This window comes from Rhodohalobacter sp., assembly GCF_034521535.1.
Classification (GTDB): Bacteria; Bacteroidota; Rhodothermia; order Balneolales; family Balneolaceae; genus Rhodohalobacter.
This window is the reverse complement of record NZ_JAXHMF010000002.1, coordinates 461372-519042: the sequence shown is the minus strand read 5'-3', so window position 1 is coordinate 519042 and position 57671 is coordinate 461372. Positions and strand designations below refer to the sequence as shown.

At 42.8% G+C, this 57671-nt stretch carries 46 protein-coding genes, 1 tRNA gene and 1 other RNA gene (1 of these 48 cut by a window edge); 25 read left to right on the top strand and 23 right to left on the bottom strand.

The annotated features are described in order from the left end of the window. From U5K35_RS04605 to U5K35_RS04595, 3 genes are all read right to left on the bottom strand, one after another. A protein-coding gene (locus tag U5K35_RS04605; protein WP_322570292.1) for a C39 family peptidase crosses the window boundary here: on the bottom strand, nucleotides 1-515 show its 5' portion. 187 nt of this gene lie to the left of the window's left edge; only the first 515 of its 702 coding nucleotides appear in the window; the start codon lies at nucleotides 513-515; its stop codon lies off the left edge, out of view. Nucleotides 516-642: 127 nt separating this feature from the next. After that, nucleotides 643-1188, bottom strand: a complete 546-nt coding sequence (locus tag U5K35_RS04600; RefSeq protein ID WP_322570291.1) for an HAD family hydrolase — start codon at nucleotides 1186-1188, stop codon at nucleotides 643-645. Nucleotides 1189-1205: 17 nt separating this feature from the next. Continuing rightward, nucleotides 1206-2381, bottom strand: coding sequence for an MFS transporter (locus tag U5K35_RS04595; protein ID WP_322570290.1), 1176 nt, complete (start codon nucleotides 2379-2381; stop codon nucleotides 1206-1208). A gap of 103 nt (nucleotides 2382-2484) precedes the next feature. Between U5K35_RS04595 and pyrR the strand changes: the two genes are divergently transcribed. Next, nucleotides 2485-3060 (top strand): bifunctional pyr operon transcriptional regulator/uracil phosphoribosyltransferase PyrR, encoded by a 576-nt coding sequence (gene pyrR / locus U5K35_RS04590; protein WP_322570289.1) that lies wholly within the window; start codon nucleotides 2485-2487, stop codon nucleotides 3058-3060. Further along, nucleotides 3053-4009: an aspartate carbamoyltransferase catalytic subunit gene (locus U5K35_RS04585; protein ID WP_322570288.1), complete on the top strand. Its 957-nt coding sequence runs from the start codon at nucleotides 3053-3055 to the stop codon at nucleotides 4007-4009. Before pyrR ends, U5K35_RS04585 begins: the two co-directional genes overlap by 8 nt. Here the strand turns inward: U5K35_RS04585 and U5K35_RS04580 are convergent. Further along, on the bottom strand, nucleotides 4004-4906 hold the full coding sequence (locus U5K35_RS04580; RefSeq protein WP_322570287.1) for a DMT family transporter: 903 nt from the start codon (nucleotides 4904-4906) through the stop codon (nucleotides 4004-4006). The genes U5K35_RS04585 and U5K35_RS04580 overlap by 6 nt on opposite strands. A gap of 128 nt (nucleotides 4907-5034) precedes the next feature. Here U5K35_RS04580 and U5K35_RS04575 point away from each other — a divergent pair, with 128 nt between their 5' ends. The 7 genes from U5K35_RS04575 (at nucleotide 5035) to U5K35_RS04545 (ending at nucleotide 15602) form a co-directional block, all read left to right on the top strand. Then, the gene (locus tag U5K35_RS04575; protein ID WP_322570286.1) at nucleotides 5035-5685 is read left to right on the top strand and encodes a TetR/AcrR family transcriptional regulator; all 651 of its coding nucleotides are present in this window, start codon (nucleotides 5035-5037) and stop codon (nucleotides 5683-5685) included. 90 nt (nucleotides 5686-5775) lie between these two features. Then, the gene (locus U5K35_RS04570; RefSeq protein ID WP_322570285.1) at nucleotides 5776-7368 is read left to right on the top strand and encodes a TolC family protein; all 1593 of its coding nucleotides are present in this window, start codon (nucleotides 5776-5778) and stop codon (nucleotides 7366-7368) included. 16 nt (nucleotides 7369-7384) lie between these two features. Further along, nucleotides 7385-8503 carry an efflux RND transporter periplasmic adaptor subunit gene (locus U5K35_RS04565; protein WP_322570284.1) on the top strand — a complete coding sequence of 373 codons (1119 nt, stop codon included), beginning with the start codon at nucleotides 7385-7387 and terminating at the stop codon, nucleotides 8501-8503. Between the two features lie 42 nt (nucleotides 8504-8545). Further along, nucleotides 8546-12328: an efflux RND transporter permease subunit gene (locus U5K35_RS04560; RefSeq protein WP_322570283.1), complete on the top strand. Its 3783-nt coding sequence runs from the start codon at nucleotides 8546-8548 to the stop codon at nucleotides 12326-12328. A 55-nt stretch (nucleotides 12329-12383) separates the two neighbouring features. Continuing rightward, a complete protein-coding gene (locus U5K35_RS04555) occupies nucleotides 12384-12824 on the top strand; it encodes a DUF4293 family protein (protein ID WP_322570282.1) in 441 nt (146 codons plus the stop codon). Nucleotides 12825-12829: 5 nt separating this feature from the next. Then, the gene (locus tag U5K35_RS04550) at nucleotides 12830-13762 is read left to right on the top strand and encodes a DMT family transporter (RefSeq protein WP_322570281.1); all 933 of its coding nucleotides are present in this window, start codon (nucleotides 12830-12832) and stop codon (nucleotides 13760-13762) included. Between the two features lie 295 nt (nucleotides 13763-14057). Further along, nucleotides 14058-15602 (top strand): transglycosylase SLT domain-containing protein, encoded by a 1545-nt coding sequence (locus U5K35_RS04545; RefSeq protein WP_322570280.1) that lies wholly within the window; start codon nucleotides 14058-14060, stop codon nucleotides 15600-15602. On the opposite strand, the gene U5K35_RS04540 is transcribed toward U5K35_RS04545, so the two are convergent. The 3 genes from U5K35_RS04540 to U5K35_RS04530 are packed head-to-tail and all read right to left on the bottom strand — an operon-like array spanning nucleotide 15595 to nucleotide 18110. Continuing rightward, nucleotides 15595-17319, bottom strand: coding sequence for a SpoIIE family protein phosphatase (locus U5K35_RS04540; RefSeq protein ID WP_322570279.1), 1725 nt, complete (start codon nucleotides 17317-17319; stop codon nucleotides 15595-15597). The two genes, U5K35_RS04545 and U5K35_RS04540, sit on opposite strands and share 8 nt — an antisense overlap. Nucleotides 17320-17327: 8 nt before the next feature. Next, the gene (locus U5K35_RS04535; protein ID WP_322570278.1) at nucleotides 17328-17750 is read right to left on the bottom strand and encodes an ATP-binding protein; all 423 of its coding nucleotides are present in this window, start codon (nucleotides 17748-17750) and stop codon (nucleotides 17328-17330) included. Nucleotides 17751-17756: 6 nt separating this feature from the next. Next, on the bottom strand, nucleotides 17757-18110 hold the full coding sequence (locus tag U5K35_RS04530; RefSeq protein ID WP_322570277.1) for an STAS domain-containing protein: 354 nt from the start codon (nucleotides 18108-18110) through the stop codon (nucleotides 17757-17759). Between the two features lie 395 nt (nucleotides 18111-18505). Between U5K35_RS04530 and U5K35_RS04525 the strand changes: the two genes are divergently transcribed. Then, nucleotides 18506-19048: an outer membrane protein gene (locus U5K35_RS04525; RefSeq protein WP_322570276.1), complete on the top strand. Its 543-nt coding sequence runs from the start codon at nucleotides 18506-18508 to the stop codon at nucleotides 19046-19048. A gap of 69 nt (nucleotides 19049-19117) precedes the next feature. On the opposite strand, the gene U5K35_RS04520 is transcribed toward U5K35_RS04525, so the two are convergent. Further along, complete coding sequence (locus U5K35_RS04520; RefSeq protein WP_322570275.1) at nucleotides 19118-19603, bottom strand: SPOR domain-containing protein; 486 nt, start codon at nucleotides 19601-19603, stop codon at nucleotides 19118-19120. A 210-nt stretch (nucleotides 19604-19813) separates the two neighbouring features. Here U5K35_RS04520 and U5K35_RS04515 point away from each other — a divergent pair, with 210 nt between their 5' ends. Both U5K35_RS04515 and U5K35_RS04510 read left to right on the top strand, forming a co-directional pair. Next, entirely contained in the window at nucleotides 19814-20854 is a 1041-nt protein-coding gene (locus U5K35_RS04515; RefSeq protein WP_322570274.1) for an ABC transporter ATP-binding protein, read from the top strand. Between the two features lie 152 nt (nucleotides 20855-21006). Further along, the gene (locus U5K35_RS04510) at nucleotides 21007-23370 is read left to right on the top strand and encodes a DUF5686 and carboxypeptidase-like regulatory domain-containing protein (protein ID WP_322570273.1); all 2364 of its coding nucleotides are present in this window, start codon (nucleotides 21007-21009) and stop codon (nucleotides 23368-23370) included. Nucleotides 23371-23472: 102 nt separating this feature from the next. Here the strand turns inward: U5K35_RS04510 and U5K35_RS04505 are convergent, their stop codons facing one another. After that, a complete protein-coding gene (locus U5K35_RS04505; protein ID WP_322570272.1) occupies nucleotides 23473-24420 on the bottom strand; it encodes an OmpA family protein in 948 nt (315 codons plus the stop codon). Nucleotides 24421-24555: 135 nt separating this feature from the next. Between U5K35_RS04505 and U5K35_RS04500 the strand changes: the two genes are divergently transcribed. The 3 genes from U5K35_RS04500 to ffs all read left to right on the top strand — a co-directional run bounded on the left by U5K35_RS04500 (nucleotide 24556) and on the right by ffs (nucleotide 27484). Continuing rightward, nucleotides 24556-24629, top strand: a tRNA-Ala gene (locus U5K35_RS04500). Nucleotides 24630-25195: 566 nt separating this feature from the next. After that, nucleotides 25196-27328: an adenylate/guanylate cyclase domain-containing protein gene (locus U5K35_RS04495; protein ID WP_322570271.1), complete on the top strand. Its 2133-nt coding sequence runs from the start codon at nucleotides 25196-25198 to the stop codon at nucleotides 27326-27328. 56 nt (nucleotides 27329-27384) lie between these two features. Beyond that, an RNA gene (gene ffs, locus U5K35_RS04490) (signal recognition particle sRNA small type) lies at nucleotides 27385-27484 on the top strand. A gap of 4 nt (nucleotides 27485-27488) precedes the next feature. Here the strand turns inward: ffs and U5K35_RS04485 are convergent. Then, nucleotides 27489-28442 carry a YpdA family putative bacillithiol disulfide reductase gene (locus tag U5K35_RS04485; RefSeq protein WP_322570270.1) on the bottom strand — a complete coding sequence of 318 codons (954 nt, stop codon included), beginning with the start codon at nucleotides 28440-28442 and terminating at the stop codon, nucleotides 27489-27491. A gap of 45 nt (nucleotides 28443-28487) precedes the next feature. Beyond that, on the bottom strand, nucleotides 28488-29471 hold the full coding sequence (locus U5K35_RS04480; protein WP_322570269.1) for a YheT family hydrolase: 984 nt from the start codon (nucleotides 29469-29471) through the stop codon (nucleotides 28488-28490). An 89-nt stretch (nucleotides 29472-29560) separates the two neighbouring features. Here U5K35_RS04480 and U5K35_RS04475 point away from each other — a divergent pair, with 89 nt between their 5' ends. The 7 genes from U5K35_RS04475 to U5K35_RS04445 all read left to right on the top strand — a co-directional run bounded on the left by U5K35_RS04475 (nucleotide 29561) and on the right by U5K35_RS04445 (nucleotide 38530). Then, complete coding sequence (locus U5K35_RS04475; protein ID WP_322570268.1) at nucleotides 29561-31138, top strand: Ppx/GppA phosphatase family protein; 1578 nt, start codon at nucleotides 29561-29563, stop codon at nucleotides 31136-31138. A 385-nt stretch (nucleotides 31139-31523) separates the two neighbouring features. Next, complete coding sequence (locus tag U5K35_RS04470; protein ID WP_322570267.1) at nucleotides 31524-31934, top strand: ankyrin repeat domain-containing protein; 411 nt, start codon at nucleotides 31524-31526, stop codon at nucleotides 31932-31934. Between the two features lie 223 nt (nucleotides 31935-32157). After that, complete coding sequence (locus tag U5K35_RS04465; protein WP_322570266.1) at nucleotides 32158-34611, top strand: zinc-dependent metalloprotease; 2454 nt, start codon at nucleotides 32158-32160, stop codon at nucleotides 34609-34611. Nucleotides 34612-35001: 390 nt separating this feature from the next. Further along, entirely contained in the window at nucleotides 35002-36195 is a 1194-nt protein-coding gene (locus U5K35_RS04460; RefSeq protein ID WP_322570265.1) for a lysophospholipid acyltransferase family protein, read from the top strand. A 1-nt stretch (nucleotide 36196) separates the two neighbouring features. Continuing rightward, nucleotides 36197-37075, top strand: coding sequence for a sodium/glutamate symporter (locus U5K35_RS04455; RefSeq protein ID WP_322570264.1), 879 nt, complete (start codon nucleotides 36197-36199; stop codon nucleotides 37073-37075). Beyond that, nucleotides 36972-37586 (top strand): hypothetical protein, encoded by a 615-nt coding sequence (locus tag U5K35_RS04450; RefSeq protein ID WP_322570528.1) that lies wholly within the window; start codon nucleotides 36972-36974, stop codon nucleotides 37584-37586. The genes U5K35_RS04455 and U5K35_RS04450 overlap by 104 nt, the downstream gene beginning before the upstream one ends. Before the next feature lie 20 nt (nucleotides 37587-37606). After that, nucleotides 37607-38530: a serine hydrolase gene (locus tag U5K35_RS04445; protein WP_322570263.1), complete on the top strand. Its 924-nt coding sequence runs from the start codon at nucleotides 37607-37609 to the stop codon at nucleotides 38528-38530. Nucleotides 38531-38585: 55 nt separating this feature from the next. Here U5K35_RS04445 and U5K35_RS04440 read toward each other — a convergent pair whose 3' ends face one another. From U5K35_RS04440 to U5K35_RS04420, 5 genes are all read right to left on the bottom strand, one after another. Next, nucleotides 38586-39143 carry a plastocyanin/azurin family copper-binding protein gene (locus U5K35_RS04440; RefSeq protein ID WP_322570262.1) on the bottom strand — a complete coding sequence of 186 codons (558 nt, stop codon included), beginning with the start codon at nucleotides 39141-39143 and terminating at the stop codon, nucleotides 38586-38588. An 83-nt stretch (nucleotides 39144-39226) separates the two neighbouring features. Then, complete coding sequence (locus tag U5K35_RS04435) at nucleotides 39227-39838, bottom strand: SCO family protein (protein WP_322570261.1); 612 nt, start codon at nucleotides 39836-39838, stop codon at nucleotides 39227-39229. A gap of 7 nt (nucleotides 39839-39845) precedes the next feature. Beyond that, nucleotides 39846-41537: a cbb3-type cytochrome c oxidase subunit I gene (locus U5K35_RS04430; protein ID WP_322570260.1), complete on the bottom strand. Its 1692-nt coding sequence runs from the start codon at nucleotides 41535-41537 to the stop codon at nucleotides 39846-39848. Continuing rightward, nucleotides 41537-42010, bottom strand: coding sequence for a cytochrome c oxidase subunit II (locus U5K35_RS04425; protein WP_322570259.1), 474 nt, complete (start codon nucleotides 42008-42010; stop codon nucleotides 41537-41539). Before U5K35_RS04425 ends, U5K35_RS04430 begins: the two co-directional genes overlap by 1 nt. A gap of 316 nt (nucleotides 42011-42326) precedes the next feature. Continuing rightward, nucleotides 42327-43259: a DUF4097 family beta strand repeat-containing protein gene (locus U5K35_RS04420; protein WP_322570258.1), complete on the bottom strand. Its 933-nt coding sequence runs from the start codon at nucleotides 43257-43259 to the stop codon at nucleotides 42327-42329. A gap of 270 nt (nucleotides 43260-43529) precedes the next feature. On the opposite strand from U5K35_RS04420, the gene U5K35_RS04415 reads away from it, so the two are divergent. Continuing rightward, a complete protein-coding gene (locus U5K35_RS04415; protein WP_322570257.1) occupies nucleotides 43530-44381 on the top strand; it encodes a proline dehydrogenase family protein in 852 nt (283 codons plus the stop codon). A 151-nt stretch (nucleotides 44382-44532) separates the two neighbouring features. On the opposite strand, the gene U5K35_RS04410 is transcribed toward U5K35_RS04415, so the two are convergent. From U5K35_RS04410 to dnaX, 5 genes are all read right to left on the bottom strand, one after another. Then, entirely contained in the window at nucleotides 44533-45699 is a 1167-nt protein-coding gene (locus U5K35_RS04410) for an NADP-dependent malic enzyme (RefSeq protein ID WP_322570256.1), read from the bottom strand. A gap of 160 nt (nucleotides 45700-45859) precedes the next feature. Next, nucleotides 45860-47764 (bottom strand): M1 family metallopeptidase, encoded by a 1905-nt coding sequence (locus U5K35_RS04405; RefSeq protein ID WP_322570255.1) that lies wholly within the window; start codon nucleotides 47762-47764, stop codon nucleotides 45860-45862. A 42-nt stretch (nucleotides 47765-47806) separates the two neighbouring features. Next, nucleotides 47807-48412, bottom strand: a complete 606-nt coding sequence (gene recR, locus U5K35_RS04400; RefSeq protein WP_322570254.1) for a recombination mediator RecR — start codon at nucleotides 48410-48412, stop codon at nucleotides 47807-47809. 208 nt (nucleotides 48413-48620) lie between these two features. Next, nucleotides 48621-48968 (bottom strand): YbaB/EbfC family nucleoid-associated protein, encoded by a 348-nt coding sequence (locus tag U5K35_RS04395; protein ID WP_322570253.1) that lies wholly within the window; start codon nucleotides 48966-48968, stop codon nucleotides 48621-48623. A 136-nt stretch (nucleotides 48969-49104) separates the two neighbouring features. After that, on the bottom strand, nucleotides 49105-51006 hold the full coding sequence (gene dnaX, locus U5K35_RS04390; protein WP_322570252.1) for a DNA polymerase III subunit gamma/tau: 1902 nt from the start codon (nucleotides 51004-51006) through the stop codon (nucleotides 49105-49107). Between the two features lie 227 nt (nucleotides 51007-51233). On the opposite strand from dnaX, the gene U5K35_RS04385 reads away from it, so the two are divergent. After that, on the top strand, nucleotides 51234-53300 hold the full coding sequence (locus U5K35_RS04385) for a GWxTD domain-containing protein (RefSeq protein ID WP_322570251.1): 2067 nt from the start codon (nucleotides 51234-51236) through the stop codon (nucleotides 53298-53300). Nucleotides 53301-53309: 9 nt separating this feature from the next. Here the strand turns inward: U5K35_RS04385 and U5K35_RS04380 are convergent, their stop codons facing one another. Further along, on the bottom strand, nucleotides 53310-54182 hold the full coding sequence (locus U5K35_RS04380) for a DUF1684 domain-containing protein (protein ID WP_322570250.1): 873 nt from the start codon (nucleotides 54180-54182) through the stop codon (nucleotides 53310-53312). Between the two features lie 102 nt (nucleotides 54183-54284). Beyond that, nucleotides 54285-55745, bottom strand: a complete 1461-nt coding sequence (locus U5K35_RS04375) for a PAS domain-containing sensor histidine kinase (protein WP_322570249.1) — start codon at nucleotides 55743-55745, stop codon at nucleotides 54285-54287. A gap of 260 nt (nucleotides 55746-56005) precedes the next feature. Here U5K35_RS04375 and U5K35_RS04370 point away from each other — a divergent pair, with 260 nt between their 5' ends. Next, on the top strand, nucleotides 56006-57562 hold the full coding sequence (locus tag U5K35_RS04370; protein ID WP_322570248.1) for an N-acyl-D-amino-acid deacylase family protein: 1557 nt from the start codon (nucleotides 56006-56008) through the stop codon (nucleotides 57560-57562). Nucleotides 57563-57671 lie beyond the last annotated feature (109 nt).

The following is a 57671-nucleotide window of genomic DNA, read 5'->3' as shown; positions in this document are numbered from 1 at the left end:
AAGTGACCGGCAGGTTCGCCTCGTATATCATCGTAATCGGAATTCGGGCCAAACTCTCTTTTGGATTTATATAAATAAGTAGCGCTTAATCCTGCAATAATCGGGTGATTATTCTTTAGATATTTTCTAAGCAGTCCCGATCTCAGATCTTCAAATTGTATCTTTCCGCCCAAATTCAGAAAACTAACATAGGCTTCGGTTACCATAGTGAGTTTTTCGTTGTTTTTTATGGATTGCTGTTCAAGAAGTTTTTCAATAAGGAATTCTTTTTCCAGGGCAAACCAAGTCGGATCAAATACCTGAAGGTTGTAAGTGTAAATTTTGGCATTATATCCCCGCAAGAGTGCGTGAACTCCCAGTAATGCACCAACTGTACCACCTTCTTCAAATTGTAAAACCTCACCGATAACTCTATCAAGTGTGACAGGGTCTTTATAGTATTCGTAGAGAGAGTGCAGGGAGGTTGGTCCGCAAGTGGTTTCGTCGGGTTGTTTCTTGATGGGTATCTTGATCATGTATCATCCTGTAGGAAAGCTGTCGTTGATTGATGACCGAAATTTTCAGACATCAATCTTAATGATACGCAGAAAACTGCTGATTATGATCAGATTTGGAAAATAATATTTCGTTTAAGTTTTTGGATTAGATCGTTTGAATGGCTTTATAAAGAGTATCAAACATTTCAATATTCTGCTTCTTCAGCCATTTCTTATCTTGATTTGGTTCGTGTCTGGATCGGATAAAAAACGGTTTGATTCCCAACTCTACCGCCGGTTTTAGGTCTGTGATTTTATCTCCGGCCATGTAAGACTGTGCTGGATCAATCCCATGCTTTTCAATGGCTTTCAGAAACATGCCGGTACCGGGCTTCCGGTCGTTCGGATCGAAATCATGTGGCTTTTCATCAAACTTTGGGTGGTGTGGCGCTATGTACCAATCATCAATATGAAGCCCCTCTTTTTCAAGCTGTTTATCCACCCATTTGTGCAGTTGAATAACATCTTCTGTAGTGTAGCGCCCGCGGGCAATTCCGGATTGATTGGTAACTACGATAATTTTGAAGTCATTCTCGTTCATCCATCGAATAGCTTTCAGGGCGTCTTTACACCAAGTCCACTCTTCCGGCTTATGAACATAGTTGTAATCCACATTTAATGTACCGTCGCGATCCAGGAAAAATGCTTTCATAAGAGTAAAAATTAACTTTAAATATTTTCAGAGCGGCCGCTAATCCATCCGGTCCAGAATTTCAAGATGGAAACTATTAGAAGGAAAAAAAGCGGTGTGGTCCAATTACCTACATAATCATGAAAAGCACCGAAAAGAGCAGGCCCAATAGCGGCAAGGGTATACCCTACAGATTGCGCCATGCCGGATAGTTCGTTTGCAGTTTCGGTATCTTTTGTTCGGAGAACGATGAAAAGCAGAGCCATCCCAAAGCTGCCTCCGAGGCTTATTCCCAGTAGCGATGCCCAAAATTCTGTATATGTGGTATCGGTGATGAAAATAAGTCCCAATAGGCTGAAAACCTCCAGCCCAACTAATATTCCCACAGGCAGTCGTTGACGCTGTCGTCTGGAAGCCCATGCCGGCATTAAAAATGTACCTGCCACACCCGAACCCTGCACAATAGCGAGCATCAATCCGGCTCTTGCAGTATCCATGCCACGTTCAATTAAAACTTCGGGAAGCCAGGCAACAATGATGAAAAAGGTAAATGATTGCAAACCCATAAACAGTGCAACATTAAGAGCTATTCCGGAATTTGTAAGATGCTTTAGGGCATTCTTGAAACTGCGACTTGCCACCACCGGCATGTTCTTTTTCATTTGAGGCAGCCAAACCATCAGTGCTATAAAAGAGAAGACAGCCCAGATGCCTAAAGCCCATCTCCAACCTAAATCAAGGCCTTCCGAAATGGGTACGCTTATTCCCGAGGAAACGGCAGCTCCTGTTCCAAGCATGGCTGAATAGATTCCGGTTACCAGGCCGTACCTGTTAGGAAAGCTCTTTTTTACAATGCCGGGCAGCAAAACATTGCCCAGCGCTATACCGATGCCGAGAATGGCGGTTCCTGCAAAAAGTGCTGCTTGAGCTGGAAAAACTCTGATTAGCAGTCCGGCCGTAAGCAGAAAAAGAGCCATCGTCATGGTACCTTCGGTGCCCAGCTTTTTAGTAAAGAATGGAGTCAGAATAGAAAAGAGGCCGAATGCCAGAACCGGCAGTGTTGTAAGCATTCCCAAAAGCGTATTGGAAAGTCCGGTGTCGAGTCTGATTTCATAGATCAAAGGGCCGACAGCTGAAATTGCGGGTCTGAGGTTAAACGCAATTACTGCAATCGCTACAATCAGTAAAACTTTCTTATTCTGTTCGGGAGACATTGTGTAATTTTATAAAACGCTAAAGGTAAGGATTGTAACACCAAACTGTGAGCTATGATTTGCCCGAATTCAAAATTGTTTACCACATCGACATTGACTAATTTTGAAGCAAAAATCCCACAGAGGTAACTTTTTGGAACAAGCGAAAATCATGACGGAAGAGGACGTGAAGCGCACTTATTTGCGTTTTGCCTATCAGTTTCTCGAACCGTACGAAGATCCGGCCCACCCCGCAATAATTGGTATGCAAACCCGGGGAGTGTATATGGGAAGGCGAATCATGCAGATCATTAAAAATGAGACTGGTGCGAAGCCCGATTTTGGCGTGCTTGATGTGACGTTTTATCGGGACGATTTCCGGTCGAAGCTCAAAATGCCTGAGGTTAAAGTCACTGAAATTCCTTTCGATCTTTACAATCGGGATGTGATTTTGGTTGATGATGTGCTCTACACGGGGAGAACGGTTCGATCCGCCATGGATGCGCTGATGGCGTACGGCCGGCCGAGAAGTATTCGGTTTTGCTGCATGATAGATCGCGGACACCGGGAATTACCTGTGTCAGCCGACTATGTGGGATTGACGGTTCCAACGCACGAGGATGAAGAGGTAAGGGTAAAAGTAAATGAACTTGACGGCGAAGATGCGGTCTTTGTAGTGAAGGGAGGGGCGGATGAGTAAAGAGAAATTGACAGATTATGAATTCAACCAAAAGCATCTGCTTGGGCTTGCAGACTACAGCGCAGATGATTTGAGATACGTACTGGAGCAGGCTAAAACTTTCCGGGAAGTGCTGGATCGTCCGGTTCCGAAAGTGCCAACCCTTCGCGATAAAACAATCGTAAATCTTTTTTACGAAAACAGTACCCGGACCCGGCTCTCTTTCGAACTGGCTCAGAAAAGAATGGGGGCCGACGTAGTTAATTTCTCTGCGGGAACCTCAAGTGCAAAAAAAGGTGAGTCCCTGAAGGATACCATCCAGAATATCAGCTCTATGAAAATTGATATGGTGGTAAGCCGGCATGAAAGTCCCGGAGTTCCGCACTTTTTAACACGCTGCGTGGATGCTGCAATCATTAATGCCGGAGATGGAGCTCACGAACATCCAACTCAGGCACTTCTGGATATCTTTACAATGCAGCAGATTTATCCCGAAATGAAGGGTAAAAAAGTGGCTATAATCGGGGATATCTCCCACAGCCGTGTGGTAAGATCAAATATCATCGGTCTGAAAAAACTGGGTGCTGACGTTGTCGTATGCGGGCCAAAATCATTGATGCCGGTTTTTGTGGAGACTATGGACGTAGACGTTTCGTATGACATTGATGAGACACTCGCCTGGTGTGATATTGCAATGGCGCTCAGAATACAAATGGAGCGCATCACCGGAGGAACAGATCTTTTCCCATCCCTTCGGGAATATCATGAGACATTTGGCATCAAGATGAGCCATCTCGAAAAATACCCAAATTTTACGGTGATGCATCCCGGGCCGATCAATCGCGGTGTGGAGATGGAGAGCCTCGTGGCAGACAGTGACCGGGCTGTAATACTAAATCAGGTTACGAATGGCGTGGCGGTTCGGATGGCAATTCTTTACCTGCTGAGCGGCGGAAGCCGGATGCTATGATGAAATGCGCCCGCCGTGACGGGTAATTAATATTCCTGCAATTACAATTGCAGCTCCTATGTACTGCAGTAATTCCAGATTCTCACCTAAAAGCACAACACCGGAAATAAGCCCGATAACCGGTACCAGATTTTGATAGGTTGACGACCGAACAGCTCCCACAACTTTTATTCCGTTGTTCCATATCAGGTAGGCAAGGCCGATGGCCAGCAAGCCGCTGAAAAAAGCACCTCCAAATGCAGCAATAGAAACAGACTCCCAATCTGTTTCACCAAAATGAGGTATAGCCAGGATTGTGAGCGAAATGGCTCCAATTGATGTCATCATGGCTGAGTATTGGACAGGTGTATATCGTGTAAGGTGCTTTTTTGAAAAGATGGTGTAGTGTGCCCAAACCACCGCGGCGAGTATAATGGTAAGATCTCCTGTGAAGTTATCAGAACCAAAAGAGACCGGATTTTCCCCAAAGAATATGATGATGGCAACTCCCGCAAAGGCCAAAAATACTCCGATAGTTTTCAGGCGGTTCAACATTTCAAAAGAAAACAGGTGTGAGCTGATAGCCACCCATATTGGAATTGTGCCCAGCATCACGGCCGCATTGGCGGCAAATGTCAGATTGATGCCGATGATGAAAAGCCATTGATAAAAGAGATTGCCGATCAGTCCTAAAATGACAAGCGGTATGATGTCTTTCTTATCAATTGTAAACCATGACTTACGCTTTATTATAATGGTCCACATGAAAAGGGCGGCCAGTACAAAACGGATAGAGTTGAAACTGTAAGGGTCAATTTCAGCCAGACTGGCTTTGATAACGGTAAAATTTAATCCCCAGATCACCGCCAGAAAAAGCAGGGAGAGATCAGTAAGAAGGGATTTTTTGAGTTTCGCCATGGTTGTATCTGATGAGGGGCAAAGATAGAGATTATCTTACAGAAATAATTTATGAAATCGATTGGAACGGAGTACTAAAAATGATAGTTTTATGACTTCGGTTCAAAATATGACTGACAGTCAAATACATGAAAGAATTATCCAGAAAAGAACGTGAAAAACTTAGAAGACGCGAAGCTATTATCGATGCTGCTGAGCAGATAATAGGTGAGCAGGGTTTCAACAGTGCAACTATGGAAGAGATTGCTGAAAAAGCTGAGCTGGGCAAAGGAACTCTCTACCTGCATTTTAAAAGTAAAGTATCCATCTATCTTGCCATTTGTGAACGTGGTTCCAATCTGTTAAACCAAGAGATGGGCAAAGTTCTGACCAAAGACCTGAATGGTTTACAAATGGTTGAGAATATTGGCCAGGTATATTTGAATTTCATTCAGAAGAACCCCCTGTATTTCAGTGCCTTTAACTACTACGAAAGCATTTTGGATATGGAAGAGTATTCGAACAGCCCGATTGTGGAGAAGTGTGAAGAGAATGCGTCTGAAGCTATGACGTTTATTGTGAGATCACTTCAGGTTGGAATGCAGGACGGATCAATTAAAGATACAATTGATCCTAAAGAATTAGGCCTGATTATATGGGCTGCATCGAAAGGGGTAATGCATATGGCCTTTATGAAGCACAAGGTTAAATACCACAAATTCATGGATGAAATTGAATTCAGTTTTGAATCACTGATACAGAATTTCATTCATCTGATTGGAAGTGGAATCGAAAAATGACTAACAGTCAGAAAACTTGTAACAAGTTTCTGAAACCATCGTAGGAATGACATTAAACAATTTGCGAAAATAGAATCGCCCAAATCAAATATGAAAGTGACAAAAAAGATACTACTGGGGACATTCATTCTTTGGATTTTCTCGGGGCAGATAAATCAATTGAAAGCGCAGGATATAGCTGATCTTACATCCGGGGAAACGGTGACAATAACACTGGATGAAGCAATTCAGATTGCGCTGGTTAATAATCACCTGCTTCGAAAGGGATTGCTCGATTTAGACCGGGCCGAAGCACAAATCCGCGAAGCATGGGGATCTGTTTATCCTCAGGTAAATGCTTCGGGGAGCTACACAAGAAATTTGCGTACCCCCAACCCTTTCGCGGGTTCAGATGCCGGGGGACTTTTTGAATCGTTTGGAGCTATCGATTGGCTCGCATTTAACGAACAAGCCAGAACAGATGAAGATTCCGGTACCAATCCAATTTCGTTTGATGAGTACCTGGATCGCCAAAGGCAGGGATATGAGGATGCGGGGATTACTCCTCCGGGAATGGACGGAGGAAATCCGTTTGCGGTAGAAAACCAGTTTCAGTTTGGGCTGTCAGTTTCTCAGGCTGTCTATAACGGGGCGGCATTTTCTGCGATAAAAGCCGCACAGCAATTCAGGGAGTTTAGCCAGGATCAGGTTCAGGCCGATCGTCAGCAGGTTGTTCAGGAGGTGAAAAATTCATTCCATTCAGCACTGTTAGCCAAAGAGCAGGTTGATGTACTCAGGTCCAGTGTAGAAAGGCTTAGGGTCACCGTTGAAGAAACCCGCCGATCGGTAGAAGCCGGAGTTCTCTCGAAGTACGATCGGGTTAGTGCTGAAGTTGAACTGGTAAACCTGGAAACCAACTTAATCGAAGCTGAAAATCAGGCAGAGCTGGCAGCCAAAAATCTGGCTCTTCAGCTTGGAATACCGACACAAAAGGATATCAATCTCAGAGGTTCGCTCGAGTTCGACGAGTCTATGCAGCCGGATCTTGCCGATAAAGAGATTGCTTATGAAATTGCTTTACAGCAGCGACCAGACGTCAGACAAACGGCGAACTTGCTTGAGCTAAGGTCAATTGAAGGAGAAGTAACACGATCTCGATATTTCCCAACCGTAAATGCATTTGCGAATCTTGCCTACATCGGTTCCGTACCGTCAAACCGCACGGCGATATCACCGGTTGAGGGACAGGAATTTGCCTTTACAGCATCCGACAGGAGCTTTTTTGATGACTCCTATTGGAATGAGGCTGTTTCCGTTGGATTGAGGATGAACTGGAATATATTTAACGGGTTCCAGACTCGAATGCAGGTTCAGCAAAATAAAATTGATATCAAGCAGGCCGAAATCGACAGGGAATTTCAGAAAAATGCAGTCTATCTGGAAATTGATCAGACCTTTAAAAATCTGGAAACATCGCTAAAGAGAATCAGAAGTCAGGAAAGAAACCTGGAGCAGGCGGAACTCAATTATGAGTTTGCCCTGAAAAGGCTGCAGGAAGGAGCCGGAACGGCACTGCAGGAGCGGCAAGCCTCATCCCTGTTGGATCAAAGTAAACTTAACTATCTCTCGGCTGTGTACGATTATTTGATTGCACTCAGTCAGTATGAAAAATCAATTGGCAAACCGGTATTAGACGCACAATAAAATGTTGAAAAAAGAAATGATGAAAAAAGTACTTAAACAAACAGGAATACTGCTTTTGGCAATCGCCTTTGTATCGTGTGATCAAGGGGAAGAAAATGTGGATGAAAACGGGGTCAATGGTGCCCGGTTAATGCCGGTCGAAACCGTGATCATTAAAACGGACAGTTTTGAGGATTTTGTCCGGACTACAGGTACTGTAGAAGCCATTGATGATGCCATGATCTCTTCTGAAACCTCAGGACGAATTCTCTCCATTAAAGAGAGAGGGGAAAGAGTAGAAAAAGGCGAAGTTATTGCACAAATCGATGATCGGTTGATTCAAGCTCAGTATCAGGCAGCTAAAACAGGCTATGAACTCGCTTTAGATACTTTCAATCGTTTTGAAACTCTGCATGCCGATTCAATTATCAGTACGCAGGATTACAACAGTGCCAAAGCACAGCGTGATCAGGCTCGTGCACAGCTCAATCAAGTGGAAAAGCAGCTGCAGGATTCTAAAATAGAAGCTCCTTTCCCCGGTAGAATTGAAGAACGGTTTATCCGCGAAGGCGAGCTTATAAATCCCGGAATGCCTGTTGTCAGATTGGTGAACACCGATCAGATTAAGGTACTGGCCGGTGTTCCCGAGCGATACTCCGGAGAAATTACAGAGGGTTCCGCGGTTCAGATAAACTTCAGAACCGTAAATGATGATAGCATGGAGAGCCGGATTACCTATGCAAGTAACGTGCTGGACCCGGAAACCCGGACATATGCCATAGAAATTGAAATGCAAAATTCCGGTCAGCTCATTAAACCTGAAATGGTGGTGGATTTGATGTTGAAACAGCGAACGCTTCAGGATGTAATTATTGTGCCCAGAACATCGGTTTTGAGGGATGAAGATGGTCAGTCAGTTTATATAGCTGAAGAAGAAAATGGCCAAAAATTCGCACGATTGGTAAGTGTGGAGACGGGATCAGCATCGGGGCCACTGATACAGATAACAAACGGTTTGTCAGCCGGAGATGAGATGGTTGTAACCGGAGTTCGGAACCTAAGCGAGGGGGATGCTCTGAACATACTGACAACAGAAACCAGTGTTGAGAGAGCCGAACGGCTGAAAACTGCCGACAGGCCTGTTGTAACGTTTTAAAACCGATTTTGTTAAAAATTTTTGATCTGACACGCTGTAAATATGAAACTAACAGAGCTTACACTTAAAAACAGAACAGTCATTGTTGTTCTTACGGGGATACTGATATTGGCAGGAGCATTTAGCTACAGTTCTATTCCCAAGGAATCAAATCCGTCCATTGAGATTCCGATATTTATTGTCAACACCATCTATCCGGGTATTTCGCCATCAGATATGGAATCCCTTATTACTCAGCCGATTGAAAGAGAGCTGCAGGGGATAAACGGAGTGAAGGAAATTCGCTCAAATACCCTTGAGAGTTTTAGCAGTATTGTTGTTGAATTTGAATTGGATGTGCCATTAAACGAAGCCAGCCAGCGAGTGAGAGAACGGGTTGATTTAGCTCGAACAGATCTCCCGCCCGACGCTGAGGAGCCTTTTATTGTAGAAATTGATCTGGATGATTTCCCGATCATGACGGTAAACCTTGCAGCAGACTACCCGCTTTCCAGGTTAACGGAAGTTGCAGACAGGCTGGCAGATGAAGTAGAAACAGGTTCGGGTGTTCGCGAAGTAGAAACGGTCGGAGAAATTGAGCGTGAAGTTCAGGTTAACGTCGATCTTGGGGCACTCAATGGATACGGGCTAAGTTTTGGTCAGCTGGTCAGCGCAATCCAGAGTCAAAATTTAACGATTCCGGGTGGCACCATGGATGTAGACATGATGAGCTATCTGCTAAGGGTAAGCGGTGAATTTGAAGATCCTGCCGAGATAGAAAACCTGGTCATCGCTCGTCCGATGGGAGAGGAATCTCAAAGTGCCGGTCTGGTTTACATGAGGGATGTTGCGGAAGTTATTTTTGGTTTTAAAGACAGGGAGAGTTTTGCACGCCTGAGAGCCTATAAAGTTGATGAAAACGGCAGGCAAGTTGAGCTGGATGATTCAGAAATTCAGGATAAACAGGTTATCAGTCTAAACATTAAGAAAAGGCCCGGTGCCAATATATTGGATACGGTAGAAGAGGTGACTCAGATTGTAGAGAGCTACCCTGTTCCATCCGGTACGAATGTTGTTATTACAGGAGATCAGAGTGAAGATGTGCGCGAACTTATCTCCGATCTTGAGAATAGCATCATCAGCGGTATGCTGTTTGTTGTATTGATTTTGGTTTTCTTTCTCGGAGTAAGAAACGCGCTTTTGGTTGGAACGGCTGTACCATTATCAATTCTGGTTGGATTTATCGTTCTCTATTCTCTGGGCTATTCGGCTAACTTTATCATTCTGTTCAGTTTAATTATTGCGCTTGGTCTGCTGGTTGATAATTCCATTGTGGTGGTGGAGAATATCTACCGCTATCGTGAGCTGGGATATGAACGTTTTGAGGCTGCGAAGCGAGCGACTGACGAAGTTGGATACGCACTAATTGCCGCTACTTCTACCCTGCTTGCAGCATTTATTCCCATGACATTCTGGCCGGGAATTATTGGTCAGTTTATGGGATATCTGCCGCTTACACTCATTATTGTTCTGCTCTGTTCGTTGTTTGTGGCACTGGTTCTTTATCCGGTACTCACCGCATATCTCGTGCGGCTTGATGATGAAGAGAAAAAACCGGTGTCAGTTTATGTGAAGGGTGCAGTGATTGGACTGCTCGTATTTTTTGGGGTAGCAATTGGAATGGCAAACTTTACAACGCTGGTCGTTACCCTGCTAACTGTAGCTTTCTTTTTCCTATCCTTCAGATATGTGATCAAACCCCTGTCTGCGACATTTACGGAAAAAACGTTGCCAAGGGTATTGAAATACTACAAAGTGATGCTCCGTACTTTTTTAAAGAGAGATTATTCCGGTAAGTACGCACTGCTTCGGAACACGCTCGCTTTAGGGAGTTTAACCGTGGGACTTATTTTTGGAACACTGGGTGCTTTAGTAGGACTCTTTTCTCCTGCATCAACCATTTTATACGTTATTGCTGGAGTATTTGGGGTGATTGGTGTGATTTTGGTTGTGATACACTCATTGGAAGCAATTTTCATTGGCGGTAAAATTTCAATTATTTCCGGCGTACTGCTTGGGCTTCTCAATGCAACCATTTTATTGCTCGTTTCTATAAGCGGTTCGGTTAGTTTTATGGTCTGGCTGGTTTTAATGGCGGTACCTCTGTTGCTGGTAATTGTCGGAGCCTTAGGAATGTTAAGAAAATCAACGAAACCTATTATTCTTTCAGATAACCGGTCCCTTCTTTTGAATTCAGTGATGGGCGCATTGCTTGCGATCTTCGGACTGTTTGGATTGGCTCCCACGGGAGTTGAATTCTTCCCTGAAACAGATCCGGCCCGAATCATTGTGGAGCTGGAGGGCCCGATTGGAATGAATGTTCAGGCAAGTAATGAAATTGCCAAAGAAGTTCAGGATAGAATTTACAATCTGATTGACGAAGATCCGCTTGTAGAAGCGAATATCGAAAACATTCAGACAAACGTAGGTGTATCCGGAGATCCGTTTTTCGGTGGCGGAGGACAGAGCCCGGAACTTTCCCGGCTAACGCTAAACCTTGTAGATTTTGGTGATCGCCCGGAACCATCTGCGAAAACGTTGACAAAACTGCGTGATGTGGTTAAAGATATTCCCGATATCAACGTGAAAATTGAGGGAGAAGAGCAGGGACCTCCAACCGGTGCTCCTGTAAATATTGAAGTATCGGGTGAAAACTTTGATGAGATTGTGCGAATTACCGAAGACATTACGGAAATACTTGTCGATGCGTCAGCTTCACAAACCATTCCTGGACTTGTGGATGTTAGAAACAACGTAAGCGGTGGCACACCTGAATACCGGATTTTGGTAGATTACGAAAAAGCCAGCCGGTTTGGCCTAAGCATGTCGGATATTGCTCAAACCATTCGAATAGCGAATAACGGTTTGGAAACCAGTAAGTGGAGAGACGGTGAAGATGAATACGACATAATGGTGAGATTAAGGGAGGAAGATCGGCAGTCTCTGGAAGATCTTCGCAACCTAAATGTTGTAACACAAACCGGGGCATCAATTCCGCTTGTTTCGGTAGCAACCTTTGAGGAGGGAACAGGACTGGGATCTATAACACGGCTAAATCTGCAAAGAACGGCTACTGTTGAAGGCCAGGCAGCTCCCGGTTTTAGCGGTCCGGAAGTTTTGGCCAAAGCACAGGAACAATTGAGTGAGTACAGGGAGAACTTACCGGCAGGCTATTCTATGGAGTACACCGGTGAAAGTGAAGATCAGGAGGAGGCTTTTGGATTTTTAACAACCGCACTCCTTGTGGGTTTTGCCCTGATATTTCTGGTGATGCTGGCGAAATTCAATAGTGTTGTCTCACCCTTCATTATCATGGTCGCCGTTGGGTTGAGCTTAATTGGCGTTTTGCTCGGCTTAATTCTGACTCGGACTCCGTTCGGTTTGATGACGTTTATCGGAATCATTTCACTGGCAGGAATTGTGTGCGTCAACAACATTGTACTGTTGGACTATGTGAAACAGCTTACTGAACAAGGTTTACAGAAGAAGAATGCCATTATTGAAGCCGGTTTGATTCGTTTCCGACCTGTAATACTAACAGCGCTGACAACAATTCTTGGTCTTGTGCCGCTCACTTTTGGCATTAACATAGATTTCGTTAACCTGTTCGTAAACTTCGATCCTAATTTTCAGTTTGGCTCAGAAAGCACAGCCTTTTGGGGTCCAATGGGTATTGCCATTATAAGCGGATTAACTTTTGCAACTTTCCTTACTCTTATAGTTGTACCGGTTCTCTACTCCGCTTTTGATTCGCTTTCTCAGCGTATTTCGGCATTAAAAGCTTGATAAATTCAGGCAGGTTTTATTTTAAAAAATGAGATCTGTCTGATTATTCTTATTTTTGATTGAAAACCCAAAAAATATAAAGCTAATCGTGATTCAAAGACCGCAAACCCTCTTTTTAGTTCTGACTGTTATTTTAAACCTCGCTGTTTTTTTTACCCCGATTTATAGTCATGCCGTAAATGATCCTGTTGCTTGGTTTGGTATGGGAATGGCCCTTTCGCTTACCTTACCCATGCTAATCGCAGCGGTATCAATTCTCCTCTATAAAAACAGGTCTAATCAGCTTAAGTGGGTAAAAATTGCTACATACATGCAGATAGTTGCATTGGGTTTTGCTTTAGGAGTACTCTTTTCTTTAGGCGGTTTTGGTAAATTTTTATGGAAAGAAGTTGTCAGTTCTGGCATAATTATACTTTCACTTGCTTCATTATGGCAAGCCGGGCGTTTAATTAAAAAAGATGAAGAGCTTGTTAAGTCGATGGATCGCATAAGGTAATTCATTTGAGTAACTCACCGCAGAACGAGGTACCTCTAACAAAAGTAGTCACACTGCTTGTTGTTGGGTTGCTTACATTTGGATTTGCTCCCATCATGGTAAGATTTGCCACAGATGTTGAACCTCTTGCTCTTGCCGCAATGAGAACCGGGTTTTCAGCTTTGATGCTTTTGCCTTTCTGGTTTCCGAAGCGTATGACGCTGTCAGAAATTAAATCGGCAGGGATAAGCAATCTGCTTTTGATCGCGGCAGGAGTTAGCCTGGGCCTGCACTTTACTCTTTGGATTGCATCACTTCACTATACTTCCGTTGCTTCTGCTTCTGTGCTGGTAACCATTCATCCGGTTATGCTTATTGTTGCCGAAAGCTTACTGTTTAAAACAAAATTCAGACCTGTGGTTTGGATTGGTGTTACAATAGCCTTTGCCGGGTCGGTGCTATTGGGCTTAGCAGATGATACTCAGATGGACCAGTTTCCGGATGCGATATTTGGAAACACTCTTGCTTTCTTATCGGCCGTGGTATTTGTGGCTTACTTTATGTTGGGTCGAAAAATCAGACAGCATACAGAATGGATTGACTATGTTTTTTATGTCTACTCATACGCCACTGTTACATGCCTGGTGCTTACATTTTTATGGGTGGGTGGAATACCTTCTATTACAGCAACCTCTGTTTTAGTTGGGATAGGTCTTGCGGCCGGGCCTACCGTATTGGGCCACGGATCTATGAATTATGCTGTTAAATATATATCACCAACTCTTCTGTCAACTCTTGTTTTATCTGAAGCTGTTGTTGCTGCGATTGCCGCCTTTTTTATTTTTGGTGAGATACCTTCAGGCTTTTCATTGGTGGCGATGCTAGTAATTGTTTTTGGGGTAACATTAACCTGGATTAAAAGGATGAATCGATCACAGAAGAAAAAAACGATAAAGTGATATTAATTAATAATATACACGCTGTTTCTGCCTTAGATAATCTTAACGTAAGGCCGTTTCTTTGTTCCTCTGAAATAAATGAGGTAATTTTCTGCTGAAAAATGATATAGCAATCAATAAACGATTCCTAAACATCGTAGAATATTAGCGGTCAGGGGTTTATGAAGTAAGAAATTTGCTTGCCAAAACGTATTTAAATGTAATTTCGTTATGTAAGCATGCTTCCGTGGCAGTTTTCTTAAATAAGTAGAGATAAAAGAATTGCCACTCTCAAACAGGAACGAACCTGTAATTAATGAAACTATTTTTATACAAAATCTTTAAAAGACAAAAACAGTGGTCATATCTGACACTGTTTATATTTACTTTCATGCTATTCTCAGCATGCAGCACTGACGACGCGGATAAATCAGCAGCTGATTCAAAATCAGAGCAATCACTGCCTGTTTCTGTCCTGGAGCCCGTTCAGAGAGATCTGGCTGAAATTAAAAGATCCGGCGTGCTTAGAATGATTACGTACTACAGCTCCAACACCTATTTTCTCAATCAGGGAATAGAAGTTGGTTTTGAGTATGAACTGGTAAAAGAGTTTGCCCGGGAAAATGATTTAGCTCTGGAGGTTGTAATAGTCGGAGCAGATGAAAACCCATTTGATCTGTTAAACAGCGGTGAAGGTGATTTGATAGCCGCAAATTACACGATTACACCGGAACGCCGTGAAATCGTTAATTTTACCCGTCCATATAATCTAGTTGATCAGTTATTGGTTTTTTCTTCTGAGGCGCCAGCCCAGCCCCAAACATTGGAAGAATTGGCTGAAACAGATATTCCTATTTCTGTCAGAAGAAACAGTTCATACTATTCAAGATTACAGGAATTAATTGACAGCGGATATGATATCAATATAAACACGATGCCGGATGCTGTTGATACAGAAGCAGCACTCATGCAGGTAGCCGAAGGTGAATTAATGGCTACTGTAGCAGATGATAATATGTTTGACGCAGCCAACCGGTATATGGATGGACTTTTTCCGGGGCCGACTATTTCTGAAAAAGATACGATTGCGTGGGCAATCCGGGAGAATGCTCCCGATTTAGAATCTTCAATGAATCGGTTTTTATACAAACATTTTCGATTTACCGAAGATCGGGAAAAACCAAGGCGTTCAACATTTCTGAACGTGCTGAGGCAACGCTATTTTGAGGAAAGCCGACAAATTGCGGAGTTTTATAACCCGGAATGGCAATATCAGACGATTGGCATAATCTCTCCATATGATGATATTGTCAAATCAGTAGCAGATTCAATGGAGCTTGACTGGTTAATGCTTACCGCTATGATTGCTCAGGAATCCAGTTTTAACCCTAATAGTAAAAGCTGGGCGGGAGCTGTCGGGTTAATGCAGGTTATCCCACGGTTTGTGGAAACGGAATATGAACAACTTTACGATCCTGTTACAAATGTTCAGGAAGGTGCCAAAATCATTAAAGAACATCTCTCCCATTACTCCTACATGGATAGTACGAACCAATGGCAAATGGCTTTGGCTACATACAACGTGGGACAGGGTCATATGGCTGATGCAAGACGACTTGTGATTGATCAGAATAAAAATCCAAATGAGTGGGAAAATGTGTCGAATGCTCTCTTGATGCTGATGCAGAGGCGCTATTATCAAAATGCTCGATATGGGTTTGCCCGGGGAATTGAGCCGGTGCAGTATGTAAAAGAGATTATGAACCGGTACAGAACGTACGAGGCTATAATTGCTTTGGCCGAAAACCAGCGTCAGGGAAGCATATCCAATGCGATGATAGGAAGAAGCCGTTCTAATTGACTTTAAATATCAATAAAGTCAGATCATCACCGAGCTTATCATTTGCAAAAGCTTGGACATCAGATAAGATTTTTTCCATCAGCTCATTTGAATTGAGGTCCCTGTTTTGAAGGATAAGCTGATATAAACGCTCTTCACCAAATTCTTCCTGCTTTTTGTTCATGGCTTCATTGACCCCGTCTGTATAGCATACCACCAGGTCACCACTTTTTAATAGAATCTCCTCTTGCTCATATGGGCTGAAGGTTTCCATGGCGCCTAAAAGCAAGCCACCCGTAGATAATTCTTCAAGCTTTGAAGAACCATTGCGAAGCAGAAGCGGCGGATTATGCCCGGCATTGACATATCGGAAAATGTTTTTTTCGCGGAAATACTTCCCCCAGAAAAAGGTAATGAACTTATCAATGGGTGTATTTTTGTGAATCAAATCGTTGATTCGTTCAGTAGCTTCACTTAGTTCTATGTCTACAGGCAACAGTACGTGCAACATCGACTGCAGATTCGCCATAAGCAACGCGGCAGGCACTCCCTTTCCGGTTACATCTCCAATGGCAAAGATTGAATTTCCATCGGGAGTGGGAGCAATGTCAAAATAGTCGCCGCCAACCTCTCTGGACGACAGCGTGCTGGCTGCCAAATCAAGCCCTTTAACCTCAGGGACTGGATCGGGCAATAATCCGCGCTGAATGGATTTTGCAATCGCCAGTTCCTCTTCCATTCTCTCCTTATCAATTCTTTCTTCAAGGAAATAGGTTTTTTGGATGGATACTACGGCAAGGTTCGAAAGAGATTTCAGAAAGTTAAAGTCTGTCTCTGAGTAGGCTTCTTTATTAAGACGATCACCCACACCGACTACGGCAACTTTTTCACCCTGAATTGAGATCCCGATTATATTGGTAATCTGATTGGTTTCCAGGGTAGCCACTTTTTCACAGCAGTGGTCGTCCACGGATCGCACTTCTGTAGGGCATAAATTGAAAAGGGTGTCAATCTCTTTTTGAGTGAAGGGTTTATTCAGCCCGCTGGATGCTAAAATGGACACCTTGCCCGGGGTTTTATAAATCAGGAAAAAAGTCCGGATAAAAAGCTGGCCAAGCAGAGCGAATTTAAAAATATTGGAAATTTTCTCCCGGTCAGTAAGCAGGTTGAATTCTTTGGAGAGATCAAACAGCGTATTAAGTTCGTGAATTCGGCGATCAAGCTTTTTGTTGGTGTTTTTTAGCTGATCGAAGAGCAGTGAATTTGATAGTGCTACGGATGAAATAATGCATAAACTTTCGGCAAACTCTAACTCCCTGGATGAAAATGATTTCCCGGTGGCTTTCCTTCCCAGAAACAGAAATCCGATATGTTGGTTACTGGTTCGAAGAGGGAAAAAGACCGAATTTTCCATGTTCTCTGCTAAGGCAGGCAGTTTATCGGGAAATGAGTCATAGTCTATATGAGAGCAAGATTTTTCGGATGTAGAGAGGTTAATTTCGATTAAATCACCTTCGGAGATGCTTTTTAACCCTTTAGCTTTTTCTACTCTGTAAATTTGCTTTGCCTGATCAAAGAAAAGTATGGCAGCTTTACCTGAAAGCAGTTTACCCATTATGATTAGCAACAGATTGTTGAGCACAAAATCACTGCTTCGAGATTCGATAAGCATTCTGCTCGTCTCGAGTACAGTTTTCATCTCAAAACGATTTTGGAGCTCTTTTTCTGATACAGCCATAATCTCTCTCAATTTCTATTTTTACAGAGCCGGATTTCATTTTTATCAGCATTGGCGTGGTATGATACACTATCCATAAGCTGATGAATAAGATAAACGCCCATTCCTCCCCTCTTTCGCTCCTCTATTTTTTTCTGAATATTTGGGAGATTGTAATTTTTAGGACTGAAGCTATTTCCGCTATCAAACAGACTGATGCAGAGCTTGTCGGAGTCAAAAGAGAGGTTTATCTCAACGTACTTGTCTTTATTGTTTTGGTAAGCATGCTTGATAATATTTGTATACGCTTCGTCTACAGCTAACTGGAGATCCGATATTTGCTCTGTTGTAAAACCTTGACGTTTTGCATGCAATGCAACAAATTCCCGCACCTCTGCAAGGTTTTCAGTAGAGGCATTTACTGTAATTTGGTATGTGGCCGTTTTATTCAACAGCTTCTAATTTTCTTTAGAAAATTGTTCAATGGCATCCCGTTCGTCTTCGAGAATATCATATAGTGTTGGAAAGCCTAGCAGATCAAAGACGTTATACACACGTTCGTTCATATTGGTAAGTTTGATGTCTCCTCCGGTTGAACGCACATCTTCTATATAGGCCATAAATACACCAAGGCCGGCGCTGGCTATGTAATCAAGTTCACTGCAGTTAACAATAATGCTCGACTTATTGCTGTCTATAAGCAGCTTCAGAGATTCTTCAAGCTGAGAAGCGGTATGTGCATCCAATTCTCCATGAAGATCCAGTACATCTAATCCCGAAGATTCCCGATGGTTAATTTTAAAATTCTTCATCACAATGGTGCTTTCATTTATTGGGTTCCTCAAAGATAGAAGTTAGAAGGGGTTGTACAAATATTGATTACGAAAAAATGACAGGCAGGTTGCAAAAAATAAGGCATCACACGTATCCGGTGTGATGCCCTGACTATTCATCAAGAGAGACGCTACTTGAGCGCTTAAGAATATTAGTAAAAATGATCGAAAAAGCACAACTATTATTGAAAAGCGCTATAAATAATCATGAAAAAGGCTTAAAAATCAATTATAACAGTTTGTTAGAGTGGGAATATGTACCTAAGTTTTGAGCAGGCTTTTCGGAAATGAAACATTTATATTGCGATTGCCTATACGATTGAGAGAATCATAGTTATCACTGAACTAATTCAAATATTTTAAATTGAACCATTATGAAAAAGCTACTATTTGCAGTACTAACAGTCGGGTTTCTATTTGCTTTCACAAACCAAGCGAGCGCACAGTGGTCGCTGGGTGCCAGCTACGAAACCCGAAATGAAGATCCGACAAACGGATTTGGATTGCGTGTTGAACGAAGTGTTTTATCTGCTGTTCCCGTAGTTGATTTTAACATGCGGGCACATTTCAGCTTTTTTAATGACGATGCCCTAATTACTCCGGATGAGCAGTCATATAGCGGCGATATTGAAGCCTATGATTACGGATTGGCTTTGACAGCGGGTGTTGGAATAGCATTTGTGAAGCCCTATGTAGGACTGGGAATTGGTGCGGAAAATTATAATTTCCAGGGAGACCAAGGTTTCAGTTTTGATGAGAGTAATCTTTTCTGGAATGGTTTCGGAGGTTTGGAACTCTCCATTCTGCCTATGATTAAACCATTTGTTGAGTACAGAATAAGCCAGATTTCAGGATCAGAGCAGATCAATTTCGATAATGTGAGCCGTGTAGCATTTGGCGTTTCTCTGAGGTTCTGATCTGACTATTATTATCTGAATATAGAAAAGGCTCCTAATGTAGGAGCCTTTTTTATTTCAAGGAAATATTTAGTTCAAAAGAGAAATCCAGGATTGAGCATCGTATTCGTTTGAAAGCTTATCCTGTAAATTTTCTGCCATTTCCTTTGTTTCGACACGTCCTATTCGAACGCGGTACCAAACATCACCTGTCTCTTCGTTTCCATATTTAACAACAAAAGCACTTTCGAAGCCCCGGTTTTTCCACATTTCCAATTCTTGATTGGCTTTCTCTTCGGATCTCCAGGACTGAACCTGAACGGCATAATCTCCGTCGCTGCTGTACTGAATCTGACTTTGACGTTCTGCTTCAGCAATGCTGTCTTGCTCTGCCCTGGCAATACTGTCTTGAATCATCTGCTGCATTTGCTCTTCATAGACCTGCTCTAAAGAGTCTTGTTCTGCTTGCTGCCGTTCAAGTTCCTGTTGGCGAAGCTCTTCTTCACTGGGACCGCAACCGGCAATTAGGGTAATTGCTAAAATTGAAACTCCCATAAAGGATAATAGTGTTTTCATAATGTTTTAAATGGATTTAAAAAAGCCTTGAAGATTTATCTGTAGCTTAAAGTTATCAAAAAACTAATTCATTCGTTGATCTTAAACAACATTATGGGAAATTTCTGACGGATAACTCTTTAAAGCTTCAGCAAAAATGCTTAATTTAAATAGACTGAATTTAAATAAGGCCAAAAATGGTTGTTTAGAGTCACTGATTGAGGTTTATGGATGTTATTAGAAGTCAAAAATATTAAAAAATCATTCGAAAAAGGGAATCCGGTTGTTAATAACATCTCTTTTTCAGTTAATGAGAATGAAATTTTTGCTCTGCTTGGGCCAAGTGGTTGCGGTAAAACTACAACTTTGCGCATAATTTCCGGATTTGAAAGTTCTGACAATGGAACTGTAAAATTGGAAGATAAAGTGATCTCATCAGATAGTATCCATACACCTCCGCAAAAAAGAGGGATAGGGTTTGTTTTTCAGGACTATGCATTGTTTCCGCACATGTCTGCACTGGATAATGTAGCCTTTGGACTCACAGACCTGCCCAAGTTCAAGCGTAAGGTTTTTGCAGAAGAAGTTCTGTGCAGAACCGGAATGGGAGATTACAAGCATCGAAGCCCTGCAGAGCTGTCCGGCGGTCAGCAACAAAGAGTTGCACTGGCTCGAGCTATTGCTCCTGAGCCCAAACTGGTTTTACTGGACGAGCCATTTTCAAATCTTGATGCAATGCTACGGGATACTACAAGAAAAGAGGTTCGCTCTATTATCAAAAAAGCCGGAATGAGCGCTATTTTAGTTACCCACGACCAGGAAGAGGCACTCTCTTTTGCCGATAGAATAGCAGTAATGAACGATGGTAAAATTGAGCAAATTGGCACTCCTGAAGAAGTTTATTATAAGCCAAAAACAAAATTTGTGGCTCAGTTTTTAGGGAGAACAAATCTATTTGAGGGAGACGTTAACAACATCGACCGTATCGAAACCAATCTTGGTTCACTACAGCTCAATTGTAAAGCAAAGGGAAGAGTTACCTGTTCCATACGTCCTGAACATTTGACGATAGAGCGTCCAAACGGTGAAACAAACACCTGCAACCGCGGCGTAGTTGTAGGTCGTGAGTTTAAAGGTCATGATATAACATACCATGTGGAATGCGGCGGAGAGCGATATATCGTTCATACCGATAACAGAGTTTTATTTGAAACGAACGATGAAGTACTGGTGAAACCTTTGGAGCCGGCAGTTGTTTTAACCAATCCGTAAAGAAACTTTCTGATCGGTTAGTGGCACTTTATCTATTTACTTAGCCGGTTTCCAATTCCTAAATCGGATTTGTTTTAAAAAGTTGAGTCTTACTGAAACGAAGCATCCAACTTCCACGTAATGCATTTTAAAGATTAATAAACCGGAAGTTGATGCTGAACTATTTATTTCGATTTGCATTACTATTCTTATTGATTCCAATCCAGACTAATGCGCAGTTTGAAATTACCGGCACTGTTTTGGACGACGAAACCGGTGAACCTCTTCCGGCTGCAACCATTGTTATTGAGAATTCTCTTAAGGGTACCATTACCAATCCGGAAGGGCATTTTTCAATATCGGTTGCCGAACTGCCTATCACTTTACTTATAAGTTATATTGGATACGAGCGATCTTCGATAACAATTGAAGATATTCAGCCGGCCGGCATCACGGTCCGATTAAAACCATCCGTTACAGAACTGGAAGAGTTAGTGGTTACCGATAGGGATCCGGGACTAACTATCATGGAGAAAGTGATTGAAAGAAAGAAATTGTGGCGGGCCGATTTGCAATCCTATCAAGCTGATGCTTACACCCGTCAGGTTCTACAGAACGATACGTCTATCGTATCAATTTCTGAAAGCAGCTCTGTACTTTATTGGAATCAAAACAAGGGTCACAGGGAAGTTCAGAAATCTGTACGTCAGACCTCAAACCTATCGGCAGATCAAAACTTTGCCGGTGTTCGATACTTACCAAATTTTTACGACGACAACATTGAAATAGCCGGGTACAACATTGTGGGGATCACGCACCCGGATGCATTATCTTTTTACCACTTTTCACTTCTTGAAATTCTTCAAATGGATGGTGTTCCGGTTTATAAAATTGAGGTAAAACCGCGCCGTGAACTACAACCTACTTTTGAAGGTGTAGCCTATGTACTTGGCAGGGACTACGCTCTTATTGATGTAGATTTGAAACCGAATGATGTTGTCAGTTTTCCGCCTCCGGTTCAGGATTTTAATCTGTCGTACAAACAGCAATTCAGCAATTACGGGAGTGATTTCTGGTTCCCAGTGGATATGAGAATAGAGGGTCGTATTCGAATAGGTATGGTTGGCCTGCAATTTCCATCTATTCAGTTTAGCCAGGTTTCAAGGATATCGGATTATCAAGTAAATATCTCACTGCCCGACTCTATTTTCCAGGATCAGACTTCTCTCACGCAAGCTGACACCGTCTCTGCTGCCGAAGCTCCGACGAATGAAATCCCACTAACTGAAGAAGAAAAACTGGCTTATGAGACCATCGACAGTACTAAAACAATTGAAGATGCATTCAGGCCGGAAGGCTTTTTGGCCAGAATGGTTGATGATAGTGATGAAAGTGAAGGCTCCGGGTTTTTATCAAGATTCGGTGAATGGATGCCGGCAGGAATAGGTATTCGTGGACGCTATAACCGAGTGGAAGGAGTTCATCTTGGATTGAACTATCAAAAAAGAGCTGCAGATATAGGTCTGAATACAAAGTTTTTCAGCGGATATAGTTTTAATACCAAAGATTGGGATTATGGAGCAGAGGTTGAAAAAAGAGTAGTTCAGTTTGAGGACAGGGAAATAACCGCGCTGCTATCATACCAAAACAGCACGGATACTCAGTATAGCTCCGTTGTCTATTCTACCGGGATGAACAGCTTTGTAACATTGCTTGGTGGGGATGATTATTTTAACTACTTCAGAAATGAAGAGGTCTCTGCGGGTTTAAAATTTACGAATATCATAAAGAGAGTAGATCTGGAGATTTCAGGAAATCACGAAGTTCATCGTTCATTCAGTGCGGGTGATGAAATAGATTTCAAACTATTTAGCTGGCAGAATATCCGAAGAGTAAATCCTGAGATTGAAGAGGGAACGAACCGATCTCTTTCTGTAAACATTGGCTACAACTTGCAAGATCGAAACTTTGGATTTGCCGGCTCAAGACAAATTAAAATGACTGCAGAAATGAGTCGGCCTGAATTTGGGAGTGATTTTGATTACTCGTCTATCCGGATGAGTGTAGACTGGAATTTTGAAACGTTCTACAGGAGAAGGTTTTTTGCGAACACTCTTGATATTCATCTCTCAGGCGGAATTGTAGAAAGTTCAGCTCCGATTCAAAAATTGGGTGTAGTAGATGGATCATTGTCCAGATTTACTCCATTTTCAGTTTTAAAAACGAGAGCATTTCTTCCATATGTTGGAAATAAGTACGGAGTGATCTCAGTTGAGCACAATTTCAGAACGATTCCATTTGAGTTGCTTGATCTGAATTATTTTGTGGATAATGGATGGGGTATTATTCTTTTTGGCGGTGCTGGCTCTGCGGAATTAAACGATAACTCTTCCTTTCTAATGATGGATACGGATGGAATTCATACCGAAGCCGGAATCAGTTTGAATGGTATATTTGGAATATTGCGACTTGATTTTGCCAAGCGACTGGACTCACCGGGTCATTTTATAGGTTTTAGTGTGCCGCGTTACTTTTAAATATTCCGGCAAATAGGGGGAGATATTTTGAATTTTGAGGGAAATAAAAAAAGCGGACTGATTTAATCAGCCCGCTTTTAGTTTGTAGAAACTTATGATTAGTTAGTTTCTTGGAGAAAATGGATATGGATTCAAAGGATAAGACTCTGCTCGTCGGTTCTTCTCACAACCGGGAGTATTTGTATCCATTTCAGCTTCAGCACATCGAACCGGAGCTTTTCCTAAGCCTCTGGATTCGATACGATCTTCTGCAATACCATTGTTTTTGTAGAAATCTACAACAGAATTCGCTCTTCTCAAGCTGAGTCTTAAGTTATACTGATCTCCACCAACATGGTCAGTGTAAGCATCAACACGAACTCTGAATGCCTCAACGTCCATCAACATCTCAACGTTTTCAGCCAATAGTCTGGCGTCGCCGTCACGGATGTCGGATCGGTCAAAGTTAAAGTTGATTGTATTCAGTTCTTCGATGAAAGGAGGATCATTTGAATCGACTGGGTCTGTTCCCATTTCGATCTCTTGCCCATCAGTAAATCCATCACCGTCTGAATCAGGTGCGAGTGGGTCTGTTCCATATTCGTTGACTTCGTCACCGTCAGAGAGTCCGTCACCGTCACTGTCCGGATCAAGCGGATCAGTTCCATACTCGTCAACTTCATCTCCGTCGGAGAGACCATCGCCGTCAGTATCCTGGCTTAGAGGATCAGTTCCGTAAGCGTTAACTTCATCTCCGTCAGAGAGTCCGTCTTCATCGCTATCCATGTTCAGTGGATCTGTTCCGTAAGTATTTACTTCATCGTTGTCGGTAAGACCGTCATCGTCAGTATCGGCGTTGAGCGGACTTGTTCCGTAAACGTAAATTTCATCGTAATCGGATAGGCCATCTCCATCACTGTCGCGTTCCATAAGCTCTTCGTCAGAAAGGCTCATTAGATATTCGAGTGTTAGTGGATCAGGATCTCCTTCAGGTTCTCCTGTACCGCAGGCTTGAAATACGAGCACTGAGGCAAGTAACCCAATAATTAAGTAAGTAGGTGATTTAAACATTGTTATTCTCCTGTACAGTTAGTGTGAGGTTGTAAGTTAGATATTATTCATTTAACAAAAAATACATAACCATCAATCGCAAACAAAAATGTTTTTTGACAAATGCTTGAGAAAGATGATATATTCTGCCTCGACGGGGCTATAGCTCAGCTGGCTAGAGCGTCGCGCTGGCAGCGCGAAGGTCCGGGGTTCGAATCCCCGTAGCTCCACATTTTTTGACAATTATTTATGTGTATTTGATTGCAGAGAAAACAAACGTTTAGTTTGTTAAACCTTGGATCATCGTATGTTATCCCCATAAATGTTTCTCTGTTTTGCATGCGTAGCGATTATTAGAAAGTACACTTCTTTTTCTGAAAAAAAGCATACTTAATCGTCTATTGTAAAGCTGTATTGTATACTTCTTTCTTCCATTCTTGTTCCTGCAGACCCATCGTTTTCTCAAAATTAAGAATCCGGAAAAGAAATTCTCAAAAAAACAGTTAGTCTAAAAAGTTCAAACTGTTATCAGTGAATCATCAAAGAATTGAAGTGTCGCTCTAATCTTTTAGGATTGATAAAACATCACCAATGTTATATAGTTTTATTTTCTTATTCATAAAGTAACATTTGCCGGAAAAGTCGAAATGGCGGGGAAGAAGTCAGTATATTACAATGGATCGCTGCATTCTATGGGATACTGTTCAGGTGATTATAGGTATGGATCTGATTTTGCAGCATTGCCAAATGGTCGTATAATGCAGCTAAATTACATCCACAGACTTTAAAACTACCAATGAGCAAAACTCTTTCATCAGTTCTGACCCTTATTTTGGCTGCTCTGCTGGTGCTTTTGATCTTCTTTTTGCCCCCTATCAAAACAGCAGACCTAAATTCGAGAGACCTATTGTTCGAATTGAGAGGACCGATTGATCTGTCAGAAAGTGATATTGTAATTGTTGAGATAAGCTCAAGGGCTGACGATGAAATTCCGTATAAATACCCCTGGCCAACCTATGTTTATGCGAATCTGATTGAAAATTTAAATCGGGCAGGTGCCAAAGTGATCGCTTTTGATATCCTTTTTGACCAGCCTGATCTTTACGACCTGAACAACGATACACTATTTGCCAAAGCAGTTGAAGAGGCCGGGAATGTTATTTTTTCAGGCCGGGTGAGACAAGAACCTGAACGGCGTTTTTTAGGCGGCGTGGTTGCAGACCAGCGAACGCCTTCATTTCCAAGACAAATGTTTCTGGATGCAACCCCGTGGGGAATTGGGTTTGTAGATATGAGGCCCGATCTGGATGGGTTTATTAGAAGCTATCCGTTCCAATACAACTATTTGAATGAAACCTACTATTCATTTTCGATTCAGATTCTTCCATTGATTTTTGGGAAGGACGTTAACCTGGAAAACAGGGAGGAAGTGTATGTGGCCGGAAATCAATTGATACCCAAAACGGAAAAGAACCGAATGCTTATTAACTATCACGGAGGGTATCGCTCTTTTGAATATGTGGGATTTGAGTCGGTTATCGATGATGCGGATTTTGTAACCAGAACCGAAATGGAGGCTTTTGATATTAATGAGTTCGACGATCCGGATTACGGTATCTTGTATAAAGATATTCTAAAGGATAAAATTGTTCTGGTCGGAACCACAATGCCCGAGCTGCAAGATTTCCACTCAGTGCCATATCCCGACCGAAGCGGTGAATATTCAATGGCAGGGGTTGAGATTCATGCGCATGCCCTTCAAACTATATTGAGCGGAGACTTCCTGGAGGAAGTTGGAAGGCTGAATAGCTTACTTCTTACGATGATTTTACTGGTAGTGAGCTATTTTTTAACATCAAGGTTTGTAGGATGGTCGGGATTAATTATGGCGCTGACTATTGGCTTTATTTGGATTACTACAGCCGCACTGTTTTTTATTTACGGTAGTCTTTTTATACCGATTGTGCCAGTCCTGCTGGCAGTCGTAGTTGGATATACAGGATCGGTGACTCATAACGTGATTTACGAGGAAAGAGAGAAGAAAAAAATTAAGTCGATGTTCTCCTCCTATGTATCTCCTGAGCTGGTTGATAAAATGATTTCCGATGAAATTGAGTATACGTTGGGCGGAAGGGAAGATGAATTGACGGTTATGTTCTCAGATATCGAAAATTTCACAACCCTTTCAGAGTCACTCGCGCCGACTGAGTTGGTATCCATGATCAATAATTATCTGAATACTTTTACGGAAGTAATTAACGAAGAAAAAGGTACACTGGATAAATTTATCGGTGACGCGGTAATGGCTTTTTACGGAGCTCCGGTTCCTATCGAAAATCAGGCAGCGTGTGCATGCAGAACTGTTTTGAAAGTTGAAAAACGATGGGAAAAAACATCATACGGGGTTGACGGGATACAATTTAAAACAAGGTATGGGATTAATACGGGACTTATGCTGGTCGGTAATATGGGATCAGAAAGGCGATTTAATTATACCGTGATGGGAGACCATGTGAACCTGGCCGCAAGGTGTGAATCGGCTTGTAAGATTTTTGGGGTGTATGCTATTGTGTCTGAGAGTACAAAACAGCAGGCAGAATCGACCGGGGAGTTTGTATTCAGGCAGCTTGGAAAAGTACGTGTAAAAGGCCGGTACAAATCTGCATTATTGTATGAGCTTGTTGGGTTTTCCGGCCAACTTGACCAATCGTCTTTAAGCCTGATTAAGCAGTTTGAAACGGCCCTGCACTTTTACTTCAACAGAAAATTTAAAGAAGCGCTCGCCATTTTTGAAAAGTTGAGCTCAAAAGAATCTGAGAATTTTCGAGTAAGTGAATATCTCAACCCTTCTCTTTTCTATGCTGAACTATGTCGTGACTTAATCGATAATCCTCCTGAAAACGACTGGAATGGTGTTATTGAGCGGTAAATTTCTTACAATTTGTCATTTATATTTAGTGTTAAAGACCTTATCTTTATGACTCGGGGCAAGTCTCATACAGCCAGCTCCCTATGAACTCCGTCAGGGTCGGAAGGCAGCAGCGGTAGTAGGTCGTAGCGGCGTGATATGAGTAGCTTGCCCTCTTTTTTTATATGCTCTTCTTGATATGATCGGCAATATGTTCAGCATGAATTCTGCTGTTCTCTATAAACAGACTGCTGGTATCCATTCCCCCGCAAACCACACCGGCAACGTACATTCCTTTCCGATTGGTTTCTAAAGTTTTTTCGTCATAAACCGGCATCTTTTTTTCATCTGTAGTCAGTTCAATGCCCATACTTTTCATGAGGTCAAAGTGTGGCCGGTAGCCGGTCATCGCGAGAACGAAATCATTTGGGATGGTCTTTTTCCCGTCAGGTGTACGAATATCGACCTCATTTTCCCGTATTTCTAAAACTTCAGAGTTAAAGTAACCGGTGATAGATCCCTCCTCTATTCGATTATCAATATCCGGTTTCACCCAGTATTTGATGGAAGGTTTCAGCGTGTCGTGTTTCACCAAAATGGAAACATTGGCGTTACAGCGATAGGTTTCCAAAGCGGCGTCAGCAGCCGAGTTCCCGCCTCCAATCACTAAAACATTCTGCCAGGCATATCTGTGAGGATCATCGTAGTAATGAAGTACTTTCGGCAATTCCTCACCGGGAACATTCATCATATTTGGTTTGCCGTAAAATCCTGTTGCCAGCACAACTTTTTGGGCTGAATAGGTATCTTTTGTAGTGACCACTTCAAAATTCCCGTCTTCGCCACTCACATTTTTCACCTCTTCAAAAAGATTTACATTTAGATCGTAATGTTCGGCTGTGCGTCTGTAGTACTCAAGAGCTTCTTTTCGTGTGGGCTTTGATCCATGAGAAATAAAGGGAATATTTCCGATTTCCAGCTTATCCGAAGTTGAAAAGAAGGTCATATTGGTGGGATAGTTGTAGATAGAGTTCACCAAACAACCCCGTTCAATAATTAATGATTTAATTCCATTTTGTTTTAACGCAATTGCTGTGGCCAGTCCGATTGGGCCTGAACCGATTATAATAACCATAGGTAAGTGATAGTTTGAAAAATGTATTTGTTTGCAGCTTATAAATTAAGCTTGTTTATCATGAGGCGACAGAGCAAAATAATCACCAATGACATTATTGATCCATCCGGACGGAATACTCCAAAATCCAACATGTCCACCTTCTTTCGGGTAGCTTGATGATAAAACTGAATTTTTTTGAATATCGTTGACCGGTGTCCATTCAAACGGACAAAGAGGATCGTCCTGGCTATGTATGAGTAAAGTTTTTGTTTTGATTTTATCCATAAAGAATGCGCTTGAACAGCTTCCGTAGTAGTGATCGGCACTCTCAAAGCCATGAATAGGGGCGGTTACCTGATCGTCAAATTCATACAATGTATTTCCTGTAAAATCGGGAAGGTCGGAAAACATCTCTTTCTTTATTTTCAGCTTCTTTTCAAGGGTAACAAGAAAGCTTTTTGAGTAGAGTTTGTTGAAACCTTTTTCGAGATTCAATGATCCTTTTTTGAGCTCAAAAGGTGTGGAGATTGCGGCAACTTTATCAAGCATATGGTGCTTGCCGTGTTTGTTCAGATAGTTTAACAGAGTGCTGGCCCCCAGTGAAAAACCGGCCGCCGTATAGTATTCCGCATTTGGAAGGTTTTGTTCAACCCATTCAAAAACAGTGTGGAGGTCTTCAGTTTCTCCGGAGTGATAGAATCGTTTCTTCCGGTTCATAATGCCACCGCAGCTTCTGAAGTTAACGGCAACTACGCTGAAGTTTCTTTCAAGCAGGTGTTCAGCCAGTTGCTTGATGTAATATCTTCTTGCGTGGCCTTCCAGGCCGTGAAACAGTATCGCAACAGGAGATGTCTCACTTAATTCGGTTACATCCAGGTCCAGGAAATCTCCATCCGGTGTGTCAATTCGAACTTCTTCTGCCCGAATATGAGGAGCCTGAAAAAAAAGTGAGCAGAGAATAGTGTGAACATGTCCGTTCACACACCACGGCGCAGATTGAAACCCGTTTGCATGAATTTGCTGATCAGATTGTAAGAAGTCTGTCATTGTGTTGAATTCCAATTTTTAAAGAAATTGCCGTACACATTCTGTATTATTTCTCAACGATAAGTAAGATAAGGAAAGAAAAACAGACGATGAATCAATCATTACCGCGACAGCCTGTAAAGAGAATTGCTGCAATAGACCTGGGGACAAATTCATTTCATGCCCTGATTGTTGAGATCTTTTCGGACGGTAGTTTTTATACGGTAGACAAGCTAAAGGAGATGGTTTTGCTGGCTGAAAAAGGATTGGGAGACAGGCTTTCCGATGAGGCGATGGATCGCGGAATTGATGCTTTAAAAAAGATAAAGCTACTTGCAGAAAATCAGCAGGCTGAAACCATTTTAGCTTATGCAACAAGCGCTATTCGGGAGGCCGAAAATGGTGGGGATTTTATTCAGCGTGCCATCGATGAGGTAGGTGTGAAAATTAACGCCATACCCGGCCGGATTGAAGCGGAACTGATAGGTCTTGCGGTTCAGCACGGAATCAGGATGCCGGATAAACCTGCGGTTATTATGGATGTTGGCGGAGGCAGCGTTGAATTTATATTGGCCGATCAGGAGAAATTTCATCACCTGAGCAGTAAGAAACTCGGAGTAGCCCGTATGACGGCCCGGTTTATTGATCATGATCCCATTACGCAGGAAGAAATTGATGCGCTCAGAAAACACTTCGACAACCAGCTCGCTGATGTAGCAGAAGCATTTGCCATGCATCGCTCTTCTATGTTGATCGGATCATCCGGTACGATGGAGAATATCGGCTTGATGATTGCGCATAGAAATAACAAAACACCAAATTTAACAGTCAACGAGCTTGAGTTTACGGCAAAGGAGTTTTTTGAGTTTTATGATGATGTAATCGATCTGGATGAAAAGGAGCGCGCAAATTTGAAGGGGCTGGATGAAAAGCGTATCAATCTTCTGCCGGCCGGATTGGTACTTGTCCACTATATCCTGAAAAAGTATGGGATCAAACGCGTAAAGATTTCTTCACAAGCTCTCAGGGAGGGAATTGTACTTCGTTACATCAAAAAAGAGATGAGCGAAGGTGTTCGGATACATCTGGATGAGAGTCCGCGCAAAAGAAGTGTATTGGAGCTGGTTCACAAATGCGACTGGCACGAAGATCACTCCACACATGTAGCAAAGATCGCGTTAAAGTTATTTGATGAGCTGAAGGATGAATTGGATCTTGAATTTGAAGACCGCGAGCTACTCCAGTATGCCTCATTCATGCATGATATCGGTTATTACATCTCGCACCGTAAACATCACAAACATGCGCTATATATTATCAAGAATGCAGATCTGAAGGGCTTCAAAGAAGAGGAGATTGATATTATGGCAAATGTTGCCCGATACCATCGGAGGTCGACTCCAAAATCGAGACATTCCCACTTTAAAAAGCTAAATAAGAAGGTAAAAGCCAGAGTAGAGAAATTAAGTGCAATACTGCGGGTCGCAGACGGATTGGACCGCAGTCACTTTCAAAATGTGAGAGACTTTGAGGTAATCAGAAGTAACGATCGGATTCAGCTGAAAATTGATACAGAAATCGATCCAAATCTTGAGATTTGGGGTGCTATGAGAAAGCGATTTCTGTTCGAGGAAGTGACCGGTAAAAAATTGGAGATTATTGATTCGCAATTGACTGAAGAGAAATAAGTTTTCCACCCAAAAAAATTAAAATATTTTGTCAATTAGAGAGTTTGGAGGATAATTTCTTTAATCTTTTTTCCTATAAAGGCGATTTCACTTAATTGTTTAGTCGCAGGATGTTTACTTTTTTACCCCCTTCTGTAAGGTAGATTTACTTTCTCTGTATCGGTAAAATTTATCTCTAAATGTGAAACCTTCCGTATCTTTAAATCGTTATATGCTACTCAATTGCAGGCCGGTCAAATAAAATAAAATCAACTGGTGAAAAACCCGGCATAAGAGATAATAAATCAGGACTAACTTAAAGTAATATTTAGAAGAAAAATGAAGTTCATAAGTAAATTAATATTGAGCTCAGTACTGCTTTTCACACTGGTTGCAGGAACTGCTCATGCCGACACTACAGATGTTGTTAAAGGACAACATACTTGAAGCGATTCAAAATATCGACATTGTAAGTCTGAACGTTCTGCTTGCAGAGGGTGCAGATATAAACACTGTTGATGAAAAGGGGAACACAGCATTAATGCTGGCTTCAAAAATTGGAAACCCAAGAATGGTGAAGATTATTCTTGCGCACAGTCCAAATTTAAATCAGCAGAATAATATGGGCTATACTGCACTGATGGTAGCATCGGAGCAGGGTCAGGTGCATATTATTGAGCAGCTTCTGAAGCAAGGTGCAGATACCTCTCTGAAAAATATGGACGGTCGCACCGCCGCTGAATTGGCAATCCGGAACGGACAGCCAAACGCAGCAGACTTGCTGAATGGTAAGAGCCAAAACGTTATTACCAGATAGTTTTTTTGATCTGACCGATTAAGTGAAAAGCCCTGGATTGCATTGCAGTTCGGGGCTTTTCTGTTTTAATGTCAATCGATTTTTATTCCGCACTCATTTAGTGCCGTCATCTTCTTTTGATCTCATTAATTATTTTGGACAGTTGTGATTAGTGAGAAAACATCCTTTTCTATACAGCGAACATTTCGTTTATTCAATGGAACCGATAATCAACCGTTGCTGAATGAAAAGAATACTGTTACTGTCTCTGCTAGCTCTTCTACTACCCGTAATTACCGTTGCCCAGGAATCGATCTCTGAAAAAACCTCAGGAATGGAAAAATATGAGGGATTTTTCAATTATTGGTGGGATGATGATACCGGGAAAATCTGGCTCGAAATAGATAAGCTTGATCAGGAGTTTATCTACGTCAACTCTATGGCGGCGGGCGTCGGGTCTAACGATATTGGCCTCGACCGAAGCCAGCTCGGAAATACACGGATTGTAAAATTTGTCCGGGTGGGACCGAAAATATTGATGGTTCAACCAAACTACGACTATCGGGCATCCTCAGAAAACCGGCTTGAGAAGAAATCCATTGAGGAGGCTTTTGCGCAGTCCACGCTATTCGGTTTTGAAATTGCAGTAAGAGAAGGAGAGCGTGTTTTAATTGATATTACCGACTTTTTAATGCAGGATGCGCATGGAGTTGCCGATCGTCTTCGCAGAAGTGATCAGGGAAATTATTCAGTAGATCAATCTAGGTCTGCGATTCACTTGCCGGGAACATTCAACTTTCCGAAAAACTCTGAGTTCGAAACAATGCTGACCTTTACCGGTTCAGGAGCCGGAGGGAATCTTCGATCAGTTACGCCCAGCGCGGATGCCATTACGGTGAGGCTTCATCACTCGTTTGTAGAACTGCCGGATGACGGATACCAACCGCGTGAACTGGATCCCCGATCCGGTTTTTTTGGAATCAGCTACCAAGATTACAGCACACCGATCGGTGAGGATATGACAAAACGATATGCTGTTCGCCATCGGCTTGAGAAGAAAAATCCTGAAGCGGACGTAAGTGAGGCTGTTGAGCCGATTGTGTTTTACCTGGATAATGGAACTCCGGAACCTGTCCGAACAGCACTGCTGGAAGGTGGACGTTGGTGGAATGAAGCATTTGAGGCAGCCGGATATAAAGATGCCTTTCAGTTGAAGGTTTTACCGGATGATGCCCATCCGCTTGATGTACGCTACAATGTTATTAATTGGGTTCATCGATCAACACGGGGCTGGTCGTACGGTTCATCTGTGGTTGACCCGCGTACCGGTGAGATTATCAAAGGAAACGTACTGCTGGGTTCGCTGCGTGTCCGTCAGGATTATATGATTGCTGAAGGACTTCTCGCTCCGTACGAAGAAGGTGCGGAGCCCGATCCTGAAATGCTTGAAATGGCACTCAACAGAATCCGTCAGCTTTCGGCTCACGAGATTGGACACACTTTAGGAATTGCGCATAACTTTGCGGCGAGTGTAAACGATCTGGCTTCGGTGATGGATTATCCTCACCCGATGGTCTCAATTGAGGATGATGAATCTCTTAGCCTTGCCAACGCATACGATATCGGAATCGGTGAGTGGGACAAACGTGCTGTGATCTGGGGCTATCAGGATTTTCCGGAAGATGTGGATGAAGAAGAAGCTCTTGAAGAAATTATTTTAGAAACGATTGATCAGGGGCATCTCTATCTGTCGGATGAAGTAGCCCGGCCTCAGAGCGGATCACATCCGGACGCTCACCTTTGGGAATACGGTTCAGATGTTGTTTCACAGCTGGATCATATTTTGGAAGTTCGCAAGATCGCGCTGGACAACTTCGGAGAAAAAAATATTCGAATGGGTCGCGCAATGGGTAATCTCCGGGATGTATTGGTGCCAATCTACCTTTTCCATCGCTATCAGACCGAAGCTACGGTGAAGCTGATTGGCGGGATGGATTTTGCCTATCAGATGCGTGGAGACGGTCAACCAGGACCGGCTGTTGTGGATGCTGATGTTCAGCGCACCGCACTTGATGAGATGTTGAAAACACTACAGGCGGAAACATTAGCACTGCCGGAACACTTATTGGATCTGATACCACCGAAACCGGCCGGAATGTCGGCTACCCGAGAGAATTTCAGGGGATACACAAGTCCGGCTATTGATCCCATTGCAATGGCAGAAGTTGCTGCAGGCCACTCAGCATCTTTGATCTTTAATCCGGAACGAGCAGCGAGATTAACGCTTCAGTCGGCCCGGAACAGTGAATATCCTGATCTGCATGAAGTCATCATGGAAGTGATTCACAACACTATTCTGGATGATGAGAAAGAGGGTTATCTCGGATCTGTTCAAAGAGCGATTAACGTTTCTGTTCTGCGCAATTTTATTCAGCTGGCCGGTAATCAAAATGCATCACCGGATGTACAGGCGCTGACGCGAATGATGCTTAGTCATATTCAGGGGCAACTTGCCGATAAAGCGGAAGGCGACAGCGACATGATCTGGAAGGCTCATTACAGCGAATCTTCGAGAATGATTGAGAATTTTCTGAGTGACGCTGAGTCCTTCTCTGTTCCTCCGGCACCGTATACTCCACCGGGATCTCCAATCGGAAGCGGTGTGATGAATATGGACCTGCTGATGTGTGAGTTTTAGTTTCAAAAACGGATGACTTTGTTCAAAAGCTCCCTCCATGCGGCGTTCTTTTGCGTCGGTGGGAGGGGACGGGGTTGTTTAAACTATAAAACTTGATTCTTGGAAAATTGAAGAATTTTGGAGCCTTGTATGAAATTTGCTCTTTTTCTCGCAGAGTTACGCAGATGAATTCGCTGAGTCTCGCAGAGTATTTGCATACTTTTGCGGGTAGAATAGAAACAAAGATTATTTAGGATGACAGAAATGTAGATATGAAAGTCCCCTCCTTGGAAATGAGGGGACTTTCATGTATCTAAATCATCGTAGCATTAATTGAACTCAGGTTTTTAGATATAAATTTTAGTTAGGCAAATTCTTTATTACAGAAAATTTGGATTGGTTGGTGTGGATATGTTAGACGATTTTACGTTCAAGAAAAATGATCGCGGTTTTTCGGAAAAGTCGTTCGCCTTTATGCGAAAAACGATCATTCCGACTACGAAATATCTATTCAGTCCGCGTATTACCAACCCGGAAAATCTGCCTCAAACCGGTCCCTGTTTTATCTATGGCAATCACGCCAATTACTTTGATCCTTTTTTAATCAATGTGGGTATGCAAAAGGAGCCGACGGCCGGCGTAATGACGCGGGATCAGTTTCATAAAACCATCCCCAGGGTTTTTATGGACAGCATCGGTATTGTACCGACCAGTAAATATGTGCCGGAGCCAAGTATTATTCGCAGCGTAATGAAGATGATCGATCAAAACCGGATGATTGTCATATTTCCCGAGGGCGGCCGGCGCTGGGACGGGAGACCGAAACCGCTCATAGAAACAACGCTGAAGCTTTTCTGGAAAATGAATATTCCGGTTCACCCGGTGCAGATTCACGGCTCCTATCTGGGATGGCCGCGCTGGGCTGATCGATTTCGAAAGTGCAGTATGGAACTCCGATTCATGAATCCACTTCACGCATCGGATTTTGACAGCTATGAAGATTTTGCTCAAATATGTCGCAAGCAGATAGAATTTGACGAATATAATTCTCCTGAAGAAGCACGTCCGCCATTTGCAAAAAAACCTGCAGCAGGAGTTGAAAGATTCCTTTACAGATGTCCGGAAACAGGTGAAAACGGGGCGATTTTCTCTCCCGACGGTGAACATGTTTATAGCAGGACATCATCTATGAACTATAGAATGAATGCTTCATCCAGGCTGGTTGATATTCACGGTGAAGAGCACTCGCTGATTGACCTGTTTGAGAAAATAAACGGCATGCCCATGACTTTTTTGCAAGAAAATCTGGTATTGGAGAAACAGGGAGCGGAACTGTTTAAAATTGATGAGAATCATAAACTGCTTACTTTGGGGCGATCATCGACTCAATTGTATGATAATCGTCTGGAAATAAATTGTGGCTCAGATTCTTTTAGCCTTCCGATCGATGATATTCGCTATACATCAATTGAGCAAAATCATAAACTAACGATCACAACCACAGATGTAACTCTTCAAATTGATCTTGAAGGGCAGAGTGCTCTTCAGTGGCAGCGATACTTAAGGAGACTGCAAACGGGAGAGAAACCAGTAAAGAAATTGTAGTATGGAGTCATGGAATTTAGAATTTACGGCTGGTCAGTTTTTTATGGATTTTGCCTGGCTTGGTGCACTTCTTATCGCAGGTACTCTCTTAAGAAAGAAAATTCCAATTTTTCAGAAGTATCTTATCCCTGCAAACCTGCTAGGCGGTACAGTCGGGTTGCTGATAGGAATGAACGGACTTGACTGGATTGAGTTAACGTCCGATCGCTTGGGGGTTTATGTCTATCACCTGCTTGCGCTATTGTTTATAGCACTGGGTTTGCGAGCTCCTAAAAAAAGATTGGGTCTGTCGTCGGTTAAGTTTGGCCTGATTTTTATTGCAACCTACCTGGTCCAGGCAATTATCGGTTTAATCATTGCTTTTATACTGATTTATTCGATAATGCCGGAGCTGTTCGCCGGCATAGGACTTCTTGCTCCGCTATCATTTGGAATGAATCCCGGTATTGCATTTTCCATCGGGCAAAACTGGGAGCAGTTTGGATTTCAGTCCGGAGGGATCGTTGGATTAACGTTTGCGGCCTTCGGATTTTTGGCAGCCTATACCATCGGAATTTGGCTTGTAAGGGCAGGGATTAAAAATGGGGAGGCCAAGTATGTTAAAGCCGAGGACGGGCTCTCAGAGGATGTAATGACAGGCCTGGTGGACAATCCTGTTGCGAACTCAGATGAAAAAATTACGACCTCGCCGGAATCGATAGAATCCTTTAACGTTTCACATTGGGCTGATTGGATTCACATACATACTTACATTTGGTTTCCTGAAAGTTCTGGAAATGGGGCTTATCTGGATCGGCTCCGAGCAGGAGGTCACAACGCTTTGGTCTTTCCACTTTATAGCAGCCGCCATCCTGGCTATTGGAATCCGGAAAATTTTTGACTCAACACGGGTGAGTGCCTACATCGATGATACGACGATGACCCGGTGCTCAAACCTGTTTATGGATTTTATGATTGTTGCTTCTGTTGCAGCCATAAGTTTTGCAGTTGTAGCTACATATTGGCTGCCGCTGCTAAGTATCTCTGTTTTTGCGATTCTTGCAACATGGTTTTTAGTAGAAGTAATGACAAAAAGTGCTTTTAACCAGTTTAGGCTTGAGAGATTTGCAGCAATATTCGGCAATATGACCGGCACACTTCAGTCGGGACTGGTTCTGCTCCGAATACTAGATCCTACCATGAAATCTCCGGTGAGCTTTAATTTGGTTTATGGCAGTGGACTGGCACTGGTTTTCGGATTTCCTCTGCTCGTACTGATTAATGCTCCGGTACACTATTTTTCGGATGTAAATCAGGGCTTTCTGGCAGTACTTTTTACGCTGATTATCTACCTGGTGTTGATTACTTTTTTCTGGCAGTATCTCAGTAAACCTCAAAAGTCGAAAAATTAACTTCTTTAACCGGGCAAGTTATGAAAGTGAGAGTCGGATTTATTTTTATAGTGTGTTTAATCTTTATTTCGTGTAACAGTAACGATTACCAAAGGAGCGACTTACCGACTCAGGAGATCCAGGATCTGATTCAGGATTTCAGAGGGGATATCGGAATTTATGTGAAGGATTTGGAAACCGGCGCTGAATTTGAAGTTAATGCTGATACGATCTTCCCGACATCGAGTATGGTGAAAATTCCAATTCTGATAAAGCTCTTTGATAAAATTGAACAGGGAGAACTGGACTATCAGATGGAAGTGAAATATGGGCCTGAACCCGCCTATGAATATTCGGGAGACATTATCAGTAATTTAATACCCGGTACAGAGGTGGCACTTTCAGAATTGATTCACCTGATGATGTCCATGTCAAACAACACGGCCAGTCTTTGGAATCAGTATTTGGCAGGCACGGGCACGGAAATTAACCGGTGGCTGGAGGAGAACGGATATGCTTCAACGAGAGTAAATTCTCGCACAGAAGGGAGAGACGGAGATTTTCAAATGTACGGATGGGGGCAGACAACACCGCGCGAAATAGCAGAATTGGTGGAGGGAATTTACAATGGGGAGGTGGTTAGTAAAACGGCATCTGAACAAATGTACAGAATTATGAGCCGTAACTACTGGGATGGAGAAGCGCTATCTCAAATACCGCCAACGGTTAATGTTGCATCGAAGAATGGCGCTGTAAGAGCTTCAAGATCTGAGGTGTTGTTGGTAAATGCACCCTCGGGTGATTATCTGTTTTCTGTTATTACAAAAAATCAGGAAGATATTAGCTACGAATATGATAACGAGGGCTGGGTTATCATTCGGGAATTATCATCACTTCTCTATAATCATTTTGAACCGGAATCAGACTGGAAACCTGATGAAGGGTTAAAACAGTATCACCAATAAAAAAAGCTGTGACTCTTTCGAATCACAGCTTTTACTAAATGTGAAATTGTAAACTTTACTGAACAATCAGTTTACCGACCATTCCACCGGCATAGTGTCCCGGGAAGGTGCAAATAAAAGTGTATTCACCGGGTTCGTCCGGTACAGTAAACGTCACGGAGTCGGATTCTCCATTGCCCAACATCGCAGTTGAAGCGATGATGTTATCTTCAAAGTTTGGTGAGATATAGTCGGTATCGCGAGCAGAAAGTGATTCTCTTGCAAATGCATCCACATCTGTTCCCATTTCAACTAAAACGAAATTGTGAGACATTGCTGTTGGAGGCATTGCACTTACAGTTCGCAAATTGACTCTGATCTCTTCGCCGGGTGCAGCTTCAATAGCTTCTACGATCGAAAATTCACCTGTTGTTCCGTTGGTTACTACACCTTCTTGTTCTCCTTCTGCGGCATATCTAAGGTCATCAGTTCCAATTAGGTTAATTGTACGTACACCGTCATCTACAGCTGCTTGTTCTTCAGCAGGTGCTTGTTCGGTGGATTCTCCTCCGCCGCATGCTGCGAAAGCAACAACGAATAGGAGTAAAAATGAATGAATAAGTACTTTTTTCATCTGAATATTTAGTCTTTATTGATTAATTGTTGGTTAGATCTTAATTGAAAACAATAATAAAATATATAGCATTCGCAGATTAACTACGAATCCTGTAACAATCTTAAAATGTCGTTTTTTACTTCATCGACATTAAACTCACTTCCTAAATAATGTTTCCTTACGTTCCCGTCTCTGTCGATTAACGAAACACGGTCGGTATGATCTATAAAGTAAACCGGTTTATCCTCGTCGGTGAAACGGGTTGGAGTTTTGACCGTGATAATACTTAATGTTTCAAGTAGAGATTCAACCTCGGATTTATCCCCGGTGAGAAGTTTCCAGTTATTCTGATCCAGGCGATAGTTGTTGGCATAATCTTTTAGGATTGCAGGTGTATCCCTTTCCGGATCAAATGAAACGCTGACCAGCATAAAATCATCCTGATCGGGGAGTGCTCGTTGAACGTCCCGCATGTTGTATGTTATCATGGGGCAGATATCAGGGCAATGCGTGTAGACATAGCCAACCAGCATTACGTTTCCGCTGTATGCTTCAGGGAAAGCGACGGAGTTGCTATCCTGATCAACCAGAAGGAATTCGTCCTCGCTTAGGGATTGTTTAACGGCTAAGCTATCGCAACCGGAGAAAGTGCCAAGCACGATCCCCGATGCAATAGTAAGTAAGATGTAGAAGAGAGTTCTTCTTGTGAACATTATTCAGTTACCTCAGTGGTACCGGACTATTTGGTGAAAATGGCAATGATGTATCGTATGTAGTTGTAATAACATCATAAATCACCGGTGTATATGAAAGAACAATCAGGATGATAACCATAATTATAAATGGCTTGAAGTTTCTAAGCCATGTAGCAGGTTCATCATGCAGTGGTTCTGAAATCGGGAACGTAATCAGCGCGCCTTCTTCTGTTGAGTCGCTCTTTGAGAATACAGTTGTAAAAAAGGATACAAGGTATATGACGATACCAATAAACATTATTGATCCACCAATTACACTCATGTCTATGTAGGGTACCCAATCCGGTTGAAATAAGACGCTGTCCGGGTTAGCATAAGTTGCTCCGGTATTTGTCCGGCGCGGCATACCCTTCAGTCCGCCAATTTTTAGTCCGTACGACATAATCAGCAAACCTATAGTGTAGACATAGGGTGAGATCATCGCCCAGCCTTTCAGCTTAATCTGTTTTCCAAGAAACTGTCCGACCAGGTATAAACTACCGCCCAGAAATGCCAGAAGTACAGGACCTGCAACAGTTAGGTGAAAGTGACCCGGTATCCAGGCAGTGTTATGCACAACCGTATTCATTGAATAGGAAGCATTTATGACGCCCCCGATGCCTCCAAAAATAAAGATGATCAATCCTGTTATGAGGAATGAAAAGAACCATCTTTCTTTTTCGAAATAGGGTAGCTTCCACATCCAGCCGAATAATCCTTTGCTGCCGCGTTGTTTTCCTGCATGTTCAAGTGAAGCAGCAAGTGTAAATGCTGTGATTAAACTTGGGAGCGCAACCGCAAAAGTGAAGATTCCGTGCAGCAGCTTCCACTGCGAACTGATGGCAGGGTCCATGTATTGGTGGTGCGTACCAACCGGTATGGAGAATACGATGAACAGCATAAAGACCAGTCGTCCGGCCATATCAGAGTATAGCTTACCGCCGGCCAGTTTTGGCATAAATACATAGTACATCGTATACGCAGGAAGCAGCCAAAAATAGACAAGAGGGTGGCCAAAGAACCAAAAAAGTGTTCTGGCCAGCATGATATTGATTTCGTCAACCAAACCGAGAGACCACGGCAGAAGCATGAACAGTATTTCTATGGCTACAGCGAGAGTTGCAATGAACCAAACAATAAATGTGGTAAACATTCCAACTACGGCAAGAGGAGTTTTTTTGCCTTTATTTTCGTGACGCCATTCGAGATACATGGGTACCCAGTTGAAAAATGCTATCCACGAGCCAACTACCAAAAGGGTAAGCCCAATGTAAAACAGTGGATGTGCTTTAAGAGGGGGGTAGAACGTATAGAGTACAGTAGCTTCGCCAATTAATATAATAATGGCTGCTACTACCGATCCCACAAGCATCATGATGCCCGATGTCCAGGCAATTTTTGTATTCAGTTGTTTTTTAAGGGAGTAAGAAACAAGTGCATTACCAAGTGCAACAGCAAAAAATGTGGTAAATACGATTGCGTTTAAAACACCGTGAAAAGTAAGCCCCTTGTAATAATCACCGCCAACAAATGGGTCGCTTTGAATGATTCCTGCCCTAAACAGAGTTTGCATCAATCCACCATAAACCCCGATAAAAAGAAGGACCATAGGAATGATAATAAGGGCAGCGTTCAGGTACTTGGATGATTTTGTAAATCTGAATGAGTAATCGCTCATTATAATTTACCTCCTATGGGTTCATTATCATCATTTTCTTCAATTATAAATCGGCCCGCCATGGTGTGGTGAGCGGCGCCGCAAAATTCGTGGCAGGCAAAAAAGTATTCACCCGGTTCATCAAATTTTACACGTATATAATTGATAGCTCCCGGCACGGCCATGAGGTTTACGTTCTTTCTCTCAACCTTGAAACCATGAATGATATCCTGAGAGGTAACATAAAGATCTACTGTAGATCCAGCGGGAAGCCGGATTGTAGAAGGTTGAAACGCCCACATTCTGGCAACCATATGAAGTTCATATACGTCTTCGCTCGTTTGAAATAACGTATCTGTAGTAAATGGATCCATGTCTGTAATACAGGTTGGAACATCTACGTCCTCGGCTACAGCAGCGTACATAATTGCCCCAAAGAATACAATCAGCAGGAGTCCGCTAAGCGAGAGTGCTAATTTTTCTGATTTATCCATTGTTTATATCCTCCCCATAAGTTCAAAGTAAAGTGAAAACCATACTACTGAGAAGAATACCAATAAAACAATGAAAAATGCTAAAGCTCCTTTCGGAGTAAACTCCTCATCATGTTCTGTCTCTTCATTCCCCATATTGTCTCCGTGTAAGTGTGTTGAAATTTACAAAACCAAAAGTAATAGAATTCATGTGTCAAAGTAAAAAGATATGTGTGTCCACAAACAAATAAATAATTTTAGCCCGTAAATAAAAAAAGTCTCTCAGTTTTTAATTGAGAGACTTTAAGAGAATTGCTTTTTCCAATATGGTTGTATCCTATTCATACTCAAGGGATACGCTTCCCCCAGATGTGCGGGCAACCAGCAGCGGTCCGCCGTTACCAACACGCCCTGTTATTGAGTTACGTTCTGATTGGCCTGTAAAGTTACGGAGCTCTGTATTAACCCGAAACCCGCGTAATTCCATATTAAAGTGATCGGTCCGGGGTAAGGTGATGCTAATATTGCCGCCACTTGTGCGCAATTCAACGTCATCTGAAAACTCTTCCAAATCGGCTCTGATTGAGCCTCCGCTCGTTCTTGCCGATAGTTTACCGCCACTGTCGCTAATACGAATGGAACCGCCGGAGGTCGATAGATCAGCTGTTCCAAAAACCTCATCAATGTTTAAAGTACCGCCACTGGTTCTGGCTGATATAATACCGTTCAGATTTTTGAGAGAAATACTGCCACCTGATGTCCGGAGTGCAATATTACCGGTTAGATCTTTTGCGTTCACGCTACCGCCGCTTGTACTCATGTTCACATTGTTGTGAATATTTTCGACGGTGATACTTCCTCCGCTGGTATTTCCTTCTACTGTAGAGTTCGCCGGAGCGTATACCTCAAATGAAACGGAGATATTGTTATTTCTGAAAAACCCGGTAAGACCATTTTTCCGTTTAGCGGATGCGATTATACGACTACCGGATTGGGAGATATCTATTTCATAATCGGATAGATCATGATCTGAGGGGAACAGGTAGTTTCCACCCCGTCTTACGTACATAACGACTTTTACCTCATTTTCATCATGCCCTAAAACAGATATAAAACCTCCTGAGGTAGATATATCAATTTCAGGCATATCAGTTGAATTAAAAACTTCAACCCTGTATGCATCCTGTTCACTCTGTGAAAAAGCTAAAGAGAGTGAACATAAAAGTAGCAATACAAGAGTTAGAAGAAGCTGGGTGATTTTCCGAGTCATAGGATTGTCCGTTTAAAATATTCCAAGAATAAGCAGGAGTAGTATAATGGAACTGATTATAAGTTTAGTTAAATAGAACTGTTTTTGATCGAGGGATATAATGTTCTTCATCTTTTCTTGATTTTTGTTCAATGTTAATTTCTGTTACGAAAAGGAAATTGATGATGTTTCAAAATCAAAGGAAAAAATGAACTGATCAGGGAATGCCTGATGTTTATGTTTATTCATTTCATTATTATATGAACCGATTATCTACCATAATTAAAAGACATGAAATTACCTTTTGTATTTGCAAAGCGATTTGTTGCCGGGGAGACATTTGAGTCGACAATTCCTAAAATTAAGACACTTAATAAGAAAGGAATTAAGGTAACGCTTGATCTTCTCGGGGAAAACGTAAAGAAGAAAACAACTGCGGATGATACCGTTAAGGAGTACATCAGGCTGCTAAATGACATTCATGAAGCGGGATTGAAAAGTACTATATCAATCAAGCTGACCATGCTTGGTTTGGATATTGACAGTGAGTACTGTAAAGACAATCTTTACACATTACTTGACGAGGCTAAACGATTGGATTCTTTTGTTCGGATCGATATGGAAGGATCGGATTATACACAGCAGACGATTGATATCTTTAAAGAGGCGTTCAAAAAGTATGGCAAACACGTAGGCATTGTCATTCAGGCTTATCTTCACAGAACAAAAGAGGATATCACAGATCTTGCCGGACTGGGTGCTGATGTTAGACTTTGCAAAGGGGCTTACGGTGAACCTGAAAGAGTGGCTCTTCAAAACATGCCGGCTATCCGAGAGGCGTTTAAAGAGTATTTTAAAGTTCTTTTAGAGAAAACTACTTACCCGCGAATCGCTACTCATGATGATGAGCTGATTGATTGGGTAAAGCGGTATACCGAAAAGAAAAAGATCGGCAAAGCACGATTTGAAATTCAGATGCTCTATGGCCTTCGTGAAGAGACTATGGAGCAGCTCACAAAAGATGGATATAATACCCGGGTCTATGTGCCATACGGCACGATGTGGTTTCCGTACTTTAAACGTCGCTTGTTAGAGAGAAAAGAGAATATCTTTTTTGTATTCAGCACGATGTTTAAGAAGTAGTAGGGACTTAATGTTATTTGCTATTACTCGTGGCACGACTTGAAGTCGTGCCACGAGTTTTTTTTGAGTGTTTTTCAAAAATTGTGATGATACAAAAAAGGCAGAGAATAAAACTCTGCCTTTTTTTATTCTAAAATTTAGCTGAATCGGATCAATCACTCGCGGCTGTTTTACGAACGGCCTCTGCAACAGCTTCTGCGATTCCTTCATCAAACGGACCCGGAATGATTTTATCTTCATTCGGCTCCTTAACAACTTCGGCAATTGCATATGCCGCGGCGATATACATCTTGTTGGTCAGCTTTGATGCCCGTGCATCCAGTAAGCCTCTGAAGATTCCCGGGAAGGCCAGTACATTGTTGATCTGGTTAGGGAAATCTGAACGTCCCGTGGCAACTATTCTGGCTCCGGCCTGAACAGCTTCTGCCGGCATGATCTCCGGAACAGGATTTGCCATGGCAAAAATAATCGGATCGTTATTCATCGTTCTGACCATGTCGGCTGTGAGCACGCCGGGCACAGACACTCCAATAAATACATCCGTTTCTTTTACGGCATCACTTAAGTCACCTCTAATTTGATTTTCGTTCGTGATTTTTGCCGCTTCTTCTTTCACACTGGTCAAGCCTCCCCGGTCCTTATAAATGATCCCGCGGCTGTCGCACATGATAATCTGCTTCACTCCAACTTCTTTCAGTAGATATATAATAGCCATGCCCGCTGCTCCGGCACCGTTGATCACCACTTTCAGATCTTCAAACTTTTTACCCGTTACTTTAAGAGCGTTGATGATTCCGGCGAGTGTAACTACTGCTGTTCCGTGCTGATCGTCATGCATAACAGGAATACTCAGTTCTTCTTTGAGTCGCTTCTCTATTTCGAAGCATCGCGGAGCAGAGATATCTTCAAGGTTGATTCCTCCAAAAGTTGGTGCAATCATCTTAACAGCCGTGATGATCTCCTCTGTGTTCTGAGATGACAGAACAATCGGCACAGCATCAACGTCAGCAAATTTTTTGAACAGAACGGCCTTTCCTTCCATCACAGGCATAGAAGCCTCCGGGCCAATATTCCCAAGGCCTAAAACGGCTGATCCGTCACTTACTACGGCAACAGTGTTTTGTTTAGAAGTGTAATCGTAAGCCAATTCAGCATTTTCTGAAATATCAAGGCAAGGCTGAGCTACCCCGGGCGTGTAGGCAATACTTAAATCTTCCTGTGTGTCGAGCGGCATTTTTGAGTGAATGGCAACTTTTCCACCATATTTTTTATGAGCTTCTACTGATTTTTTCCCGTAGTCTTTTGTTTTGTATGTCATAATATTTCTGTCCGCAAAGGACAGCTAAAGTCTGTTGCTTAAGAGTTAGGTTGAATTTTTTTATTGAGTGAGTTCGGTATTAATATTTGGAATGAATCCTTATGCCGGGAGTGTACATCTCTGAGGCTACACTATCCCGGGTTCCCTTCAAAAGGAAAATCTATTCCTGGTTATTGCTGTTCATTTCCCAAACATTATTTGCTCGTTCTACGTCCGCCATTCTTCCGGAAGGATCGATTTCGACTCTGGCTATATCGTCTGCCGGTCTATCAATAGACAGCTCATACTCAGGAAACACCCATGGCCAATCTTCAGCCACTTCACGTTCAACTTCTGAGTATGGATTCTCCTTTTGCCCCCACATGATTCTCAAGGGGATATAGTAATGTTTAATGGAGCCGTCGGTGAATTCAACTTCCACATCCAGCGGCATCGGCATAACACCGTTCTTTGCCAATGTGATATTTGTACTGCCATTGTTTTCATCGACAGCATTAACTGAGTAATCGATTGTGTGGGTTGTTTCTACCCAATATTCGTAATACCAATCCAGAACCATATCACTTTCGCGCTCAGCAATTCGAATAAAGTCGTATCCGGTGGGATGCTTGAATTTCCACTCCTCGTAAAATCGATTAAGTGATCGGTTTAGTGCGTCATCGCCAATCACATATCCAAGCTGATGCAGGAAAATGGCCCCCTTGGTGTAGCTGGCCATTCCATAAGCAGAGTTGGTTACATAGTGGTCCGCGTGAATATGCATAGGTTCTTCCATCCCGGATTGGGCCATTCGCACGTAGCCATTATATCTTGAAAGCATCGGGTCTCCTTCACCGTCATTAAAAAGGTGATTTGTGATAAATGATGAGGCGTAGCTGGTAAAGCCTTCGTCAATCCACTGATCTTTAGTTTCATTAATCCCCAGCGCGCCTTCGTACCAGGCGTGAACAAACTCATGGACGGTTACACCAACCAGGCTTCTCAGGTTTCTGTTGCCGGTAATTAGTGTGGCCATTGAGTATTCCATACCACCGTCTCCTCCCTGAATGACGATGTACTCATCATGAGCGTAATCCCCATAGTTTTCGCTCATATACTGAAACGCTTTAACGGTGAGTTCGGGCAGAGCCTCCCAATTGGCAAGAAGATCACTTTGACGCTCTTCGGGTGCGTTTTCAGCCACCGTTTCTTTCTGATAGAAAAATCGAAGGAGCGGCCCATCGGGTACCTGGGCTGTAGTGTGAGTGTAATCAGGATCGGCAGCCCACATCACATCGTGAACATCTTCGGCCTGGAAATGCCAGGTTAATTTTTCACCTTCGGGGCGGTTCACCTGCATATCGGCGGTTTCATATCCATGCCCGACTTCTTCGGGGTTTTGCAAAATGGAACCGGAAGCCACAACGTAATCACGGTCTATATGAATCTTAATATCAAACGTGCCAAATGGGGCATAAAACTCTCTTCCAACATATGGGTTTGGATGCCATCCATTTTCATCATAAGCGGCAATTTTTGGATACCACTGTGCCATAGAGTAGCGAACTCCCTCGGTGTTGTCACGACCGGAGCGGCGGGTCTGCAGCGGAACCTGGGCTTCGTGCTTCATCTCAAATACAACGGTTTCACCCGGAGCAATCGGCTCATTCAAGTGAACTTCCATGATGGTGCCTTTCACGGTAAAATCTACTTCCTCTCCGTTCTGTTTGATCCAGTCAATCTTTTGATAACCGATTTCGGTTTCATCGTAGTGATAAATTCTGTCTCGTACCCGGCGGTCCGGATCTGCGATCGTTCTGGATCGTTTATCCATCATGCTGTTTGGCTGGAACGCATTGAAGAAAAGGTGGTAAAATACGCGGTCTAGCGTATCGGGAGAATTGTTGTGATAGGTCAGTTTTTGTTGTCCCTGATAGCGGTTGGTTTCTACATCAAAGTCGATGTCCATTTCATATTCTACGGCTTGCTGCCAATAGCCCGGATCTTGAGCTCTGCTATCTGTTGTCAGAAATGTGAAAATCAGCAACGAAGCTGTAATGATAAGTGAGAGTTTGATTTTTAACATGATCGTATCAGTTTTTGTGATAGAGTAGACGTTGGATTGAAATTAAAATGATGTACGGCTGGCAAAAGCGCGGCTAAGTGTGGCTTCATCGATAAACTCGAGCTCAGTTCCCATCGGAATTCCGTAGGCAATGCGGGTGACGTTTACATCGTAATTGAGAAGCAATTTATTAATGTAGTACGATGTGGCTTCTCCCTCAGCATCCGGGTTAAGAGCAAGTATTACTTCATCAATCGGTTCTTCATCGTCGGCAAGACGATCCAGCAGCTCTTTGATACGGATATCATCCGGTCCGATGTTGTCCAGAGGTGAGATGGTTCCGCCGAGTACGTGGTATCGGCCCCGGAATTCGTTCGTTTTTTCGATGATGTAAACATCCTGAAATTCCTCAACAACACAGATGACTCCCGTTTTTCGCTTTTGGTTGCTGCAAATCGAGCATGGATCTTCATCGGTGATGGTACCGCAAACCGAACATCGCTTTACAGATTTTTTAAGCTGTACCAAAGATTCGGCAAGAGTTAGAACGCGTTCGTCAGATTGTTTGAGGAGGTGGATTGCGATTCGCTGAGCAGATTTCCGGCCCGTGCCCGGTAATTTGGCAAGTTCTTCAATTGCACGTTCTAATACTTCAGAGGTTATTTGCATCTGGTTATGTGTGATAATCTTTTGAAAAAATGGGTAGCAAAAGTCCCCTCTTGAGAGGGGAAAGAAACACGCAGTGTTTCAGGGGTGTGTTCATCAGGGTTTTGATATAGTCATGAATGTGAAATCAAATCAGTTGTCTTAATTTCACACCCCCCTAAATTCGCTTACGCGTTCAAAAAATGAGCCCTCTCAAGAGGGCACTTTTAATTTACAGCCCTAATTTACTCATGTCCATACCGGGAATACCGCCACCGGGCATCATGTCTTTATAGACATCCTGCATTTTTTGTTTACCGGCTTCTTCAGCTTTTTCCAGGGCTTTATTTACACCTGCCACCACTAAATCTTCGAGCATCTCCTTATCTTCGGGATCAATGACATCCTTATCGATATCGATGCTGATCAATTCTCGTTTTCCGTTGGCTTTTACTTTCACCATTCCGCCACCGGCATCGGCATCTACGACAACTTCGCCGAGTTTTTCCTGTGCTTCTTTTACTTTTGCCTGCATGTCATTCAGTTTTCCGAACATATCGGCCATATTAAAATCACTCATATCAAAATTGGTTTATAATAGTTTGGGTTTGTCTGATTGATAACAAAAAAAGATGTACAAATGTTTTAACCTGAATTATTCACAAATTTCTTGGTGAAAAATCCAGGTTAAAATCATTGCCTGCAGCTCAATGATATCAGTATTCTAATTCAGCTCCGAACAAGTTTACAATCTTTTTAAGATTTGGATCTTCTTTTTGTATCTCTTTAAAACGCTCGTAAGGACTTATAGACTCCTTTTTTTTGCCCTCTGCCTGCTCTACCCTACATGAGAAGCGGATAAAAGTTCCGCTCATTTTCTTGAATATTGAGGATAGCATCTGTTGGTTCTCTTCCACCAGATTTGTTGCAAACTCATTGTCAACAGATACGATCAGCGTTGTACCTTTCAATTCTTTTAATTTAAGACGCAGAATCTGAAAGTAGAGCATTTGAGGCGCGTTTTCTTTCACGTTATTCAAAAACTCTTTCCAGCAAGCCTCAATGTCATCAAGCGACTTAATGCGTTGATTTGGTTTAGGGGCTTCAGCTTTTTTATCATTATGCTTGGCTCCTTTACTCTTCTCCTGTCCGTTTGAGGAGCTGATGCCTTTTACAAATCCGAGTGAAGGTTTTATTGTCAAAAAATCTTCATCCGGGTCTTCAGCCTTAACTTCCTCAGGTTTTTCTTCTACCATTGTTGAAGTTTCTGTGCCGGCCGGATGTGGAGCTTGCTCAAAATCGGGCATGCTGCCGGAGTTCTCTGAAGTTTTTGAGGATCGATTATTCTCCGGTTCAGGACTTGGCCGGCTCTGCTTATTTTCTTTTTCTGAGCTATCGTCTAAAGCTGCAGCGGGAGTGGGTTCTGATTTAGCTGGCGAATTTTTTTTAGAATCAGAGTCTGTGCTTTTTTGAACAGAAGGCTCACTCTCTATTTGATTACTGCCGTTTTTTTTTAACTGTTCCAGTCCGCTTATGAGCTGATTGATCTCTTTGGTACGACCCATGTGAATTAGTTTCAGCATCAGAATTTCGAAGTGAATCCGCGGCTGCTGAACATCTTTGATTTTGACCTGTGCTTCACTCACAAGGTGCAGCATTCTGATTAACTCTTCGTCGGAAAACTGCTTTGCCGACTCCCTGTATTTTTCTTTCGTCTCTTCAGTAGCCTCTACCAAATACATCTTATCTGACTGATGCGCCACATAAAGATTTCGAAGGTGCTCAGTCAGAGATACTAAAAATTCCTGGATGTCCACACCGTTTTTGATGAGTCGGTCGATCAGATCAAGCCCGGTATTCGAGTCCTGTTTTTGAATGGCGTCCGTGTATTCAAAAAGCTGATCGTGACCCACCACGTTTAACGCCTGCAACAGTTCTTCGTGCTTTATGGTAGTGCCGCAAAACGCGATCGCCTGATCCATCAACCCAAGAGCATCGCGCAGTGCGCCGTCAGCTTTTTTGGCAATTACGTGAAGCGACTCGTCATCAATGGTAATATCCTCATCGACGCAGATACTTTTCAATCGCTGGACAATTTCATCAACACTGATCCTTTTGAAATCAAATCGCTGAACCCTTGATAAAATTGTGGGCAGTACCTTATGCGGCTCTGTTGTGGCAAAAATAAAGATGGCGTAAGAGGGAGGTTCTTCCAGCGTTTTGAGCAGGGCGTTGAAAGCCTGCTTACTCAGCATATGAACCTCATCAATAATGAATACCTTGTAGCGGCCGTTTTGCGGAGGAATACGAACCGTCTCCCTCAGTTGATGTACATCTTCAACTTTGTTGTTGGAAGCCGCATCAATTTCCACAATATTCAGGGTTTGATTGAGTGACTCTCCGTCAACGGAATTGTCAATCTGATTGATGGTGCGGGCAAGTACCCTGGCCATTGTGGTTTTACCGACTCCCCGCGGACCGCTAAACATATAGGCGTGAGAAATACGATTCTGCTTGATCGCATTTTTCAGCGTGCTGCTTACATGGTCTTGCGATACAATATCATCGAAAGATTGCGGTCTGTATTTTCGTGTAAGGGCGCGGTAATTTTCAGCCATAAACAGTCGTTTTTGATTTGAAATAAAGGTACAAAATTTGAGCCTTTTGTCGGAATAATATCCTTTAAAACTCAGTAATAGATTAATCGCTGATACAGATATAGAAATAAACGTGGCTGTATGGATAATCGAAGTCCTGAAAAATCAAAATAATTGCCGGTACCGGTTGAAAATCTAAACCATTAAGAGTGGTATTTTGAGTAAAATCCATTAATTTGTGCAGCCTTATGCGACAAACTTCTATATACAAACTTATATCAGCTGCAGCAATCTGTTTGCTGATCCTCACGGATCTTTCGAATGCTCAACAACAAGGAGCCTATGAGCGGGGTTTAGAAGAGTTGTACGGCGATAATGTAACCCGTGCGCTGGATATCTGGTATCAGGCCTACGAAGAAACGGGAGATGTGGATGCCCGAATTGGCATAGAGTATATCAAAACGGTTACCGAAGTAGGATTGCAGGAGTATTTCGATCAAGCTACGGAAGTTTATTACCGCGCTTTAACAGATGGAACAGGAATGGATAGCCGGGTGGTAATACGTCGTGAAATAGATCGCATGAGACCAATTATTGGAGAGGGGATTTATCGTCAGTGGACAAATTGGTGGAGCGACGAAAGTGACAGGCTGGGAGTGGATATGCGAGGTTTTTGGGTTCAGGCGGACCCAACACCTGCCCGTCTTTCGAATGAGCGTTTAATTGAACACTGGCAGAGAATTGCCGAGGCACAGCAACGTTTTACTAAGAACAACAATACGGTTTACAATACTGATGACAGAGCCCTGGTTTACATTCGATATGGAGAACCTGACAGAACCAAGAGTGGAATTTTAACCCTTCAAAGCCTGAATATTAGGAATTGGCTTCAAAATCAGGTGAATCCTTACAGCAGAAGTGAACGGGCTGAAATGTCGGGTGAAGATGAGCATGAAAGAGAGTTTGCATCGGATATACAGATCAATCGATTGCAGGATGCTATCTATCAGTTTCACCGATATCCGGAATATGAGATCTGGTTTTACGAGGGTGTTACAGCCGGTCAAGCCGAACCTTTGATATACGTTTTTGGGACAGATGTGAACAGTGACGAATTTGTTATGCAGCAAGGAATAAATAGTTTTATTCCTGAACGTGCATTTAATCCTGAGCGGGAGAGGCAGGGTGATGAGCTGGAGTTTACCCGTGCAGGACTTACACCTGCGCTAATGCTGCAGCTGCTCTATTATGAACAGCTTGCACAGGTTGACACCTATTTTCAGGAACGATTGAACAGCCTTCAGGAAGCGGTTTTGGAGCAGGGCGGTCAGGCATTCAGAAGTCTGGATATGGAGTTCAGGGCTGAAAGTGTTGACATGCTAAACCAGAGAGCTGCTAAAGCTCCGGTCGAAAAATCCACGTATTCAGACCAAATTCCGGAAATTCCTTTAAATATCTATCAATATCGATTTTTGGACGAGGAGTCGAATCCTAAAATCATGACGTTTATAGAAAGCACGGCCCGCGAAGCATTTCTAATAGATTATCACAGAAACCGGGGGAGATATGATATTGAGGAGTCTGAGTTAACAAACGGGAAAGATATCAGCGAGATCTTTAACTACTATGAGCTGAAACACGTTATTCAAACTTACGATGACTCCTGGAATATAATCGGTACAGAAACTCATAACCCGCCATTAATTTTAGACCGTGGTGATAACAGAAGCCGGTCGCGCACTATTGTTGAGAAAGATCACCAAGGAAGGTCTTATCAAGCGGCATCGGCGGAACTTTTAAATTTTAATCCGGAAACCAAAGCGGTTTACGAAACACCATTCAACCCGGCTCTGCGAGGACTAGGGAAGGTTCAATTTCGCCAGCCTGCTCGTTTAGTTTCACATCCCGACTCACTGGAAATGGCCGACTTGATTCTTGGATATCAGAAAACCGAGCAGTTTACCGAACCATTTTCATTTATCGTAGCCAACGATGGAGTTATTCCGTTTGAAGAAACACTCGTACTTCACTTTGAGGTATATAACCTCGAACCTCGGGATGATAATTTTACACAATTTGAACTGACATATCGAATACATCCGGTAGATGAAGACGGAAATGTACTAACGGATCAGAGTGAATTTGTGCTTACCCTCAATTTTGTGAATGAATACTCAAGAGTTGTGGAAGATCTGGAAATTGAAACCGCAGAGCTTTCGCCCGGATTGTACGATCTTCGCGTAAATGTTGAGGATGTAGTCACCGGTCAGCAAAAAAACCGGACCGTACGCTTTGAAGTGGTAGAAGTAGAATAAACGAATTGTCTACTTAAGTCCTTCCCAATCTTGAGGTCGTTTTTCGCCGGCTGTAATTTCCAAATCTAACCTGTTTTGTATCGGAGGTAGTTGACAGGTTGAAAACAAATTATAGGCACAAGGCGGGTTATAGAGTTTATTTAAATCAATAACCGTATAACTGCTTCCCTCTTCCGGATAATCGATATATAAATACCTTCCGGCCTGATAGGTTTCGGTTTGATTGGTCAGGTCACCCACAATCAAAAACATTTGATCTGTTCCCTCCTGGGCGTCCAGCGTATAAACTTTCCCATTTTTCATAAATTCAATGGTCCCCGGCGTTGGAGCATCCATTAACTGACCCAAAACATTGACGATCGAAATGGTTTCACCGTCATCGGCAGGAATAAATTTAGCTCTTAAATGCCACTCAGGGTCAATAGGATACCGGTCGAATCCTGTGAATTCATCAACTTTTTGATTCTCTTTATTGTAAAGACGAATTCCAATCAGATCTCCTCGCTCGATTACTAACCATTCAAGAGAATCATATTGAATGGACAGGGCTTCCTCGCCATCATAAATTTCTTTTTGTTGAAAGGATGTTTCATCGTGAACAAACTCAACTCCATCGACTGCTTGCAGAAGCACGTTACCTTCAGCTAAAATGAACTCACCTGCATACTCAGGAAGGGCGCTTTCAGGAAATTTGATGTCTGCTTGTTCGCCGGTTCCAAAGCTGTTTTCACCTTCCTTAAGCCAATACATTCCGGCAAGCCGCATCCATCCGGTTGGATTGGTCAGGCTCTCCATTCTGCTGTTCTGCCATTCGTCAAATTGTTCTTGGTAGTTGTCGGGCAGTGGAGCTTCACCCAGATCGCTGCGCGAGCAGGCGCACATTAGAAGTAAAAGCAGAGTGATTTGTAGTAATCTCAACATCATACACTTAAGAAAACCTTTTCCTTGCGAAGAACCAATGTGGATGTGGCCTGAATAATTCTTTTAAGACAGGGGCAATTTTATGGTAAACGTTGTTCCCTCACCCTCAGCGCTTGATACGGTTATTGAACCTCCATGCAGTTCGATGATCTGCTTGGTTATGGAAAGTCCAAGTCCGGTGGTTGTTTCTCCGTGCAGTCCCTCGCGTTTGGCTTCTGTAAATTTTTCGAAGAGGGTGGGAAGATGTTCCGCTGGGATACCAATTCCTGTATCGGAGATCTCTATCTGCATAAAGTCCTCATGCAAAATAGCACTCAGTGTTACGCGTCCATCCTTTGGGGTAAATTTAAGCGCATTGCTAATCAGGTTACTTAATGCACGCTGTATTTTCTCTTGGTTCAGAAGAATTTGTTCGGTATTCAACTTTTCATCAAAAATCAGCTCTACTCCATTTTCTTCGGCTGTGGTCTGAAAGGATTCAATGATACCGGATAGGTATTGACTTGGATGAGTTGGCTCTTTCTCTAAAACAAAATTCTCGTCCTCCATCGAAGAGAGTTCCAGGAGTTCTGCAGCAAGTGAAAGCGCACTTTCAAGCCGTTCGTTGGCAGCCCTGATCAGTTTTATTTGTTCCTCGTCTTCAATCTCCTCCAGAAGAACACTGTTCAGCGAAACTCCGGCCGATATCGGATTTCGTATATCGTGCACAATCGTTGAAACCAGCCAGTTTTTGTCTTCAATCAACTTCCGAAGTTTTTTCTCAGTCTGCTTTCGCTTTGTTACATCACGGCAAACGGCATATGTTTTCTCCAGGTGACCCTTACTGTCGTACTGATAGTTTACATGATCTTCTCTCCAAATGTAGGTTCCATCACCGGTCAAGGCTCGAAACTGATACGTTCCTGTATCTGCTTGTTCACTGATCTTTTGTTTAAACTTAGTTTTTATTCCGGGTTTATCATCCGGGTGAATTACCGGCCTGAGTGAACCTTGAGTTGCTTTCAGATAGTCTTCAAACGTATCGTATCGCATTAAACGTAGGAAACCTGGCGAAGCAAAGGTTGTCACCTCTCTGTCGATGATGATAATGCCATCGGAAGAATTCTTGGCCATCAGCTCATATTTTTGCTGAGTTTCTGCAAGTTTCCGTTCTGTTTCTATGTGATCTGTTATGTCCTGAACGGTTCCAAATACGGATTTTGTGATGCTGTAGTTCTGCTCCGGCTGTCCGATACACCGTACCCACTTTGTATTGTTGTTTTTGCAGACAATTTGAAATATTCCGGACTGAGGCTCACCGGTTTCAATAATTTTCTCAAGACAAGATTTATATTTTTTTCTGTCGTGATCTGAGGCAAACCTGTGCAACAGTTCTGATATATCAGTAAGCCTGTTGGTTTCAACTTCAAAAATTTCCCGGGCGTTTTCACTCAGCTGAAAAATGGAGAGATTTTGGTCGTAAGTCCATACTCCAAGCTTGGCTGTAGCCAGCGCGCGATCCAGTAAATCGTGTTGTTCGATCATGTTATGTAACTCTTGAAAATAGTGGGAAGTAGTGTTGAATAGTATTGAGCATCAATAAATTAATACAATTTTCCATCTTAACAGGAGAATTGGAAAAGCGTAATATTCAGATGAACCCAATTATCTGCGTGACGATAATTATCTGTTTTCATTGAGTGATCAATGGCTTTCCGGATATTTCTAAAAACTACTTTGCTACAATCAGAATTATCTAATATTCTGCTTTACAAATATTGAGCATCAATTTCATCCAAATACCTATGTCTATACGATATCTGATACTTTATCTGCTGCTTTTGTTCTTGAATTTCACAACAACGGCTTGTAACCCGATAGATCAATCAGGTGATATAACCATCATTACAAATGCAATAATTATTGACGGAACTGCCGGGGATCGGTTTGATGGAGATCTTTTGATCCGGAACGGTATCATAGAACAGATTGGAACTGTAGAAGCTGAACGATATGAAAACGCTACTGTAATTGACGCAGACGGCAGGGTGGTCGCTCCCGGTTTTATTGATCTTCATTCACACGGCAATCCGCTTGACACACCCGAATTTAATAATTTCCTGTCGATGGGCGTGACAACGATCAGCCTTGGACAGGACGGAGGAAGTGTTGCGGTTGAAGATGTATCTGATTGGATGAGAAGAGTAGATGAAGCCGGCACCGGAACAAACATTCTCCATTTTAAAGGACACGGTACACTTCGTCAACTTACAAACGCACCTCAAGATCCGGACCTCCCGGAGAGTAATCTGAAAGAAATGATTGATCTGCTGCGGTCTTCAATGGAGGCCGGCTCGTTTGGAATGACGACGGGTCTGGAGTATGAATTCGGCCGCTATACCACGATGGATGAACTGGTAGCACTGGCCGAAGTAGTTGCTGAATATGACGGAGTAGTGATGAGTCATGTGCGAAATGAGGATGATGATCAGATTGAAGATTCAATTCGGGAACTGATTGAGCAAGGTGAAAAGTCCGGATCAAAAGTTCATGTCTCACATATCAAAATTGTTTACGGAAATGAACCCTCACGAGCGGAGGATGTGCTGCAGCTGCTAAATGATGCGCGGGAGCGGGGTGTAAATATTACGGCTGATGTCTATCCCTACGCGGCCAGTTTTACGGGGATTGGGATTGTGTTTCCCGACTGGGCTACCGAAGGGGATTATGATCAAATTGTTGCCGATAGAAGAGATGAATTGGCTGAATATTTGAAGAATCGAGTAAATATGAGAAACGGTCCCGAGGCGACACTTTTTGGAACGGCACCATGGGCCGGTATGACGCTGGCCGAAGTCGCAGATTCTCTCAATAAACCATTTGAAGATGTGCTGATCGACGACATTGGTCCGAGAGGTGCAAGTGCTGCATATTTTGTGATGAACGAGAATGTGATGCGGCGATTTTTGCAGGATCCGTATGTAATGGTCAGTTCGGACGGCAGCCCGACAATGCGCCATCCGCGGGGATATGGAAGTTTTGCCAAAATCATTCGAAAATATGTGGTTGAAGAAGAGCTGCTTACTCTCGAAGAAGCGGTTCACAAAATGAGCGGTCAGTCGGCTGAGCTGCTTGGCTTGAGCGATCCTGATAAAGTGGAGACTCTACGTGGAATGCTCAAAGAGGGATTTGCAGCCGATTTAGTCATTTTTGATCCTCAGAACGTAAGAGATACCGCAGATTTTGAAAATCCACATCAGCCGGCAGAAGGGTTTGACTGGGTGTTGGTCAATGGAGTAACCGTCATCGAAAATGGCGAGAGAAATGAAAGTCTGCCGGCCGGTGTAATCCGAAGGAGATAAGCCACAGTTAGATCACTCTATGTGTTCAGGCGGATTTGCTTTATCCGAACTAGTTGCTCGTGGCAAGACTCTAAGTCGTGCCACGAATGTGAGAAAGATATCTAGTTCA

Excerpts from the sequence above, each read along its gene's own strand:
- U5K35_RS04445 (WP_322570263.1), top strand. The coding sequence starts at position 37,607 with ATGAAAGTGAGAGTCGGATTTATTTTTATAGTGTGTTTAATCTTTATT.
- U5K35_RS04570 (WP_322570285.1), top strand. The coding sequence starts at position 5,776 with ATGAAAGTGACAAAAAAGATACTACTGGGGACATTCATTCTTTGGATT.
- U5K35_RS04405 (WP_322570255.1), bottom strand. The coding sequence starts at position 47,764 with ATGTTAAAAATCAAACTCTCACTTATCATTACAGCTTCGTTGCTGATT.
- U5K35_RS04450 (WP_322570528.1), top strand. The coding sequence starts at position 36,972 with ATGGGGCTTATCTGGATCGGCTCCGAGCAGGAGGTCACAACGCTTTGG.
- U5K35_RS04565 (WP_322570284.1), top strand. The coding sequence starts at position 7,385 with ATGATGAAAAAAGTACTTAAACAAACAGGAATACTGCTTTTGGCAATC.
- U5K35_RS04495 (WP_322570271.1), top strand. The coding sequence starts at position 25,196 with ATGAGCAAAACTCTTTCATCAGTTCTGACCCTTATTTTGGCTGCTCTG.
- U5K35_RS04425 (WP_322570259.1), bottom strand. The coding sequence starts at position 42,010 with ATGGATAAATCAGAAAAATTAGCACTCTCGCTTAGCGGACTCCTGCTG.
- U5K35_RS04465 (WP_322570266.1), top strand. The coding sequence starts at position 32,158 with ATGAAAAGAATACTGTTACTGTCTCTGCTAGCTCTTCTACTACCCGTA.
- U5K35_RS04440 (WP_322570262.1), bottom strand. The coding sequence starts at position 39,143 with ATGAAAAAAGTACTTATTCATTCATTTTTACTCCTATTCGTTGTTGCT.
- U5K35_RS04585 (WP_322570288.1), top strand. The coding sequence starts at position 3,053 with ATGAGTAAAGAGAAATTGACAGATTATGAATTCAACCAAAAGCATCTG.
- U5K35_RS04510 (WP_322570273.1), top strand. The coding sequence starts at position 21,007 with ATGCTGAACTATTTATTTCGATTTGCATTACTATTCTTATTGATTCCA.
- U5K35_RS04370 (WP_322570248.1), top strand. The coding sequence starts at position 56,006 with ATGTCTATACGATATCTGATACTTTATCTGCTGCTTTTGTTCTTGAAT.
- U5K35_RS04385 (WP_322570251.1), top strand. The coding sequence starts at position 51,234 with ATGCGACAAACTTCTATATACAAACTTATATCAGCTGCAGCAATCTGT.
- U5K35_RS04575 (WP_322570286.1), top strand. The coding sequence starts at position 5,035 with ATGAAAGAATTATCCAGAAAAGAACGTGAAAAACTTAGAAGACGCGAA.
- U5K35_RS04580 (WP_322570287.1), bottom strand. The coding sequence starts at position 4,906 with ATGGCGAAACTCAAAAAATCCCTTCTTACTGATCTCTCCCTGCTTTTT.
- U5K35_RS04375 (WP_322570249.1), bottom strand. The coding sequence starts at position 55,745 with ATGATCGAACAACACGATTTACTGGATCGCGCGCTGGCTACAGCCAAG.
- dnaX (WP_322570252.1), bottom strand. The coding sequence starts at position 51,006 with ATGGCTGAAAATTACCGCGCCCTTACACGAAAATACAGACCGCAATCT.
- U5K35_RS04460 (WP_322570265.1), top strand. The coding sequence starts at position 35,002 with ATGTTAGACGATTTTACGTTCAAGAAAAATGATCGCGGTTTTTCGGAA.
- U5K35_RS04470 (WP_322570267.1), top strand. The coding sequence starts at position 31,524 with ATGCCGACACTACAGATGTTGTTAAAGGACAACATACTTGAAGCGATT.
- U5K35_RS04530 (WP_322570277.1), bottom strand. The coding sequence starts at position 18,110 with ATGAAGAATTTTAAAATTAACCATCGGGAATCTTCGGGATTAGATGTA.
- U5K35_RS04420 (WP_322570258.1), bottom strand. The coding sequence starts at position 43,259 with ATGACTCGGAAAATCACCCAGCTTCTTCTAACTCTTGTATTGCTACTT.
- U5K35_RS04515 (WP_322570274.1), top strand. The coding sequence starts at position 19,814 with ATGTTATTAGAAGTCAAAAATATTAAAAAATCATTCGAAAAAGGGAAT.
- U5K35_RS04560 (WP_322570283.1), top strand. The coding sequence starts at position 8,546 with ATGAAACTAACAGAGCTTACACTTAAAAACAGAACAGTCATTGTTGTT.
- U5K35_RS04415 (WP_322570257.1), top strand. The coding sequence starts at position 43,530 with ATGAAATTACCTTTTGTATTTGCAAAGCGATTTGTTGCCGGGGAGACA.
- U5K35_RS04435 (WP_322570261.1), bottom strand. The coding sequence starts at position 39,838 with ATGTTCACAAGAAGAACTCTCTTCTACATCTTACTTACTATTGCATCG.
- U5K35_RS04380 (WP_322570250.1), bottom strand. The coding sequence starts at position 54,182 with ATGTGCGCCTGCTCGCGCAGCGATCTGGGTGAAGCTCCACTGCCCGAC.
- U5K35_RS04600 (WP_322570291.1), bottom strand. The coding sequence starts at position 1,188 with ATGAAAGCATTTTTCCTGGATCGCGACGGTACATTAAATGTGGATTAC.
- U5K35_RS04540 (WP_322570279.1), bottom strand. The coding sequence starts at position 17,319 with ATGGCTGTATCAGAAAAAGAGCTCCAAAATCGTTTTGAGATGAAAACT.
- U5K35_RS04455 (WP_322570264.1), top strand. The coding sequence starts at position 36,197 with ATGGAGTCATGGAATTTAGAATTTACGGCTGGTCAGTTTTTTATGGAT.
- U5K35_RS04505 (WP_322570272.1), bottom strand. The coding sequence starts at position 24,420 with ATGTTTAAATCACCTACTTACTTAATTATTGGGTTACTTGCCTCAGTG.
- U5K35_RS04475 (WP_322570268.1), top strand. The coding sequence starts at position 29,561 with ATGAATCAATCATTACCGCGACAGCCTGTAAAGAGAATTGCTGCAATA.
- U5K35_RS04410 (WP_322570256.1), bottom strand. The coding sequence starts at position 45,699 with ATGACATACAAAACAAAAGACTACGGGAAAAAATCAGTAGAAGCTCAT.
- U5K35_RS04525 (WP_322570276.1), top strand. The coding sequence starts at position 18,506 with ATGAAAAAGCTACTATTTGCAGTACTAACAGTCGGGTTTCTATTTGCT.
- U5K35_RS04480 (WP_322570269.1), bottom strand. The coding sequence starts at position 29,471 with ATGACAGACTTCTTACAATCTGATCAGCAAATTCATGCAAACGGGTTT.
- U5K35_RS04520 (WP_322570275.1), bottom strand. The coding sequence starts at position 19,603 with ATGAAAACACTATTATCCTTTATGGGAGTTTCAATTTTAGCAATTACC.
- U5K35_RS04485 (WP_322570270.1), bottom strand. The coding sequence starts at position 28,442 with ATGGTTATTATAATCGGTTCAGGCCCAATCGGACTGGCCACAGCAATT.
- recR (WP_322570254.1), bottom strand. The coding sequence starts at position 48,412 with ATGCAAATAACCTCTGAAGTATTAGAACGTGCAATTGAAGAACTTGCC.
- U5K35_RS04595 (WP_322570290.1), bottom strand. The coding sequence starts at position 2,381 with ATGTCTCCCGAACAGAATAAGAAAGTTTTACTGATTGTAGCGATTGCA.
- U5K35_RS04395 (WP_322570253.1), bottom strand. The coding sequence starts at position 48,968 with ATGAGTGATTTTAATATGGCCGATATGTTCGGAAAACTGAATGACATG.
- U5K35_RS04545 (WP_322570280.1), top strand. The coding sequence starts at position 14,058 with ATGAAACTATTTTTATACAAAATCTTTAAAAGACAAAAACAGTGGTCA.
- U5K35_RS04430 (WP_322570260.1), bottom strand. The coding sequence starts at position 41,537 with ATGAGCGATTACTCATTCAGATTTACAAAATCATCCAAGTACCTGAAC.